The 55,290-nt window shown below is 70.6% G+C and carries 56 protein-coding genes and 3 pseudogenes (2 of these 59 cut by a window edge); 33 read left to right on the top strand and 26 right to left on the bottom strand.

The genetic code is table 11. The features are described from left to right. Positions 1-755 carry the 5' portion of a class I SAM-dependent methyltransferase gene (locus tag RV986_RS04110; protein WP_475916064.1) on the bottom strand. 25 nt of this gene lie to the left of the window's left edge, so the window shows 755 of its 780 coding nt (coding positions 1-755); it begins with the start codon at positions 753-755; the stop codon falls past the left edge of the window. 146 nt (positions 756-901) lie between these two features. Between RV986_RS04110 and RV986_RS04105 the strand changes: the two genes are divergently transcribed. Further along, positions 902-1,339, top strand: a complete 438-nt coding sequence (locus tag RV986_RS04105) for a helix-turn-helix domain-containing protein (RefSeq protein ID WP_475916063.1) — start codon at positions 902-904, stop codon at positions 1,337-1,339. A 42-nt stretch (positions 1,340-1,381) separates the two neighbouring features. On the opposite strand, the gene RV986_RS04100 is transcribed toward RV986_RS04105, so the two are convergent. The 3 genes from RV986_RS04100 to RV986_RS04090 all read right to left on the bottom strand — a co-directional run bounded on the left by RV986_RS04100 (position 1,382) and on the right by RV986_RS04090 (position 4,040). Then, a complete protein-coding gene (locus tag RV986_RS04100; RefSeq protein WP_475916062.1) occupies positions 1,382-1,984 on the bottom strand; it encodes a ClpP family protease in 603 nt (200 codons plus the stop codon). A gap of 1 nt (position 1,985) precedes the next feature. After that, on the bottom strand, positions 1,986-2,639 hold the full coding sequence (locus RV986_RS04095; protein ID WP_475916061.1) for an ATP-dependent Clp protease proteolytic subunit: 654 nt from the start codon (positions 2,637-2,639) through the stop codon (positions 1,986-1,988). A 183-nt stretch (positions 2,640-2,822) separates the two neighbouring features. Further along, positions 2,823-4,040, bottom strand: coding sequence for an epoxide hydrolase family protein (locus RV986_RS04090; protein WP_475916060.1), 1,218 nt, complete (start codon positions 4,038-4,040; stop codon positions 2,823-2,825). A 130-nt stretch (positions 4,041-4,170) separates the two neighbouring features. On the opposite strand from RV986_RS04090, the gene RV986_RS04085 reads away from it, so the two are divergent. Then, positions 4,171-4,653 (top strand): VOC family protein, encoded by a 483-nt coding sequence (locus RV986_RS04085; RefSeq protein ID WP_475916059.1) that lies wholly within the window; start codon positions 4,171-4,173, stop codon positions 4,651-4,653. A 215-nt stretch (positions 4,654-4,868) separates the two neighbouring features. Further along, positions 4,869-5,264, top strand: a complete 396-nt coding sequence (locus tag RV986_RS04080) for a nitroreductase/quinone reductase family protein (protein WP_475916058.1) — start codon at positions 4,869-4,871, stop codon at positions 5,262-5,264. 19 nt (positions 5,265-5,283) lie between these two features. On the opposite strand, the gene RV986_RS04075 is transcribed toward RV986_RS04080, so the two are convergent. Continuing rightward, positions 5,284-6,291, bottom strand: a complete 1,008-nt coding sequence (locus tag RV986_RS04075) for a helix-turn-helix transcriptional regulator (protein ID WP_475916057.1) — start codon at positions 6,289-6,291, stop codon at positions 5,284-5,286. 150 nt (positions 6,292-6,441) lie between these two features. On the opposite strand from RV986_RS04075, the gene RV986_RS04070 reads away from it, so the two are divergent. From RV986_RS04070 to RV986_RS04060, 3 genes are all read left to right on the top strand, one after another. Next, a complete protein-coding gene (locus RV986_RS04070; protein WP_475916056.1) occupies positions 6,442-6,801 on the top strand; it encodes a nuclear transport factor 2 family protein in 360 nt (119 codons plus the stop codon). 400 nt (positions 6,802-7,201) lie between these two features. Then, positions 7,202-8,731: an MFS transporter gene (locus RV986_RS04065; protein ID WP_475916055.1), complete on the top strand. Its 1,530-nt coding sequence runs from the start codon at positions 7,202-7,204 to the stop codon at positions 8,729-8,731. A 146-nt stretch (positions 8,732-8,877) separates the two neighbouring features. Further along, positions 8,878-9,252, top strand: coding sequence for a winged helix-turn-helix transcriptional regulator (locus RV986_RS04060; RefSeq protein WP_475916054.1), 375 nt, complete (start codon positions 8,878-8,880; stop codon positions 9,250-9,252). A gap of 6 nt (positions 9,253-9,258) precedes the next feature. On the opposite strand, the gene RV986_RS04055 is transcribed toward RV986_RS04060, so the two are convergent. The 3 genes from RV986_RS04055 to RV986_RS04045 all read right to left on the bottom strand — a co-directional run bounded on the left by RV986_RS04055 (position 9,259) and on the right by RV986_RS04045 (position 12,619). After that, a complete protein-coding gene (locus RV986_RS04055) occupies positions 9,259-10,215 on the bottom strand; it encodes an SGNH/GDSL hydrolase family protein (protein ID WP_475916053.1) in 957 nt (318 codons plus the stop codon). Between the two features lie 96 nt (positions 10,216-10,311). Beyond that, complete coding sequence (locus RV986_RS04050) at positions 10,312-11,538, bottom strand: PP2C family protein-serine/threonine phosphatase (RefSeq protein ID WP_475916052.1); 1,227 nt, start codon at positions 11,536-11,538, stop codon at positions 10,312-10,314. Between the two features lie 64 nt (positions 11,539-11,602). Further along, positions 11,603-12,619 carry a zinc-binding alcohol dehydrogenase family protein gene (locus tag RV986_RS04045; protein ID WP_475924176.1) on the bottom strand — a complete coding sequence of 339 codons (1,017 nt, stop codon included), beginning with the start codon at positions 12,617-12,619 and terminating at the stop codon, positions 11,603-11,605. Between the two features lie 167 nt (positions 12,620-12,786). On the opposite strand from RV986_RS04045, the gene RV986_RS04040 reads away from it, so the two are divergent. From RV986_RS04040 to RV986_RS04025, 4 genes are all read left to right on the top strand, one after another. Beyond that, positions 12,787-13,584 carry a VOC family protein gene (locus RV986_RS04040; protein ID WP_475924175.1) on the top strand — a complete coding sequence of 266 codons (798 nt, stop codon included), beginning with the start codon at positions 12,787-12,789 and terminating at the stop codon, positions 13,582-13,584. A gap of 179 nt (positions 13,585-13,763) precedes the next feature. Then, a complete protein-coding gene (locus RV986_RS04035; RefSeq protein WP_475916051.1) occupies positions 13,764-14,819 on the top strand; it encodes an ArsR/SmtB family transcription factor in 1,056 nt (351 codons plus the stop codon). Beyond that, positions 14,800-15,510: a ribonuclease H family protein gene (locus RV986_RS04030; protein ID WP_475916050.1), complete on the top strand. Its 711-nt coding sequence runs from the start codon at positions 14,800-14,802 to the stop codon at positions 15,508-15,510. Before RV986_RS04035 ends, RV986_RS04030 begins: the two co-directional genes overlap by 20 nt. A gap of 258 nt (positions 15,511-15,768) precedes the next feature. After that, a complete protein-coding gene (locus tag RV986_RS04025) occupies positions 15,769-17,967 on the top strand; it encodes an outer membrane protein assembly factor BamB family protein (RefSeq protein WP_475916049.1) in 2,199 nt (732 codons plus the stop codon). A 69-nt stretch (positions 17,968-18,036) separates the two neighbouring features. Here the strand turns inward: RV986_RS04025 and melC2 are convergent, their stop codons facing one another. Beyond that, a complete protein-coding gene (gene melC2 / locus RV986_RS04020) occupies positions 18,037-18,900 on the bottom strand; it encodes a tyrosinase MelC2 (protein WP_475916048.1) in 864 nt (287 codons plus the stop codon). A 33-nt stretch (positions 18,901-18,933) separates the two neighbouring features. Next, positions 18,934-19,305 (bottom strand): apotyrosinase chaperone MelC1, encoded by a 372-nt coding sequence (gene melC1, locus RV986_RS04015; RefSeq protein WP_475916047.1) that lies wholly within the window; start codon positions 19,303-19,305, stop codon positions 18,934-18,936. Between the two features lie 339 nt (positions 19,306-19,644). Here melC1 and RV986_RS04010 point away from each other — a divergent pair, with 339 nt between their 5' ends. The 3 genes from RV986_RS04010 to RV986_RS04000 all read left to right on the top strand — a co-directional run bounded on the left by RV986_RS04010 (position 19,645) and on the right by RV986_RS04000 (position 23,007). Then, positions 19,645-20,847, top strand: coding sequence for an FAD-dependent monooxygenase (locus RV986_RS04010; protein WP_475916046.1), 1,203 nt, complete (start codon positions 19,645-19,647; stop codon positions 20,845-20,847). Between the two features lie 121 nt (positions 20,848-20,968). Next, positions 20,969-22,414: an MFS transporter gene (locus RV986_RS04005; protein ID WP_475916045.1), complete on the top strand. Its 1,446-nt coding sequence runs from the start codon at positions 20,969-20,971 to the stop codon at positions 22,412-22,414. Beyond that, a complete protein-coding gene (locus tag RV986_RS04000; protein ID WP_475916044.1) occupies positions 22,411-23,007 on the top strand; it encodes a TetR/AcrR family transcriptional regulator in 597 nt (198 codons plus the stop codon). Before RV986_RS04005 ends, RV986_RS04000 begins: the two co-directional genes overlap by 4 nt. Positions 23,008-23,059: 52 nt before the next feature. Here the strand turns inward: RV986_RS04000 and RV986_RS03995 are convergent, their stop codons facing one another. Further along, entirely contained in the window at positions 23,060-23,686 is a 627-nt protein-coding gene (locus RV986_RS03995; protein WP_475916043.1) for an alpha-ketoglutarate-dependent dioxygenase AlkB, read from the bottom strand. A gap of 38 nt (positions 23,687-23,724) precedes the next feature. On the opposite strand from RV986_RS03995, the pseudogene RV986_RS03990 reads away from it, so the two are divergent. Together RV986_RS03990 and RV986_RS03985 are read left to right on the top strand one after the other, a co-directional pair. Further along, positions 23,725-24,370 (top strand): annotated as a pseudogene (locus tag RV986_RS03990) (polyprenyl synthetase family protein); the annotation flags it as partial. Positions 24,371-24,570: 200 nt separating this feature from the next. Then, positions 24,571-26,373, top strand: a complete 1,803-nt coding sequence (locus RV986_RS03985; RefSeq protein WP_475916042.1) for a M4 family metallopeptidase — start codon at positions 24,571-24,573, stop codon at positions 26,371-26,373. Between the two features lie 66 nt (positions 26,374-26,439). Here the strand turns inward: RV986_RS03985 and RV986_RS03980 are convergent, their stop codons facing one another. Beyond that, positions 26,440-27,117 (bottom strand): AIM24 family protein, encoded by a 678-nt coding sequence (locus RV986_RS03980; protein ID WP_475916041.1) that lies wholly within the window; start codon positions 27,115-27,117, stop codon positions 26,440-26,442. 150 nt (positions 27,118-27,267) lie between these two features. Next, entirely contained in the window at positions 27,268-27,831 is a 564-nt protein-coding gene (locus RV986_RS03975) for an NAD(P)H-dependent oxidoreductase (protein ID WP_475916040.1), read from the bottom strand. 127 nt (positions 27,832-27,958) lie between these two features. On the opposite strand from RV986_RS03975, the gene RV986_RS03970 reads away from it, so the two are divergent. Next, positions 27,959-28,618, top strand: a complete 660-nt coding sequence (locus tag RV986_RS03970; RefSeq protein ID WP_475916039.1) for a TetR/AcrR family transcriptional regulator — start codon at positions 27,959-27,961, stop codon at positions 28,616-28,618. A 14-nt stretch (positions 28,619-28,632) separates the two neighbouring features. Here RV986_RS03970 and RV986_RS03965 read toward each other — a convergent pair whose 3' ends face one another. Continuing rightward, positions 28,633-29,796 carry a glycoside hydrolase family 64 protein gene (locus RV986_RS03965; protein ID WP_475924174.1) on the bottom strand — a complete coding sequence of 388 codons (1,164 nt, stop codon included), beginning with the start codon at positions 29,794-29,796 and terminating at the stop codon, positions 28,633-28,635. Positions 29,797-31,212: 1,416 nt separating this feature from the next. Between RV986_RS03965 and RV986_RS03960 the strand changes: the two genes are divergently transcribed. Beyond that, positions 31,213-31,755 (top strand): histidine phosphatase family protein, encoded by a 543-nt coding sequence (locus RV986_RS03960; protein WP_475916038.1) that lies wholly within the window; start codon positions 31,213-31,215, stop codon positions 31,753-31,755. Positions 31,756-31,920: 165 nt separating this feature from the next. Here RV986_RS03960 and RV986_RS03955 read toward each other — a convergent pair whose 3' ends face one another. Beyond that, positions 31,921-32,190 (bottom strand): hypothetical protein, encoded by a 270-nt coding sequence (locus RV986_RS03955; RefSeq protein WP_475916037.1) that lies wholly within the window; start codon positions 32,188-32,190, stop codon positions 31,921-31,923. A gap of 569 nt (positions 32,191-32,759) precedes the next feature. After that, the gene (locus RV986_RS03950; RefSeq protein WP_475916036.1) at positions 32,760-32,984 is read right to left on the bottom strand and encodes a twin-arginine translocase TatA/TatE family subunit; all 225 of its coding nucleotides are present in this window, start codon (positions 32,982-32,984) and stop codon (positions 32,760-32,762) included. 161 nt (positions 32,985-33,145) lie between these two features. Between RV986_RS03950 and RV986_RS03945 the strand changes: the two genes are divergently transcribed. From RV986_RS03945 to RV986_RS03935, 3 genes are all read left to right on the top strand, one after another. Continuing rightward, the gene (locus RV986_RS03945; RefSeq protein WP_475916035.1) at positions 33,146-34,087 is read left to right on the top strand and encodes an ion transporter; all 942 of its coding nucleotides are present in this window, start codon (positions 33,146-33,148) and stop codon (positions 34,085-34,087) included. 65 nt (positions 34,088-34,152) lie between these two features. Then, positions 34,153-34,314: a hypothetical protein gene (locus RV986_RS03940; RefSeq protein WP_475916034.1), complete on the top strand. Its 162-nt coding sequence runs from the start codon at positions 34,153-34,155 to the stop codon at positions 34,312-34,314. Positions 34,315-34,559: 245 nt separating this feature from the next. Then, entirely contained in the window at positions 34,560-36,419 is a 1,860-nt protein-coding gene (locus RV986_RS03935; protein WP_475916033.1) for a hypothetical protein, read from the top strand. Between the two features lie 271 nt (positions 36,420-36,690). Here RV986_RS03935 and RV986_RS03930 read toward each other — a convergent pair. From RV986_RS03930 to RV986_RS03900, 7 genes and pseudogenes are all read right to left on the bottom strand, one after another. Next, positions 36,691-36,903 (bottom strand): annotated as a pseudogene (locus RV986_RS03930) (glycosyltransferase); the annotation flags it as partial. Positions 36,904-37,127: 224 nt separating this feature from the next. Then, positions 37,128-37,784, bottom strand: a complete 657-nt coding sequence (locus tag RV986_RS03925) for a chromate transporter (protein WP_475916032.1) — start codon at positions 37,782-37,784, stop codon at positions 37,128-37,130. Between the two features lie 235 nt (positions 37,785-38,019). Further along, positions 38,020-38,502: pseudogene (locus RV986_RS03920) on the bottom strand (chromate transporter); the annotation flags it as partial. A gap of 23 nt (positions 38,503-38,525) precedes the next feature. Then, entirely contained in the window at positions 38,526-38,957 is a 432-nt protein-coding gene (locus RV986_RS03915; RefSeq protein WP_475916031.1) for a chromate resistance protein ChrB domain-containing protein, read from the bottom strand. Then, positions 38,954-39,532, bottom strand: a complete 579-nt coding sequence (locus RV986_RS03910) for a Chromate resistance protein ChrB (protein WP_475916030.1) — start codon at positions 39,530-39,532, stop codon at positions 38,954-38,956. Before RV986_RS03910 ends, RV986_RS03915 begins: the two co-directional genes overlap by 4 nt. A 96-nt stretch (positions 39,533-39,628) precedes the next feature. Next, the gene (locus RV986_RS03905) at positions 39,629-40,327 is read right to left on the bottom strand and encodes a sensor histidine kinase (RefSeq protein WP_475916029.1); all 699 of its coding nucleotides are present in this window, start codon (positions 40,325-40,327) and stop codon (positions 39,629-39,631) included. 370 nt (positions 40,328-40,697) lie between these two features. After that, a complete protein-coding gene (locus tag RV986_RS03900; protein ID WP_475916028.1) occupies positions 40,698-41,414 on the bottom strand; it encodes a response regulator transcription factor in 717 nt (238 codons plus the stop codon). Positions 41,415-41,693: 279 nt separating this feature from the next. On the opposite strand from RV986_RS03900, the gene RV986_RS03895 reads away from it, so the two are divergent. The 4 genes from RV986_RS03895 to RV986_RS03880 all read left to right on the top strand — a co-directional run bounded on the left by RV986_RS03895 (position 41,694) and on the right by RV986_RS03880 (position 45,307). After that, complete coding sequence (locus tag RV986_RS03895) at positions 41,694-42,698, top strand: DUF1259 domain-containing protein (RefSeq protein ID WP_475916027.1); 1,005 nt, start codon at positions 41,694-41,696, stop codon at positions 42,696-42,698. A gap of 139 nt (positions 42,699-42,837) precedes the next feature. Continuing rightward, positions 42,838-43,479: an ABC transporter ATP-binding protein gene (locus RV986_RS03890; protein ID WP_475916026.1), complete on the top strand. Its 642-nt coding sequence runs from the start codon at positions 42,838-42,840 to the stop codon at positions 43,477-43,479. Then, positions 43,476-44,267: an ABC transporter permease gene (locus tag RV986_RS03885; RefSeq protein WP_475916025.1), complete on the top strand. Its 792-nt coding sequence runs from the start codon at positions 43,476-43,478 to the stop codon at positions 44,265-44,267. Before RV986_RS03890 ends, RV986_RS03885 begins: the two co-directional genes overlap by 4 nt. Further along, entirely contained in the window at positions 44,264-45,307 is a 1,044-nt protein-coding gene (locus RV986_RS03880; RefSeq protein ID WP_475916024.1) for a YncE family protein, read from the top strand. Before RV986_RS03885 ends, RV986_RS03880 begins: the two co-directional genes overlap by 4 nt. Before the next feature lie 250 nt (positions 45,308-45,557). On the opposite strand, the gene RV986_RS03875 is transcribed toward RV986_RS03880, so the two are convergent. The 3 genes from RV986_RS03875 to RV986_RS03865 form a co-directional block, all read right to left on the bottom strand. Next, positions 45,558-45,833, bottom strand: a complete 276-nt coding sequence (locus tag RV986_RS03875; RefSeq protein ID WP_475916023.1) for a hypothetical protein — start codon at positions 45,831-45,833, stop codon at positions 45,558-45,560. Positions 45,834-46,072: 239 nt separating this feature from the next. Continuing rightward, on the bottom strand, positions 46,073-46,753 hold the full coding sequence (locus RV986_RS03870) for a histidine phosphatase family protein (protein WP_475916022.1): 681 nt from the start codon (positions 46,751-46,753) through the stop codon (positions 46,073-46,075). A 125-nt stretch (positions 46,754-46,878) separates the two neighbouring features. Beyond that, entirely contained in the window at positions 46,879-48,114 is a 1,236-nt protein-coding gene (locus RV986_RS03865) for a DUF418 domain-containing protein (protein ID WP_475916021.1), read from the bottom strand. A gap of 176 nt (positions 48,115-48,290) precedes the next feature. Between RV986_RS03865 and RV986_RS03860 the strand changes: the two genes are divergently transcribed. The 9 genes from RV986_RS03860 to RV986_RS03820 form a co-directional block, all read left to right on the top strand. Next, on the top strand, positions 48,291-48,959 hold the full coding sequence (locus RV986_RS03860) for a response regulator (RefSeq protein WP_475916020.1): 669 nt from the start codon (positions 48,291-48,293) through the stop codon (positions 48,957-48,959). After that, positions 48,956-50,059 (top strand): sensor histidine kinase, encoded by a 1,104-nt coding sequence (locus RV986_RS03855; protein WP_475916019.1) that lies wholly within the window; start codon positions 48,956-48,958, stop codon positions 50,057-50,059. Before RV986_RS03860 ends, RV986_RS03855 begins: the two co-directional genes overlap by 4 nt. A gap of 177 nt (positions 50,060-50,236) precedes the next feature. Continuing rightward, positions 50,237-50,887, top strand: coding sequence for a hypothetical protein (locus tag RV986_RS03850; protein WP_475916018.1), 651 nt, complete (start codon positions 50,237-50,239; stop codon positions 50,885-50,887). A gap of 56 nt (positions 50,888-50,943) precedes the next feature. Next, entirely contained in the window at positions 50,944-51,663 is a 720-nt protein-coding gene (locus tag RV986_RS03845) for a DUF1775 domain-containing protein (protein WP_475916017.1), read from the top strand. Positions 51,664-51,787: 124 nt separating this feature from the next. Next, positions 51,788-52,078, top strand: coding sequence for a class I SAM-dependent methyltransferase (locus tag RV986_RS03840; RefSeq protein ID WP_475916016.1), 291 nt, complete (start codon positions 51,788-51,790; stop codon positions 52,076-52,078). A 194-nt stretch (positions 52,079-52,272) separates the two neighbouring features. Continuing rightward, entirely contained in the window at positions 52,273-53,262 is a 990-nt protein-coding gene (locus RV986_RS03835; RefSeq protein WP_475916015.1) for a permease, read from the top strand. Beyond that, the gene (locus tag RV986_RS03830; RefSeq protein WP_475916014.1) at positions 53,259-54,014 is read left to right on the top strand and encodes a TIGR03943 family putative permease subunit; all 756 of its coding nucleotides are present in this window, start codon (positions 53,259-53,261) and stop codon (positions 54,012-54,014) included. Before RV986_RS03835 ends, RV986_RS03830 begins: the two co-directional genes overlap by 4 nt. 71 nt (positions 54,015-54,085) lie before the next feature. Beyond that, positions 54,086-54,703, top strand: coding sequence for a hypothetical protein (locus RV986_RS03825; RefSeq protein ID WP_475916013.1), 618 nt, complete (start codon positions 54,086-54,088; stop codon positions 54,701-54,703). 99 nt (positions 54,704-54,802) lie between these two features. Further along, a protein-coding gene (locus tag RV986_RS03820; RefSeq protein ID WP_475916012.1) for an FAD-dependent oxidoreductase crosses the window boundary here: on the top strand, positions 54,803-55,290 show its beginning. 688 nt of this gene lie beyond the right edge of the window; 488 of the gene's 1,176 nt are visible here — the first part of the coding sequence; it begins with the start codon at positions 54,803-54,805; the stop codon falls past the right edge of the window.

The following is a 55,290-nucleotide window of genomic DNA, read 5'->3' as shown; positions in this document are numbered from 1 at the left end:
CGCACCAGGAGCAGTTCGTGCAGGAAGCGCTTGGTGACCCGCCCTGCGTGGCGAGTCTCGATCAGGTCCCGGATGCACCGCAGCAGACCTTGGCGGGCAGGGGCGTTCAGCGCGCGATGTCCTGAATAGGTCAGCAGCAGATCGACGTACTCCTGCGTGGAGTAGCTGATCTCCTGCGGGAAGCGGTACGCCTCGACCCGCCCCCACTCCTCCAACTCGCCGGTGTCGGTGGCGATTCCGGCCTCGGGGAGCGGTCGCAGTCCCGGGGGAGTGGCCGGGTCCCAGCGCTCGTAGCACTCCTGGACCCGTACGAAGAAGTCGACACTGCCGCCCTCGACGTGGTGCGTGGTGACCAGCGCGAGGACCCCGTCCGGGCCGAGTGCGGCCGGCACTTTCGCCACCCGCACCGCGGGGTCGAGCCAGTGGAACGAGGTCGCGCACACCACGAGGTCGAAGGGCTCGGACGGCAGCGCCCACTGTTCGAAGTCGGCCACTTCGACATGGGCGTCAGGGAACGCCCGCAGATGGCGCCGGGCCACCGCCGCGAGTGCGGGGCCCAGCTCCACGGCCGTCAGCCGACAACCCGACTCCGCGATCGGGACGGTGAGTTGGCCGGTGCCCGGGCCGATCTCCAGGACGCGGCTGTCCGGTCCGAGGCCGACCCGCCGGATCAACTCGTCCACCAGGGCGGGGGGATACCGGGGGCGAGCCCGGTCGTACAGCTCCGCCGCCTCGTTGAACGTGTCCCGCAGCACCGTCGCGCACCTCTCTCGCTCGGACACCCAGCGTAACGACGCCGCTCGATTCCCTCGATTCATTTGATTCCGCCGATTCCGTCGATTCCACCGAGGGCGGAATGCCGCTCTCTTCCCGTGCGGCTCGGCGCTCCTAGGCTGGGAGGGTGAGCAACCAAGCGCCGAAGAGCGGCCGAGCGCCGAACGAAGCCCGCGTCATCCCTCTCCGCCCGGCCACCGGGCCGGCGAGCACGCCGGCCCGGGTTCCCCCACCGCAGGCACCTACGACGGCCCGGGGCAAGGAGCCGTTGTGGCGCGACCTCGTGGGCGATGTCCTGCGGCGCGAGCGGCTGGCCCAGGAGCGCACGCTCAAGGACGTGGCCGACGCGGCCCGGATCTCGATGCCGTATCTCTCGGAGCTGGAGCGCGGCCGCAAGGAGGCTTCGTCCGAAGTCCTCGCGGCCGCCGCGCGCGCCCTCGGCCTCGGTCTCACCGACCTGCTCTCGCTGGCCCAGGACGAGCTCACCCGCCTCGCCCAGCCGCGCCCGGACCGCCGCCGCACCCCCTCGGCCCCGCGCTACGACGGCATGTGTCTCGCCGCCTGATCCGGGACGACCGGCTCGCGGCGGTGCGGCGCGAGCCCGCTGTCAGACCCTCGCGAGCCGTCGGCTCAGCACCTCGTCCGCGAGCCCGTACGCCACGGCCTCCTGGGCCGTGAGCACCTTGTCGCGGTCCATGTCCGCGCGCAGTGTCGCCACGTCGTGGTGCGTGTGCCGGGAGAGCACCTCCTCGACCTGGGAGCGGATACGGAGCATCTCCTTGGCCTGCAGGGTGAGGTCCGAGACCGTGCCCTGCCGGCCTCCGCTCGCGGGCTGACCGAGCAGCACACGCGCGTGCTCCAGCACGAACCGTCGTCCGGGGTCGCCCCCGGCCAGCAGCACGGCCGCCGTCGAGGCGGCCTGTCCGACGCAGAACGTCGAGATCGGCGCCTGCACGAACGTCATCGTGTCGTAGATCGCCATGAGCGAGGTGAAGGAGCCACCGGGCGAGTTGATGTAGATCGCGAGCTCGTTCTCGGGGCCCGACGACTCCAGATGGAGGAGTTGCGCGATGACGACGTTGGCGACCCCGTCGTCGATCTCGGTGCCGAGGAAGATGATCCGCTCGGACAGCAGCCGGCTGAAGACGTCGTAGGACCGTTCGCCCTGCGGGGTCCGCTCGACGACGTTCGGAATCGTGTACGTACCCATGTCAGAGCCCCATCCGTCGCCGTGACGCGGCCGGGCGGACGTCGTCGAGCGACTCCACGACCCGGTCCACCATGCCGTACTCCTTGGCCTGTCCGGCCGTGAACCAGCGGTCCCGGTCGCCGTCCCGGGAGATCGTCTCCTCGCTCTGGCCGGTGTGCTCCGCGGTGATCCGCTCGATGGCCTTCTTCGTGAACTCCAGGTTCCGCGCCTGGATCTCGATGTCCGCGGTGGTGCCGCCGATGCCGGCCGACGGCTGGTGCATCATGATCCGCGCGTTCGGCAGCGCGTAACGCTTGCCGTGCGTACCGACGCTGAGCAGGAACTGCCCCATGCTCGCGGCGAATCCCATGGCGAGCGTCGAGACGTCGTTGGGGATCAGCCGCATCGTGTCGTAGATCGCGAGGCCCGCGGTCACCGATCCGCCCGGGCTGTTGATGTACAGGCTGATGTCGGTGCGCGGGTCCTCCGCCGACAGTACGAGCAACTGGGCGCAGACCCGGTTCGCGGAGACCTCGTCGACCTGGGTGCCGAGCAGGACGATCCGCTGCGCGAGCAGTTGCGCGGCCAGATGGTCGTCGAAGCGGGTCGCCGGGGTGTCGCCCTCCTCGGCCCGCGGTGCGTGGGCGGGGGCCCAGCCGGTGATGAGTGGAGTCATCGGTCCTCCCTTTGGTGGCGCGGCCGTGGTCGCCGCGATCTCCACTCTCGGACCGAAAGCCCTCCCGGACCGGTTTTCTCGGCCCGCGGCAGATTCGCTACGGGCAGAGGAGGACACGAGGGCTGCCGCGGCCACCGGAGACGGAAGCCGTCCTCGCCGGCCGCGGCAGCCGGTCGGGCGGGGCTAGCCCTCGGCGCGCAACGACCGGAAGAAGGCCCGTACGTCCTCGACCAGCAGCTCGGGCTGCTCGGCCGCCGCGAAGTGCCCGCCCCGGTCGAACTCCGTCCACCGCACGATGGTGTTCGTGCGGTCCGCGATGTGCCGCAGCGCTACGAGGGGCTCGTGCGGGAAGACGGCCAGCGCGGTCGGCGCGGTCGACGGCTCGGGCGGTGTGCCCCAGTAGTCGGCGTGCGCCCGCTCGTAGTAGACACGGGCCGAGGACCCGGCCGTACCGGTCAGCCAGTACAGCATCACGTTGGTCAGCATCAGGTCCCGGTCGACGGTTTCCTCGGGCCGGTCCTTCGCATCCGTCCACGCCTGGAACTTCTCGACGATCCAGGCGAGTTGACCGACCGGGGAGTCCGTGAGCGCGTAGGCGAGGGTCTGCGGACGAGTGGCCTGGAGCTCGGCGTATCCGGCCTCCTCACGGCGCCATTCCTGGCCCCGCCGCCAGGACAACAGCGTGCGCTCGCGCTCCTCGGGGCTCAGCGCGGCCAGTTCCTCGGCGGTCGGCTCGGTGACCGCGGACGAGCCGGGCAGCAGGTTCAGATGGACGCCGATGAGTCGCTCGGGGAAGGCCCGCCCCAGGTCACGGGAGATGGCCCCGCCCCAGTCGCCGCCCTGGGCGCCGAACCGCTCGTACCCGAGACGCGTCATCAGCTCGGCGAACGCGGCGGCCACCCGCTGGAACTCCCAGCCGGTGTCCCGGGTCGGCCCGGAGAGCCCGAACCCGGGGATGCTCGGCACGACGAGATGGAACGCGTCGGCCGGATCACCGCCGTGCGCCCGCGGGTCGGTCAACGGGCCGACGACATCGGTGAATTCGACGATCGAGCCGGGCCAGCCGTGTGTGATGATCAGCGGGGTCGCGTCCGGCTCCGGGGACCGGATGTGCGCGAAGTGCACCCGCGCGCCGTCGATCTCCGTCGTGAACTGCGGCCACTCGTTCAGCCGCGCCTGCGCCGCCTGCCAGTCGTAGTCGTGCCGCCAATACCGTACGAGTTCCCGCAGGTACTCCCGAGGTACGCCGTAGGCCCAGCCGACCCCTGGCAGTTCGTCGGGCCAGCGGGTGCGGTCGAGCCGCTGATGGAGATCGTCGAGGTCGCTCTGCGGGAAGTCGATACGGAACGGTTCGACAGGGGACGGCTCGGTGCGTGGGGCAGCTGAACGCGAGGAAGTCATGTCCGCGGATGCTATCCCCGGGGTGGTGGAGCGGGCCTGGGTATTCAAGGCGCTCAGCGCGTCGCCGATGAGTTTTCGGACGAGGACCAGTCGACAGTGGTGACGACGTTTCCCGCCCGAGGAGGTACGTATGCCCGCCGATGGATTCACCACGTGTCTGTGGTTCGACGACCAGGCCGAGGAGGCCGCGCACTACTACGTCTCGATCTTCAAGAACTCCCGGCTCGGCCGGATCGGCCGCCACACGGAGGCCGGGCCCGGCCCGGCCGGCTCCGTGCTGACCGCCGAGTTCGTGGCCAACGGACAGAAGTTCGTCGCGCTGAACGGGGGCCCGCAGTTCACGTTCGACGAGGCCATCTCGTTCCAGATCCACTGCGACGACCAGGAGGAGGTGGACCACTACTGGAACAAGCTCATCGACGACGGTGGCGAGGCGAGCGCCTGCGGCTGGCTCAAGGACAGGTTCGGCCTGTCCTGGCAGATCGTCCCGAGCAGGATCATCGACCTGATCGGTGACCCGGACCCGGAGAAGGCGGCCCGGACGGTGCAGGCGATGTTCCAGATGTCCAAGCTGGACATCGCGGTTCTGGAGAGGGCGTACGCGGGCGAGTGACGGGCCGGCACGGCGGCCGGCCCGCCCCTTCGCGGAGGGGGCCGGCGGGTTCGGGCGAGCCGGCCGCCGTGCGACGCCGCGCACGCACCACTGCGGGGCGAGGAGGACGCAGGCGGCCACCTCCACCGCCTGGTCGGAACGGAACTCGGCCGGCGGTCGTGAGACGGTCGCAGGGCGCGCAGAATGGTGACCGGCACCGAACAGGAGACCGTCGTATGTCCTCTCGCCCCGACCTGAAGTACCGCTGGGTCACGCCGTTGCAGCGCCGGATCGGCAATCCGGTCCTCAAGCGGCTGCCGATCCAGACCCTGCTGGAGACCACGGGGCGCACCTCGGGGCTGCCGCGCCGGACACCGGTCGGCGGGCGCCTGGTGGGGCGGGAGTTCTGGTTCGTCAGCGAGTACGGCGAGCGGTCGCAGTACGTGCGCAACATCCAGGCCGATCCAAGGGTCCGGGTCCGCGTCCGGGGGCGATGGCACGCGGGCATCGCCCATCCGATGCCCGAGGACGACGCCCGCGCGCGGCTGAGGAGTCTGCCGCGGTTCAACAGCGTCGCGGTGCGTGCGCTGGGCGCCGGTCTGATGACGGTACGGGTGGATCTCACGGACTGAGGCCGTGCGCGGGAGGGACTCATGGACCGAGACCCTCCCCGTGCCGCCCGGTCGCGTAGAGGGCGGCGATCTCTCCCGCGACCCGCGCCAGGTTCTCGCGTACCTCCGCCGGTGAGACCACCTCGGCCTCGGCGCCGAAGGCGAGCAACTGCTGTGCGGCGCCCAGGGAACGGAAGCACACCTCCAGCTCCGTGTGTTCCGGTGTGCCGTCGGGAGCGTCCAGGGCGTCGGTGCTCTGCGGGGCGGCCAGATCCGCCTGGTGGACGCGCAGGAACCTGGCAAGGGAGGTGTGCCGGACGCGCACCACGACCCGCACCTCGGCGGGGACCTGGTCGACCTGCCGACGCAGGACGTCCCACACCTCGGCCAGCTCCACTCCCTTGCGCCGTTGCACGGGCTCGTCGGCGACCGTTGCCGCGAGGACGCGCTCCACCCGGAAGAGCCGGGGCTGCCCGCGATGGTCGGCCACCAGATACCAGACACCCGCCTTGTCGACGAGGCCGTAGGGGTCGAGGGTGTAGGACCGTACGCGGTCGTCGTGGCCGTGCCGGTAGCGCAGCCGCAGCCGGCGGTCCGTGAACACGGAGTCCTGAAGGACCCCCAGATGCGGGGCGGACCTGGGCGGACCGCTGCGCCAGCGGACCGGGTCGACCAGGACGCGCCGGCTGACCAGGTCGGCCGCCTCGCGGTGCGGCTCCGGCAGCGCGGCCATGACCTTGCGCAGCGCCGAGCCGATGGCGGGCCCGAGGCCCAGGTCGGCATGGGCGCGGTCGGTGAACAGCACGAACAGGGCCTTGGCCTCGTCGGCGGTCAGCCCCGTGACATCGGTGCGGTAGCCGGGCAGGAGGGCGATGCCGCCGGTGCGCCCGCGCTCCGCGTAGACGGGCACTCCGGCCGTCGACAGCGCCTCCACGTCACGGAAGATCGTGCGGACGGACACCTCCAGGCGCTCGGCGAGTTCGCTCGCGGGCACCCGTCCATGGGTCTGCAGGAGCAGCAGGATCGAGAGCAGCCGATCGGATCTCATGCTCCCAGGATGCCTGTAATACATGACGGGAGGTGTCATGTATCGCGACGAAACTGTGTGACGCACCCACCGGGGAAAAGCGCGCGAGGACCGCGCGCCGCACCGCCCGCGCTCTGTCCGCGGCGCGGGGACACACGAAAGGGAACCGCCATGACCGAAACCAACGGCGTCGCGCTGCAGACCGCTCTCGAATATCACCACGCGTGGACCGGGAACGACCTCGACAAGGCCATGAGCCGTATCGCCGACGACATTGTCTGCGACGCCCCGGCAGGCCGTATCGAGGGCGCCGAGGCCTACCGCGCATTCCTGGCGAACTTCATGCGCATGGCCACGAGTACGACGCTGAAGGCCGCCTTCGGCGACGACGGGTCCGCACTGCTCCTGTGCGACACCGAGACGTCGGCCGTGCGGAGTTCGCACTCCGCCGAACACTTCACGGTGGAGGACGGCCGGATCACCTATGTCCGCCTGGTCTTCGACCGGGCCCCGTTCCAGGCCGCCGGCTGACCCCGGAACAGTGATTTGCATTTTCCGGAAAGGTGTGGGCACGACCCCGTCGGACTTTTGTTGTGCCCACACTTCGTCGGGAAAAGCAAATGAAATCCCGAGGCCCCCGCAGTGTCGAGTGCCCACACTTCACCAAGGTTCGTCAAGCGTGAGACCGACCAAATAGGCAATCCGATGCGCGCTTTACGAACGGCGGTTCGGGACTGCTATGGTGGAGCCTCGTCCCGAGTCCGGATCGTGTGCCGTATCGGCACCCCGGCCTCGGATTGCACAGCGAGTGTTCCGTTTCATCAGACTCCGTTCACTCTTGCTTTCTCCCCGATTGCGACACCGGCTTCGCATGCCTGTTTCGTGATCGGGGGGGCAATGTTTCCTGCCCACTCCCTGGAGTACTTGATTCATGTCTGCTGAGAACATGACCGCTGTCGCCCCCGCGGGACCGGACACCTCCGGCTCCGCGCCCCGAGGCCGACATCTCGGCCTGGCCCTTTTCGTGATCGCCGCGGCCCAGTTGATGGTCGTCCTGGACGCCACGATCACCAATATCGCGCTGCCCGCCATCCAGACCGACCTGGGGGTGACCGACGCGAACCTCGCGTGGATCGTCAACTCCTACGCGCTGGCCTTCGGCGGGCTGCTCCTGCTGGGCGGCAGGGCGGGTGACCTGTTCGGGCGGCGGAAGATGTTCCAGGTGGGCATCGCCGTCTTCACGCTCGCGTCCCTGCTGGGCGGACTGGCCCCGAACGAGGGGCTGTTGATCGGCGCGCGCATCCTGCAGGGCGTCGGCGCCGCGCTCGCCGCGCCCAGCGCGCTGGCCCTGATCACCACCACGTTCCCGGTCGGCAAGTCGCGCAACACCGCGATGGGTGTGTACGCGGCGATGGGCGGCGTCGGCGCCACGGTCGGACTGCTGCTGGGCGGCACGCTCACCGACGTCCTGGACTGGCGCTGGGTGTTCTTCGTCAACATCCCGATAGGCCTGGCCGTCCTGGCGGGCACCCGCACCCTGGTCGAGGCGGAACGCCACCCCGGCCGCCTCGACGTGCCCGGCGCGATCACCGGCACCGGCGGTCTGATCGCCCTGGTCTACGGCATCACCCGGGGCGGCGAGCACGGCTGGACGAACGGCCTGACGCTCGTCTCCTTCGCCGCCGCGGCCGTACTGCTGGCCGCCTTCCTGTTCCTGCAGGCCCGCACCGCCGACCCGATGATGCCGCTGCGCCTCTTCAAGGACCGCACCCGGTCGGGCAGTTACGCCACCATGCTGTGCATCGGCGCGGGCATGTTCGCCACCTTCTACTTCCTGACCCTCTACATGCAGCTGATCCTCGGCTACAGCCCCGTCAAGACCGGCTTCGCCTACCTGCCGTTCAGCTTCGGCATGGCGATGGCCGCGGGCGTCAGCTCCAAGCTGGTCGCGCGGCTCGCGCCGCGGCTGATCGCCGGACCGGGGCTGCTGGTCGCGGCCGCGGGCATGCTCTGGTTCGCCACCCTGGAGCCCGACTCCTCCTATGCCGCGCACCTGATGCCGGCGATGTTCGTGACCGCCCTGGGCCTGGGCATGAGCTTCGTCCCGATGACGCTCGGCGCGGTCAGCGCCGTCTCCCACCAGGACACCGGTGTCGCCTCGGCGCTGCTGAACACCGCCCAGCAGATCGGCGGCGCGCTCGGCCTCGCCGTCCTGTCGACGATCTCCACCTCCGCGGCCGACGACAAGCTGCCCGAGGCGGCCGGTTCCCTCTACCGGGGCCTGGCCACCAAGGACTTCGCCCTGGTGGCGAAGGCGGGGGATGCGCTGACCCACGGCTACACGATGGCCTTCGCCGCCGCCGCGGCCATGTTCCTGGCCGGCCTGCTCGTCACCGCGTTCGCCGTCAACGCCGGCAAGCAGCAGCACACCGAAGGCGCCGCCCCGGTCCACATGGGCTGACCCCCACCACGGCATCACCACGACGAACCGGCGCGGAGACCGTGTCCGCCCGCCCCGTTTCCGCCCGCCCCGTACCCGCCCGCCCCACGGCCACCAGCCGCGGGGCACCGCGGGCGCGCACGGTCCCCGCGCCGCTGGAGCCCACTATGACGGACCGTCAGTACCCTGGACCGCCGCCGACGATCCCCGCCCTGACCCGCGCCTTCGCCCTGCTCGGCAAACGCTGGAACGGCCTGGTCCTCGCCGCACTGGCCAAAGGCCCCACCGGTTTCGGCGGGGTGCGCGAGCGGGTGCCCGGCATCAGCGACCGTATGCTCGCCGACCGGCTGCACGAACTGGCCGTCGCCGGACTCATCACCCGGACCGTCCACCACGGCCCGCCGCTGCGCTCCGACTACGCCCTCACCCCGCACGGCAACGCCTTCCTCATCCCCCTCGCCGCCCTGGCGGTCTGGGCCGAGGAGCATCTGCCACCGCATCCCGACAGGCGCCGCGAGGAGACCCTGGCCGGGCAGTCCTGAGGTGCCTCAGCGGACGTGGTCGGCGATCACCCGGGTGATCTCACGCGTGATGCGGACGATGCCGGGGGAGCGGACCGGACAGGGCCTGGGCGTGGGCGTGGTGGCCGCGAGACAGAAGTGCAGATAGTCGTCGTCGCGGTGCAGGGCGGTGCGGTCGCGGCCCGGCTCGGTGCAGTACGACGGATGATCGTGCTCGTACGCGGTGCACGGCAGGAACTGCGCCCAGGTGTAGCGGGCCGATGCCGGGCTCACCGTCCTCCCGGCGTCGGCGAGCAGATCGTGCGAGGCTCGGGCCCGTGCCTCGTAGAGCCCGTTCACGGTCCGGACCCGGTCGGGGGTCATCGGGTCGGGGCCCTGCAACACCCAGACGATCCTGGGTCGTCGCGCGCCGCCCGCGTCCGCGATCTGCTCGGTCAGCCGCTTCATGTCCGCCTGGTACCGCTTGAAGTAGGTGGTCGGCTCCTTGGCGTACGTGATGCCGTCCATGCACCATGTGTAGCCCCACGCGTTGCCCCAGAACTGCAGCACCACGAAGTCCGGCCGCAGCGAGCGCACCAGCGCGGCCGCCTTGTCGGCGGGTGGGACGAGCGACCGCTCCCCGGTTCCCTCCAGATAGTCGCAGAGGGTCGTGCCCGAGTACGGGGCGCTCGTGTACCGGGCGTCGACCTGGTCCCGCAGTGACTGCCCGAGCACCTGCTGGTTCTCCGTCGCGAGCGAGTCCCCGAGGTAGAGAACGGTGGGAGCCTTCGCCTGCGCGCTCCCCTTCTCCGTGCTCGGAGCGCTCTCCGTGGCCGGCGCCGTGAGTGAACCGGCGGGCCGCGGCTGGGTCGTCGACGTCGGGGACGGCGACACCGAGGGCAACGCCGCAGCGGGAGGCGAAGCCTCGGGCCCGGACGCCGGATCCCCGCACCCGCCGAGCAGCAGTCCGGCCAACAGTGCCGCCACGATCCACGGCTTCCGCATGAAGCGACTCCTGCCCCGCCCGCCGAAAGGGCTCCCCAGGCAAGCACAGCCCGGCGGAAGGCGGAAGAGGTACGTCGGCCACGGCGTCGTCGTGCCTCATTCCCGGTGGCGTCGGCGGGCACGGGCGGCCATGACCGCCACGTCGTCCTGCGCGTGCTGGGCGTCGAGCCGGGCGAGAACCTCGTCGAGGACCTCGTCGACGCCCGCGCCGGGAGGCATGCGCAGCCCGGCCAGCCGGGCGAGCGAGACATCGATGTCCTCCTCGCGCCGCTCCACCAGACCGTCGGTGAACATCACCAGGGTGTCCTCGGGGGCGAGCGCGCGGGTGGCCGCCTCGTAGCCGCCCACGCCGGTACCCAGCGGCGGACCGACCGGCAGGTGCAGCAACTCCCCGCTGCCGTCCCCGGCGAACACGGCCGGCGGCAGGTGCCCGGCGCTGGCGAGTTTGGCCGTGCCGCGGGTCGGGTCGACCTGGACGAGCAGACAGGTCGCCGGGCGCCGGGAGCCGTCCTCGGCGACGGCGGCGTCGAGGCGGCGCAGCACCCGGTGCGGTGGCAGATCCGTCGAGGCGACATAGCGCAGCATCGAGCGGTACGCGTTCATGTCCACCGCGGCGTCCAGACCGTGTCCCATGACGTCGCCCACCACCAGCAGGGTGCGTCCGAAGTGCAGCCGCACGGTCTCGAACCAGTCCCCGCCCACCAGGACGCTGCCGCCGGAGGGCAGATAGCGGGTGGCCAGGTCGAGGTTGGGATGCGGGCGGCCCGGCTCGGCCAGCAGCGCCCGCTGGAGGGAGAGCACCGTGCTGCGGATGGCGTTGTGCTGCCGCGAGTGGCGGAGGTGGACGGCCGCGAGCCGGGTCGCGTAGTGCGTGACGGCGGTGTCCCGGTCGGAGAAGACCGACCCGTGCCGGACGGCCAGCAGCACCCCGTACAGCCGCCCGTGCGCGAGCAGCGGCACGGTCATCACCTGCCGGGTGACCGTGCCGGACAGATCGAGCGACGCCGTGATCGGATGCCCCTCGTCGAGTGCCTGGACGGACAGCGGGCGCGTGCCGTGCGCGCTCCAGGCGGTGAGCAGCTCGATCCGGCCGCCGGTGGCGATCCGGGTCAGGTCCGGCTCGCGCGTGTGGTGCGCGGCCGAGATGTCGGTGGGTAGCACATCCACCGCCACGGCGTCGCAGAAATGTCGGCACACGAACTCCGCGAGCTCCTCGCAGGTGGTCCGCTCGTCCAGGGTGGTGCCGATCGCCTCGACGGCGTCCTCCAAGGCGGCGAAGGGCGCCCCCGCACCCGCAGCGTCCTCACCGCCTCGGCCCGCCATGGCACCTCCACCGCCGCATACGCGTCTGGATCCATCCACGCACGCGCGCACCGGGCGCGCATGCTCAGGTCCGCGGCGGAAGGTCGTTCACCAGTACGGCCGCCCCGTCGAAGCGGCCGGCCTTGAGATCTCGCAGGGCGCGCTGCGCCTCGGACAGCGGGTAGGTGTGCGTCGTGGCGCGTACGCCGTGCCGGGCCGCCAGCGCCAGGAAGGCCCGCCCGTCCTCGCGTGTGTTGGAGGTGACGCTGCGCAGCTCCTTCTCGTAGAACAGCTCGCGCTCGTAGCGCAGCGACGGGATGTCGCTCAGATGGATCCCGGCGACCGACAGGACCCCGCCCCGGTCGAGCGCCCGCAGCGCGACCGGGACCAGGTCGCCGACCGGCGCGAACATGATCGCGCTGTCCAGCGGCTCGGGCGGCTCGTCGTAGGCGCCCCGGGCGGACGCGGCCCCGAGTTCCAGCGCGAGCCGGCGCGCCGCCGGGTCCCGCGTCAGTACGTGCACGGTGGCGCCCTGCGCGAGCGCGAGCTGCGCGCACAGATGGGCGCTGCCGCCGAACCCGTACAGCCCGAGGCGTCCGCCCGGCGGCAGCGCGGCCCGCAGCAGCGCGCGGTAGCCGATGATGCCCGCGCACAGCAGGGGTGCCGACGCGATGTCGTCCACGTCGCCCGGCAGCCGGTAGGCGAAGGCCGCCGGGACGGTCGTGTACTCCGCGTAGCCGCCGTCGGCGTCCCAGCCGGTGTACTCCGAAGCCGGGCAGAGGTTCTCGGCCCCGCGCACGCAGTACCCGCAGGTGCCGTCCGTACGACGCAGCCAGGCGACGCCCACCCGGTCGCCGACCGTGAATCCGCGTACGTCCCCGCCCGTCGACGCGACCGCGCCGACCACCTCGTGGCCGGGCGTCACCCGCGGTCGGCGCACCGGCAGGTCGCCCTCGGCGACATGCAGGTCGGTGCGGCACACCCCGCAGGCGCGGACGTGCACGAGGAGCTCGTCGGCCCGTGGCACCGGGAGGGGCCGTTCGACGAAGCGCAGCGGGTCCTGCTCGATCGGCCCGGGCCGCACCACTTCCCACGCGTGCATCATCATGTGCCCCGTTCTGTCGGCGACCACCCGGGCCCGCTCTCCAGTGTCGTCCGGAGCACCCGCTCGGCGCGCGGCCGGGGCGGAGCCTGGCTAGCGTGAAAAACGGAACCGGACGGACGGACCGGACCCGCGGAACCCCGCCGACCCAGGAAGAGTGGAACGCCATGGCCGTACAGCCCGAGGGAACGCCCTGTTGGGCGGACGCGATGTTCAGCGATGTCGAAGGGGCGAAGAGTTTCTACGGTGAGGTGCTCGGCTGGACATTCGGCGAGGCGTCCTCGGAGTACGGCAACTACACACAGGCCTACGCGAACGGCAAGGCGGTGGCCGCCGTCGTCCCACCGATGCCCGGCCAGGAGGGCCAGTCCGCCTGGTGTCTGTACTTCGCGTCCCCCGACGCCGACGCGAGCGCCGAGAAGATCCGGGCCCAGGGCGGCGAGGTGCTGATGGACCCGATGCAGGTCGGGGACTTCGGTTCGATGCTGATCGCCCGTGACCCGAGCGGTGTGGTGTTCGGCGTGTGGCAGGCCGGTGTCCACGAGGGCTTCGAGGCGACGGCCGTGCCCGGCGCGTACTGCTGGGCCGAGGTCTTCACCCGTGAACCCGAGAAGTCGGACGCCTTCTTCCCGGCCGTCTTCGGATTCCACGCGAAACAGCTGGACGACGCCGCGATCGACTTCCGGCTGTACGACCTCGGCGGAGACCCGGTCCTGGGCCGTATGAAGATGACGGACGATTTCCCGCCCGAAGTCCCGCCGTACGTCAACGTCTACTTCACCGTCGAGGACTGCGACGCCGCGGTCGCGAAGGCCACCGGGCGGGGCGCGATCCTGCGCTTCGGACCGATGAGCAGCCCCTTCGGCCGGTTCGCCGCACTCAGTGACCCGCAGGGCGCGGCGTTCTCGGTGATCGACGTCAAGACGACCGAAGGCACGATGCCCAAGGCGACCGACGTGTCCTGACCGGACGGCGGAATTCCGGCGGGCCGGCCCGCCCGAAGGAATTGACGGAATTCCTCCGGGCGGTCAGGCGCCCTTTGCCCCTGGAGCAACCACGCGCATGCGGTAGTCGTCCCCTCTTGTGGTTGCGGCACGTTCGAGCGGCCGAACTCCCCACAGGAATGGCGAGCGAAAGAGACCGCATGCTCCGCATTCACTTCACCTCGAACGATCTCCAGAACATTCGCGTGGCCAGGCAGCCCGATCCGTTGTGGGAACTGATGTGCAGCGTCTGCCGTTTGGAAACAGGCCAGGGACCGCTGGAATTCGGACACTGGCGCCGCTCGGCCCAGCACCGCTTCTCCGGCGATTCGACCCTGGCCCGCGCACTGCGCCCCCTGCGCTCCCTGATCCCCTCGACCGGCTACATCCCGGACTTCCTCACCCCGCCGGTCACCGGCGGCGGTCTGTCCGTCGGCCTCGACCAGCTGCTGCGCACCCCCCGCGGGCAACTGGTCCGCGAGCTGACGCGGCTGGCGGAGTCCCGGCCGGTCCCGAACTGGGCCTCCGCCCTCGGCAGACCGGGCAGCGACGCACTCAAATCGCTCGCGAACGCCCTGGGCATCTACTTCCGCGGCCTGCTGGAACCGCACTGGCCGCACATCCGCACGACGGTCGGCAACGACGTCGGGCTGCGCGCCCGGTACCTCCTCGACGGTGGCACCCAGGCACTGCTGGAGAGCCTGCGGCCGGTGGCCCGCTGGAACGCCCCGGTGCTCGAAGTGGACTATCCCGTCGAACGCGACCTGCACCTGGAGGGCCGCGGCCTGCTCCTCGTCCCCTCCTACTTCTGCTGGCGCAGACCGACCGCGCTGGCGGACCCCGGCCTCGATCCCGTGCTCGTCTACCCGGTGGCGAAAACGCCGCTCACCGTCGCGGGCGGCACCGACGACGGGGTCGAACGCCTGCTGGGCCGCACCCGCGCCGCCGTGCTGACCGAGGTCGCCGGACGGAGCGCCCGCACCACCTCCGAGGTGGCCGAGGCCGTGGGGATCGCCCTGCCCAGCGCCAGCTACCAGATCGGTGTGCTGCGCGACGGGGGACTCGTCGCCAGCCGTCGCGACGGCAAGTACGTCCTGCATACGGCCACACCGCTGGGCCTGCGGCTGCTGGGCACCGGTCCACGGATGCGGACGAGCGCCCCGGGCCCCGTGCGGGGAGCCACCGTCGGACCGTGGCATGATCGGGGACATGCTTGAACGTGTGGTGGCCGCCTGTGACGGGGCTTCGAAGGGAAACCCGGGACCGGCCGGATGGGCGTGGGTCGTCGCCGACGGAGCGGAGACCCCGACCCGCTGGGAGGCCGGCCCGCTGGGCACGGCGACCAACAACGTCGCCGAACTGACCGCTCTGGAACGCCTGTTGACGGCGATCGCCCCGGACGTCCCGCTGGAGATCCGGATGGACTCCCAGTACGCGATGAAGGCCGTCACGACCTGGCTGCCCGGCTGGAAGCGCAAGGGCTGGAAGACCGCCTCCGGCAAGCCCGTCGCCAACCAGGAACTCGTCGCCCGTATCGACGAACTCCTCGACGGCCGTACCGTCGAGTTCCGCTACGTCCCCGCCCACCAGGTCGACGGTGACCGGCTCAACGACTTCGCCGACCGCGCCGCCAGCCAGGCCGCCGTCGTGCAGAAGCCCGCGGGCAGCGACCTCGGCTCCCCGGAGCCTCCGCCGTCCCCCGACACCCCCTCCCGCGGCACCACGAAGACGCCCCGCCAGGGCGCCGCCAAGTCCCCCCGGCAGAGCACGTCGGCCCGCACGATCAAGGCCAAGTTCCCCGGCCGCTGCGTCTGCGGCCGTTCCTACGCGGCGGGCGAGCCCATCGCCAAGAACGACCAGGGCTGGGGGCACCCCGAGTGCCGCACGGCCGAGACCAGCAACGCCTAGGACGAACGCCCGGTACTTCGGTACTCCGCGCTTCCGGGCCTCCTTCGGTACTCCTGCCCTCCCTCGGTACTCCTGCCCTTCCTCGGTACTCCTGCCCTTCCTCGGTACTCCGGTCCTCCTTCGGGGTCTGCCCGCCGCACGCCCGGCGGGCAGACCCCGAAGTGCGTGCGGACGGTGGTGCGAAGAAGAGGCGGGTCGGGGAGGATGTGGGATCTTCGGCGTCGGCCGGGGGGCGTGGGGCCTTGGCAGGGGGGTCGTGTGGAGGCGTTCGAGGAGTTCGAGGGGCTGGAGGCGGAGGATCCGCGGCAGGTGGGGCGCTACCGGATCGTGGCGCGGCTCGGCGCGGGCGGGATGGGCCGCGTGTACCTGGGGCGCTCGCCGGGAGGGCGGGCGGTCGCGGTCAAGGTGGTGCGCCCCGAACTGGCTCGGGACCGGGAGTTCCGGCGCCGTTTCGCCCGGGAGGTCGCCGCGGCCCGGCGGGTGAACGGGGTGTTCACCGCCGGAGTGGTCGACGCCGATCCGGACGGGTCGCCCGCATGGCTGGCGACCGCGTACGTACCAGGGGTCCCGTTGGGGGACGCCGTGGCGGCGCACGGACCGTGGCCACGGGGCCCGGTGCTGGCGCTGGGGGCGGGCCTCGCCGAGGCGCTGGAGGCGATCCACGCGGCCGATGTGGTCCACCGGGATCTCAAGCCGTCGAACATCCTGCTCGCGGCGGACGGCCCCAGGGTGATCGACTTCGGGATATCGGTGGCCGGGGAGGCCAGCGCGCTGACCCGGACCGGAGCAGTGGTGGGCACGCCCGGGTTCATGTCCCCCGAGCAGCTGACCGGCAAGCCGGTCGGGCCGGCGAGCGATGTCTTCTCCCTGGGCGTGGTGCTGGCCTTCACCGCCACCGGGACCGGGCCGTTCGGGACCGGGTCGGCACACGCCCTGAGCTTCCGCGTCGTCTACGAAGAGCCCGACCTGCGCCAACTGCCGCCCGCTGTACGGGCGGTGGTGGCCGACTGCCTGGCCAAGGAGCCCGGCCGGCGGCCCACCGTGGCGGCGTTGCTGGACCGGCTGGCCGAGGCCACCGGCGCCGAACCGGCCGTCGGCGCCGCCCCTTCCCCGGCCGGTTGGCTGCCCGAGCCGGTGGCCGCGACCGTGCACACCCGCACCCGTACCGCGACGCGCCCTTCGTCCGAGGCCCCGGAGGTACCGGAGGCAGCGGCACCGGAGGCAAGGGCGCCGAAGGCGGTGGCCCCTGCCTCGGCCGCGCCTGCCTCGGCCGCGCCTGACGTGGCCGCGCCTGACGTGGCGGCGCCGCCCCGGGCGGGGGAGTGGCCCGACGACGACCTGCCCCCGTCCGCCGTTGCCGACCCCGGCCCGGCGGCGGCGTCCCGGCGACGGGCGCTGCTCGGCTTCGGTGCCGCCGTCGCGGGGCTCGGTTTCGGCGGCTGGGCCGTCTACGACAACAGGTCCTCCGCCTCACGAAGACACCAGTACGCGTCCGGCGAGCGGCGGTGGAGATTTCCCGTGGGCGGCCTGGTGTACGCGTCGCCGACCGTGGCCGACGGTCTGGTGTACATCAGCAGCAGCCGCAACCTGTGCGCGGTGGACACCGCGAGCGGTGAACAACGCTGGAAACGCCCCATCGCCGGTTTCAGCTACTCGTCACCGGTCGCCGCCCGGCGGACCGTCTTCCTCAACAGCGTCGACGAGAACCTGTACGCACTGGACGGCGCCACCGGCAAGGAACGGTGGAAGTTCTCCCTCGGCAGCATCGGTTCCCAGTCGCCCGCCGAAGCCGGTGGGGTCGTCTACATCGGCGGCGAGAACGGCAACCTGCACGCCGTGGACATCGCCGACGGCAGCGAAAAGTGGCACTTTTTCGCCGGCGGCGTCGTGTCCTCGTCGCCGACCGTGGCCGACACCGGGGTCTACTTCGGCAGCCACCAGAGCCTGTTCGCGGTGGACGCGGCCACCGGCGAGCGACGGTGGAAGGCCGCCGTCGACGGCAGCGTGTTCACCCGTCCCGCCGTGGTCGACGGGGTGGTCTACGTCGGCACGGAGAGCGGCAGCCTCCTCGCGGTGGACGCCGCCAGCGGCGAGCAGCGATGGAGGCTCCCGGTCGGCGGCGTCGTGTCCCCCGGCGTCGTGTCCTCGTCGCTGACCGTGGCCGACGGGGCGGTCTACCTCGTAAGCGACGACGGCAACCTGTACGCGGTGAACGCCGCCACGGGCAGGCAACGGTGGAAGTTCCCCGTCGGCAAACACGGGCTCTCGTCGCCCACGGTGGCCGACGGGGTGGTGTTCGTCGGCGGCGACCGCGACCTGTACGCCGTGAACACCGCCACCGGCAGGCAACGGTGGAAGTTCACCACCAGCGGGGCCGTGTACTCCTCACCCGCTCTGACCGACGAGATGGTGTACGTCGGCAGCGAGGACGGCTACCTCTACGCGGTGGCGAGGTAACGCGGCAAACCGGTAACGCGGCAAACCAGTAGTGCGCCAGCACGGCCATCGCGCCGACGCATGCGCGGATCAGCCCCGCGGACGGCCGACGGGTGGACGCCCCGTGGCCTCGACGGTGTCGAAGGTGTAGAACGCGGTGTGGTCCAGCAGGTCCGCCGGTCTCACGTCGTTCCACGGCTTCATGGTCTCGTCGAGGTCGACGACATCGGGCGTACCGCCCAGCGGCAGATAGCCGGAGTCGGCGTGGCGGCGCTGCCAGTCGGCCCAGAGCTTGTCCACGTAGGCGTGGTGCAGCCAGAAGACGGGGTCGTTCGGGGAGACGCCGGTGGCCATCTGTCCGCCGACCCAGATGTGCACCCGGTTGTGGAGGTTGACGCCGCGCCAGCCTTCGAGGTGATTGCGGAAACCGTCCGAGGAACTGTTCCAGGGCGCCATGTCGTACGTCCCCATGGCGAGCACCGACTCCACCTCCGCGCGGGTCGGCAACTCCCGGCCGCCGTTGCCCAGCGATCGCCGCAGATACGTACGGCCGTCCACGCGCACGGTGATCGGCCAGTTGCCGGAGGCGGCCGCGAAGGGGCCGTCCATCACTCTGCCGTCCAGACTACGTCCGGTACCGCCGAGGAAATCGGGTGCCCAGAGCTCGGCCCGGGCCGAACGGTCGGTGCTCCAGTCCCAGTACGGCAGCGCGACCGAGGCATCCACGGACTGCAGTGCCCGCTCGAACTCCAGGAGGAACCTGCGGTGCCAGGGCAGGAAGGACGGCGAACGGTGGCCCGTCCGTTCGCCGTTGTCCGTGTCGCCGAGGATGAAGGCGTTGTGCGTCGTGACGAAGGCGTCGTAGCGGCCATCACGCTTGAGCTGGAGGAGCGCGTCGACGAAACGCCGCTTCTCGTCGGCGGTCAGGTTCGCCTGGTTCTTGCGTACGGTCATGTGCGGAACTCCACGGTCTGCTGACGAGGCGGGTTACGGCTGGGGCAGGTTGAGGGGCACGAGCGGCGCCCCTTGCAGCTCCACGACGGCGGCGCGGGCGGCGGCGCGCGGGGTGGGCACCGGGTCGTAGTGGCTGACGACGCTGATCCAGCCGCCGTCGGCGTTCCGCATGACGTGCAGCTCCACCCCGTCGATGAACACGGCGTATCCACCGCCGTGATCGTGAGCGTGCCCGCCGCCGTCGACGGCGCGGCCCGCTGTCCGGCGGCCCCGGTAGACCTCGTCGAAGGCCTCGGGCCCGCCGTGGTGTCCGGTGTCCGCGGACGCGGTGACGGCCCGGGTGCCGGCCGTGGCGGCGAGGGCGGCCGCGGCCCCCAGGGCACGGCGACGGGTGAGTTCCGGCATGCGGAGTCCTCCTGCGATCGGCTCTGTCGATGACCCGGTATGCCTATCGGTTCGTCGGAGAGCGGGAGAAATCGCCGTATGCCGGTTGGCTACGATCGGGACAATTGACTACATGCCGTACAAGGTTGAACAAAGATGATCTTGCTGTCGGCGGCGTCCCGCTGTGCCGGAAGGCGGAATTCCTCCCGTCCGCCGACGCCCTGCCGATGATCTTCCGGGGGTGCCGTGCGGCGAGTGGCGCGGCTCACGGCGGCAAGCTGACGTGAATCATGGGGGTCGCGGCCGCCTGCTACTCTTCGTGATCACTTGACCGCTTTGTGTGACACCATTGGAGTGCGCGTGAAGATCGCGTGCGTCGGCGGCGGGCCCGCCGGCCTGTACTTCTCGATCCTGATGAAGCGCCAGGACCCGTCCCACGGCATCACCGTCTACGAGCGGAACCCGGCCGGATCGACCTACGGCTGGGGCGTGACGTACTGGGCGGCCCTGCTCGACAAGCTCCACGAGGGCGACCCCGAGTCCGCGCGCGCCGTCCGTGCGAACTCGGTCCGCTGGAGCGACGGAGTCGCCCATGTCGGCGACCGGACGACCGTGCACCACGGCGACGAGGGGTTCGGCATCGGCCGCCGCCGACTGCTGGACCTCCTCGCCGAGCGGGCCCGGTCCCTCGGCGTGCGCGTCGAGTTCGAGCACGAGGTCACCGCCGACCGGCTGCCGGACGCCGATCTCGTCGTCGCGGGCGACGGGGTCAACAGCGCGCTGCGCGAGCGCCACTCGGGCCACTTCGGCAGCGACATCGCCCTCGGCCGCAACGTCTACATCTGGCTCGGCACCACCAAGGTCTTCGACTCCTTCACCTTCGCCTTCGTGGAGACGGAGCACGGCTGGATCTGGTGTTACGCCTACGGGTTCAGCGAGAAGCACAGCACCTGCGTCGTCGAGTGCTCCCCGGAGACCTTGACCGGCCTCGGCCTCGACCGGGCGGGTGAGGCCGACGGCCTGGCCCTGCTGGAAAAGCTCTTCGCCGAACTCCTCGACGGACACGGCCTGATCGGGCGGGCGCACGCCGACGGCGGCGCGCAGTGGCTGAACTTCCGTACCCTGACCAACCGCACCTGGCACCGCGGCAACCTCGTCCTGCTCGGCGACGCCGCCCACACCACGCACTACTCCATCGGCGCGGGCACCACCCTCGCCCTGGAGGACGCCATCTCCCTGGCCGGAGCCCTGGGCGAGCACCGGGAGTTGGCCGCCGCCCTCGTCCACTACGAACAGGACCGCAAGGCCGCCCTCCTGTCGGTCCAGAGCGCGGCCCGGCACAGCGCCCAGTGGTACGAGAACCTGCCGCGCTACATCCGTCTCCCGCCGGCCCAGATGTTCGCCCTGCTCGGCCAGCGGCACTCCCCGCTGCTCCCGTACATTCCGCCGCAGCTGTACTACCGGATCGACCGCGCGGCCGGACAACTGGAGGCGCTGCGCAGGTTCAAGCGCTGGCTGGGGCCGCGCGTGGCGCGCACGGTGCAGGCCCGTTCGCGCCGGTAGGCGCTCCCGGAAGTCTGGTGGGCGCCCCAGTCGAAGCAGGGACGCGTTGAGTGAATAGAAATTCACCCACTAAGGTGAATTGCTATTCACCTTCGTCCTCGCGTCGACTTCTGGAGAGTCCATGGCGGCACTGCGCGACCGACTGACGGTCCCGGTCCTTGCGCTCGGCGGGAGCCTGATGGCCGTCATGCAGGTGGTGGTGGTACCCCTGCTGCCCGACCTGCCGCGGCTGACGGGTGCGTCGGCGGGTGCCGTGTCCTGGATGGTGACGGCGACGCTGCTGACCGGAGCGGTGCTGAACCCCGTGCTGGGCCGCGCCGGCGACATGTACGGCAAGAAGAAGGTGCTGCTGATCGCCCTCGGGATGATGACGGTCGGCTCGCTCATGTGCGCCCTCACGTCCGACATCCGCATACTCATCGCGGCCCGCGCCCTGCAAGGGGCGGCCGCCGCCGTCGTACCGTTGTCGATCAGTCTTCTGCGGGACGAACTGCCGCCCGAGCGCACGGGTTCCGCGGTCGCGCTGATGAGTTCCACCGTGGGGATCGGCGCCGCCCTCGGTCTTCCGATCGCCGCGATGGTGGTCCAGTACGCCAGCTGGCACGTCATGTTCTGGGGGACGACCGCGGTCGGCGCCCTCGGGACGGCGCTGGCCTGGTGGGCGGTGCGCGAGTCGCCCGTCCGTGAACCGGGCCGCTTCGACGTGCTCGGTGCGCTGGGCCTGGCGGTGGGGCTCTCCTGCCTGCTGCTGGGTGTGTCACAGGGCGGTCAGTGGGGCTGGACCAGCCCCCGGATCCTCGGCCTTCTCGTCGCTTGTGTCTGCGTCCTCGGCCTGTGGTGGGCGCAGCAACTGCGCGCCGAACGGCCGTTGGTCGACCTGAAGCTGGCCACCAGCCCCCGGGTCGCCCTGCCCCATGTGGCCGCGCTCCTGACCGGCTTCGCCTTCTACGCCAACTCCCTGGTGACGGCACAGCTGGTGCAGGCGCCCAAGGCGACCGGGTACGGACTCGGGCTGTCCATCGTGGCGACGGGCCTGGTCCTGCTGCCCGGCGGGGTGATCATGCTGCTGCTCTCGCCGGTCTCGGCGCGAATCTCGGCGGCCCGCGGCGCCCGCGTGACGCTCGCCATCGGCACCCTGGTGATCGCCTTCGGCTACGGCATACGCATCATCGACAGCCACAGCCTCTTGGTGATCATGGTGGGTTCCGCGGTCTGCGCGATGGGAACGACCTTCGCCTACTCGGCGCTGCCCACCCTGATCCTGCGCGCCGTGCCCGCCGGGCAGACCGCCTCCGCGAACGGCGTCAACGTGCTGATGCGCACCGTCGGGCAGGCTGTCAGCAGCGCCGCCGTCGCCGCCATCCTGGTCCACCACACCAGCCTCGTCGGCGGTACTCCGATACCCACGCTGCACGGCTATCTGCTGGCCTTCGCCCTGGCGGGTACGGTCGCACTGGTGGCCACTGCCGCCGCCCTCGTCATACCCGCCGACCCCGCCATCCGTGACACCCGCCGGGCGTCCGGCGGCCAGGAGGCGCCCCGCGACGAGGCACTGGAAGGAGCGTGAGCACCGTGACCGTCCCGCCCGCCGGTCTCGCGGCGACCCCGCCCGCGCCACGTCGTGACGCGGAGGCGACGAAGGCGGCCATCCTGCGCGCGGCCCGTCATCTGATGGCCCGGCACGCCCACGCGGACATCACGCTCAAGGTGATCGCCGACCGGGCGGGCGTGAGCGCGCCACTGGTCCTCAAGTACTTCGGCAACAAGGACGCGCTCTTCGCCCGCGTGATGTCCTTCGACACGGATGGCGCCGCCCTCCTGGACGCACCCCTGGAGCACCTCGGCCACCACATGGTCCGCCAGGTGCTGGTCGGCCAGACCGAGCGCGGAGCCGACCCCGTCCTGCGGATCATCTTCGCCCCGCGCCAGGGAGATCAGGGCGACATCATGCGCGCCAACTTCCGCACCCAGGTCAGCGACCGCCTCACCCTCCGCCTGACCGGCCCCGACGCGGACCTGCGCGCAGAACTCGCCGTCGGCACACTGCTCGGCCTCGGCGCGATGTACGGCCTCGCCCGCGGCACCCGGCTGCGCGCGACCCCGATCGAGGACATCGTCGACCGGTACGGCCCCACGGTCCAGGCACTCCTGACGCCGTAGCAGTGAGACGCGGGGCGCGGGGCGCTGCCGGACGCGAAGACCCGCGCGCGCCTCAGTTCACCCCGTCCGGACGGAACTGGACGCTGATCCGTGGCCCCGCCGCCCGCGCCGTCTTGGGAATGGCGTGCTCCCAGGTGCGCTGGCACGAGCCGCCCATCACGATCAGGTCCCCGTGACCGAGAGGACGCCGTACGGTGTGCCCGCCGTGGCGCGGCCGCAGCAGCAGGTCGCGCGGTGCGCCCACGGAGAGGATCGCCACCATGGTGTCCTCCCGCGCGCCCCGGCCGATCCGGTCCCCGTGCCAGGCGACGCTGTCCCGGCCGTCCCGGTAGTAGCAGAGCCCCGCGGTGGTGAACGGTTCGCCCAGCTCGTCGGCGTAGTGCGCGGACAGCGCGGCGCGTGCCTCGGCGAGGACCGGGTGCGGCAGCGCGTCCCCCGCGCGGTAGTAGGCGAGCAGTCTCGGTACGTCCACCACGTGCTCGTACATCTGCCGCCGCTCCGCCCGCCACGGCACCTCGTCGACGAGCCGTGCGAACAGGGCGTCGGCCCCGCTCAGCCATCCGGGCAACAGGTCGATCCAGGCCCCGTCGCCCAGCGCGGTTCTGCGCATCGCGCGCAACGGACTGAGGTGGAGCTCGTCGGTCTGGTCGAAGAGCGAGCCCTGGAGGTGCGTGGACATACGCCCAGCGTACTCCGTAATCGAATATATGTTCCAACAAGGCGGGCGTGCCGGGTGCGGTCGCGGTGGAACTCGTGCACACCTTCTCCCTCCCGCACGACGACACCATGGACGGCGACGCGCTGCGCCGCGGCCGCCCCGCGGTGTGGAAGGCGTACGGCACCGGCCCCGCCGTCCTCGCCGGCGACGCGCTCTTCGCCCTGGCGGTCGAGACCCTCGCGGAGGCGCCCTCGGCCCCGCGCGCCGCCGCGGCCGTACGGCAGTTGACGCCGGCCTTGCACGACATGGTCCGTGGACAGGCCGACGACCTGTTGTTCGCCCACCGTCCGTGGACCGGGCCCGAGGCGGTGAGCGTGCGGGAGGCGATCCGGCCGTCACCGGCACACCGGTGCGCAGCGATCTGCGGCAGGGGAAGAAGACCCTCCCGGTCCTCGCCGCCCTCGCCGCGCGCCGGGCCGTTCCGCGCTCGGCGGGCTCCTCGCCTCCGGGGCCGCCCTCGACGACATCGCCGTACGCCGGGCGGCGGCTCTCGTCGAAGAGGCGGGCGGTCGTCCGGCGGCCCTGCGTGAGGCGCGTCGGCATCTCGCCGCGGCGGACACTCTCCTCGCCCGCGCCTCCCTGGTCCCGCGCCCCGTCGCGGACCTGCGGGTTCTTGTCTCCTCCCTGGCCCACCGCACGCTCTGACCTTCTCGCCTCCGGCTCCGCACGTGCCGGGCCGGAGGCGCTGCGACCTCGGTCACATGTGCGAGCCGGCGGTCCGCTCCAGGCAACCTCCGTACTCGTCCCGGCATCTGTCGGGAGGGTCCGAGGGGCCTCGCGGTGTGCAACAGCACCGTGCCTCAGGGCGGTTGGCGAACCCGGCCGCCCCCGTTCGAAGGAACTCAGTGCGTAGACCCCACATACGCCGCTTGGCGATCGCCGTCGCGGTGACGACGGCCGCCACGCTCCCGGCGGGCCCCGCCTTCGCGGCCGCGCCCGACTCGACGCACGGCGCCGCGAGTTCGGTCTCACCGGTGGCCGCCGCCCGGGTCGCGGCGTTCGCCCATGCGTCGGCCACCGGAGTCGGTCGCGGGGACACTTTGCAGGCCAAGGACGTCATGACGGACCCGGACGGCAAGCGGCATGTGCGCTTCGTCCGCAGCCACCAGGGCCTGCCGGTGCTCGGCGGCGACCTCGTCGTCCACCTCGACAAACGGTCCGCCTACCTGGGCGTGACCCGGGCCGCCGACCACGTGGTGAAGCCCGCCACGACCGAGGCCAAGCTGACGCCCCAGCAGGCCGAACAGAAGGCCGCCGCGGTGGCCGAGGGCGACGCGGACAGCGCCGAACTGGTCGTCGACGCCCGCGACGGCGCGGCCGCCCTGGCCTACCAGGTGCGGGTGACGGGCAGCGACACCACCGAGACCGGCGGCTCCCGTACGGTCGTCGTGGACGCGCGGACCGGCCGGATCCGCAGCAACACCCCCGACAGCGAGGAGTTCATCTCTCCGCGCCTGGAGGAGACACTGCGCGAGCGGGACGGGACGGCGAGTCCCCGGACGGGCATGGCTTCCCCGCAGTCCACCCTCTTCGGCGCGCAACGGTCCGGCCCGGTCGGCACGGCGGCGGCAGCCGCCCGCTACCCGGTCCAGGCCACCGGCAGCGGCACCTCCCTCTTCGCCGGCAAGGTGACGCTGACCACCACCCGGACCGCGCGCACCAGCTTCCTTCTCAAGGACCCCACCCGGTGGAACACCGAGACCCGGGACGCCAGGGGCCGGGAGCCGGAGGCCTTCGCGCGCGGCACGAAGTTCACCGGCACCACCAACAAATGGGGCACCGGCACCACCGCCAACCGGGCCACCGCCGCGGTCGACGCCCAGTACGGCATCACTCGGACGCTGGACTTCTACAAGAAGACCTTCGGCCGCAAGGGCATCAAGAACGACAGCACCGGCGCCCGCGCGATGGTCCACTTCGGCAACAAGGTCGGCAACGCCTTCTGGGACTCGGTGTGCGGCTGCATGCTGTACGGCGACGGTGACGGCGACATGTTCAAGAAGCCGCTGGTCGTCCTGGACGTCACCGGCCACGAACTGACCCACGGGGTCGTCGACGCCACGGCCGCGCTCGAACCCACCCGGGTGGACGCGGACGGCAACCAGTACGGCGAACCGGGCGCCCTCAACGAGTCCCTCGCCGACATCTTCGGCTCCAACGTCGAGTTCGCCGCCAACAACGCGAAGAACCCGCCGAACTACCTCATGGGCGAGAAGCTGGGCCTCGCCCAGAAGTTCCTGCGCCGCCTCGACCACCCCTCGCTGGACAAGCTGGAGGGCACGATCGACTACTGGTCGCCCGCGGCCCACGACACCGAGGTGCACGCGGGCTCCGGCGTCTCCTCGCACGCGTACTACCTGCTCGCCGAGGGCAGCGGCCGCAGGACGATCGGCGGCGTGACGTACGACTCGCCGACGTACGACGGCTCGCGGGTGACCGGGATCGGACGTGCCAAGGCCACCGCGGTCTTCTACCGCGCGCTGACCCGCTACATGGTCTCCACGACCGACTTCCACGACGCGCGCACCGCGACCCTCCGGGCCGCCGCCGACATGTACGGGGCGACCAGCACCGAGTACCGCACGGTGGACCGGGCCTGGGCCGCCGTCGACGTCACCACCGTCAACACCCCCGCTGCCGGGCGCTGACGGACGAGTCGCCAAAGAGGAGGGGCCCGGCCGGCCGGCGGGCCCCTTCGCTCGTGCCGTCCTCAGTCAGTGCTGCTGTGCCTTCTGCGGCGTCGCCTCACTCGGACGTACGACGACGACACCCTCGCCCTCCAGCTTCAACTGCACGGCCTCGCCGGAGCCGCCGCGGATCATCGAACCGATCGACTGCGAGCGGTGCAGCGAGGTGTGCAGATGGGCGGTCCAGCCGACGACCGCGTCCGTGTCGACGAACACCGGCTGCTGCGGCGAGACCGGGATGACCAGCGGGTTGCCCTCGCAGATCAGCCCCAGCCTGCCCTGACCGCTGAAGACGCTGTTGAAGAGACCACCGCCGGAAATGCCCGCGCCCTTCACGGTCTTTATCTCGTAGGACAGTGTGGAGTCGAAGCACAGGACGTTGCGCCCGTTGACGGTGAACACGTCGCCCGGCTCGACGTCGATGATGAAGCAGTTCTGCGCCTCGTGCGCGAACCAGGCCTCGCCCTGCCCGCGGACCGTCATCAGCGGAAGCCCCTCACCGGTGACCGCCCGCTTGAGCATGCCGCCCACGCCCTGGCCCTTGCGCTCGAACTGCAGATTCCCCCGGTAGGCGATCATCGCCCCCTGGCGCGCGAGCATGTCGCCGTTGACGGCGTACTTGATCGACTTGGCGTTCTGAATGGTCATGCCCGGCGCGACGGCGGGCTGCACCATGTGGTCACTGGAAAAGAGGTCACCCTTCATGCGGGCATCTTGGCCCGGAGGGTTTCGTTCCGCCAAGATCGCCGACACGCACGGCGCTCGGGGCCGGCTGGGGGAGGGCGCCGGGGGAGGGCGCTGGGTGGTGCGCGAAAAGCCGGCCCGGTCGAACCGGACCGGCTCTCAGGGGAGTGGTCAGGCGGCGCTGGGGGTGCCGGCCTGGCTGTGCAGACGGGCGACCACCTCGGTGAGCTGTGCGGCGACCTCGGCGTCGTCGACCGGGTGGGTCTCGGCGAAGCGGGTCACGGAGCCGGGGATGGAGAGCTTGAGGTCCTCGATGACCGCGCCACCGGCGATGCCCGCGGCCTTGCGGGCCTCGTCCTGCGCCCACAGGCCGCCGAACTGGCCGTACGCGGTGCCGACCACGGCGACCGGCTTGCCGGTGAGGGCGCCGGCGCCGTACGGGCGCGACAGCCAGTCGATGGCGTTCTTCAGGACGGCCGTCATCGTGCCGTTGTACTCCGGGGAGAAGAGCAGGAAGGCGTCGGCGTTGTTGGCGGCCTCACGCAGTCGCGCGGCGGCGGCGGGCACGTTGCCCTCGACGTCGATGTCCTCGTTGTAGAAGGGGACCTCGGCCAGCCCTTCGAAGAGCTCGATCTCCGCGCCCTCGGGCGCGAGCTTGACGGCCGCCTCCGCGAGCTGGCGGTTGTGGGAGCCGGCGCGCAGGCTGCCGACGAGCGCGAGGATACGTACGGACATGGATAACTCCCGGGAAGGAAACAGTTCTGAAATAAACCGGACCGAGGTCCGCTTGTGCTCTGTTCAAAGTTGTAGCACTTAAGCGGACCAGGGTCCAGTTTTCCCCGGATGCCGTTACGCTGTGTTCATGTCCACCCCACTCCCGCCCTTTCCGAAGCGGCCGGAACCCTCCAGAGAGCCCGTCGCGCTGGAGCTGACCTCCAGGCCGGACGGGCCGCAGCTGCGTGCCGACGCCGCCCGCAACCGCGCCCGTCTGCTGGAGGCGGCCGCCCGTCTCGTGGCGGAGCACGGGGTGGCCAATGTGACGATGGAGGCCGTCGCCGCCGCGGCCTCGGTGGGCAAGGGGACCGTCTTCCGGCGCTTCGGCGACCGCACCGGTCTGCTGATGTCCCTGCTCGACCACACCGAGCAGCAGTTCCAGGCCGCCTTCCTCAGCGGCCCGCCCCCTCTCGGCCCCGGCGCGCCACCGGCGGACCGCCTGCACGCCTACGGTTGCCGGGCTCTGCGTGAGACCCGCGACCGGCTCGACCTGTACATCGCCGCCGAACCGGACGTCTCCCGCCGTTTCAGCTCCGCCCCGTACCGTGTCCGCTTCACCCATGTCGCCATGCTGTTGCGCGAGGCCGTGCCCGGCGCCGACATCGAACTCCTCGCCCAGACCCTCATGGGCTATCTGGAACCCGCCCTGATCCACCATCTGACCCGGCAGTGCGGGATGTCCCTCGAACGACTGGAGTCCGGCTGGCACGACCTGGTGAAGCGCACGACCCGTCCGGTGCCCGCCTAGCCTCCCGGCGGCCGTCAGCTGAACGGGTCCAGCGTGATGTACGCCTGCTGGGGATTGCCGTCGTGGACGAGGGACTCGTAGTTGCCGACGTCGTCGAAGGCGAACGCGTAGGCCTTGCCGTCGGCCATCTGGGCATGGATCTTGCGGGCGTAGTGGTTGGTCACCGTGTCCTGGTAGAAGTTCGCCGAGCTCGTGTCCGGCTGGTTGGGATTGGTCAGGAGCGTGGAGCGGTTGAAGCCCGCGCACAGGGTGCGTGAAATGGGGCCGCGCACCAGGTCGTTGGGGGCGTCCAGTCGCTTGTAGCAGCCGAAGATGCTGTCGGAGTCGGGCTTCTGGAAGCTGGTGACGACGGCCCCGGCGCTGTTGGTGAAGTTCATGACACTGCCGGAGACGCGTCCGTAGTACTTCGTGTTCGGCTGATCGGTGAACGGTGTCACCGTCAGCGTCGACGAACTGTACTTCTGCCACACGCGGTTGACGTAGTCGTCCATGACGGTGCCCGGCAACGCGCCCGCCTCGATGCCGTGGCCGGGGGCGAGGGCCCGCAGGACGGTTCCGTCGGACCGCGTCTGGATCAGGTTGGCCCAGCCGCCGGGCTGCCCGCGCAGGGCGTTGAAGAACCCGGTGTATCCACCCGACTTGAGGTGACCGGTGTTCTTGCTGGTCCCGTCGGCGAGCTGGACCCCGACGGCGTACGGGGCCGAGAACATGTCGACCTGGGTGTTGTTGATCCACAGCCCGGAGTCGTTGAGCGTGTACTCGGACCAGTTGAAGAGGATGTTGCGGTTGGGGTCGCTCGGATTCTGCACGGCCGGCTGCACCAGGCCGCCGGTGGTCAGCCGGAAGTCGAGCTTCTGCCCGTAGGAGAAGTAGATCCGGCCGGAGAACTTGGGGATCCGGATCGTGGTCGACTGGCCATTGGCCGGTCCCGTGATCGATGCGTCGGGCGCGGGTGTCGGCGGATTGCCGCCGGCCGGCCAGGCGTGGAAGGTGCCGTTCGCGTCGGCCCAGCCCTGTTGGCCCGTCGACAGGAGCGTGCCGAGGTCGTAGATGTAGACGGGCTCGCTGCGGCCGGAGTTGTTGGTGAACTTCAGGGGGATGGTCGCCGGGACGGCCGCGTTCGCGTCGGAGGGGGCCCCGAACGTGAGAAGCGCCGTGGTGACGGTGGCCGCAGCCACCGTCAGGGCACGCCATTTGAGCCTTCTGGTCACTCGCTCTCTCCTTGGGTGGGGGGATTCCAACGAGGCGGATTCCGGCGGAGTGGAGCCGTCCAGTTCTCGTTGAGAGCGCTCTCAGAATTGCGGCGGGTGACGTACATGTCAACGATCCGGACAGGATTGGTCTGGTCCAACTGGGCCTGGGGCGTCGCATGGCGATGCCCGCGGCGGATCCGACGGGTGGCCGGCGGGAGCGGTCACGAATGCCGGTGGGAGCGCGCTGACCTGCTGTTCGATGGCTGAGCGGCCCTCGTAGCCAACGGCATCGGGCGTTCCCGGCAGGGCATCGGAGACGGCCGGAAGGACTGGATGGACGGGACTCGCGGCGGGGAAGTGCATGGGGGCTGTGACTGGCGCACCGCTGCCCGCTCCGAACTCCCGCCGATGAGGCTGAAGCCGCGGGGTCGGGTGGGTTGCCCTGTGGTTGCGTTCCTGGAGCGGCCATCCGCGAGGTGTGGTTGGCGTCCCCTGGGCAGGAACGGCCCAGGGGAGGGGCGAGCCTCGTGGTGATCGGCTCAGGCCGGAGTGCGACGTGCACGTGTTGGCGTCTGTGACCAGGTCTGATCAGACACTTGCTGACCTTTTGCTGACTTTACTGACGAGTAATCAGATACTCCACCAGTGTCCGCGCGCACGCTGAGCCTGACCTGGTCCAGCTGTCCTGCGCGGATCTTCAGGCGGGCCCGGTCTCGTGAGGTAAAAGGAACTGTGTCAGTTATGTGGGGATAGCCGATTCCCGGTGCCATCCCGGAGGGGCTGCGGCTTCGGCGGCCCGCAGTTCGGGTCGAGAAATGGCAATCTTCGTTGGGTGAGTGACGGCAGGGTAGCCGCCTGTCCCGCGCCTGGAGTGCGCGCCTGTGTATCCGGGAGCGGACTGTTACTGCAATGCCTAGGGGCTATCGCTGCGGTCGTACGGTGACCTTGAATTCCGTGTGTTTGTCTGCGGATTCTTAGTCATTTTTATCGTGACCGAAGTCGGTGGAGAGAGGGGGATGGCTGCGGTTTTGATTCGCTGCCCTGGCGCTCGCCCTGAAGATGTGTCGGTGCGCGGCACTGGCTGGGCTGCTATTCGGCACGTCATGGTGCCCAGTGGGCTCACCGAAGGCTTTCGGGGGTCGGTGGACGCATGCTGACGGGCAGGCTCGGGCGACGAAGAGATCTTCTTGAAGTTGTCTACCAGGTACCGCTGACCTGCGGTAATGCGGTAATCCACGCCTCTGACCTGCCCAGATGAGTCTTTCAGCGTCTTTCAGGATCGTGCCGCGTTACGCAGTCGATTCTCCCCACGCGCTCCCCAGCGCCGCCCGTACTCCCCAGATTCTCCCCAGGAACGGCCTTCCCGGGAGATCAGAGAGACCTTGGAAGGCTGGCTTACCCGTGGAACTGCCAAAGTCATGGTGGATCACCGTCGGAGACACGGCGGAACCGCGCCCGAACACGGTGATCCTCCACGCACCCTCGACCCGCTGTGCGCAGACCGCTGCCGCCCTCGGACGGGAATCAGTCCCCGAACTCGCGCTGCGTGACATCGACTACGGCACATGGCACGGCCGTACCGTCGGCGACGTCGCCGACCCGTACGGCCTCAGCGCATGGCTCACGGACCCCGACGCCGCGCCGCACGGAGGTGAGTCCGTACGGCAGCTCTGCCTACGGACGCAGCGCTGGCTGCACAGCCTGACGCCCGGCGGCGCTCGGATACTGGTCATCGCCGAACCCGCCGCGGTCCGTGCCCTGCCCGTCAACGCGATGTCCGTACCGGCCACCGCCTTCTGGCACCTCTCCTTGCCCACCTCCACCCTGGTATCCCTCGCGTGGCACGACGGCGGCTGGACCGTCGAGCCCAGGAGCGCCGCAGTCATCAGGAGCAGAGAGCCTGCAGCGGTCCACCTGCCACGCGCGCGTTGGCGGAGGTGCTGAGCGGGGCCCGAGTACCTGCTGGCACCGAGCCAGGGACCATGGTGAGTGAGGTAGGCGGTTCGAGGCAGCGGTTGAGCGGCCCGAACCCCGCAGGAGCCGCCCTTATGCGTGGTGGCCTGTGGCGGCTCCGTACCTCGTATGGCGCAACGGAAGAGGCGGGCGGGTCTACCGCGCTCCAGCGTTGAACTCGTGTATGAGAACCGGTACGCACGGTTGCGAGCGCTGATCATGGCGATGCTCGCACTGTTCTTCTGTGCCGTTGGCGGTTCGCCCCTGCACGTTCATCAGGCGCTTCACCAGGAACTGTCGGTTGAGCACCACACGCACCACACGGTGGCTGGTTCGCCGATGCACGTTCATCACGTGCCGCACCCTGCGGTAGCTGTTGAGCACAGCGTTGAGCCGTACGGTGAGCCTGCGGAGCATGAGGCGCATCAGCCGGGCGACCACTTTGTGGCCGAGTCGAGTTCCCCTCCCTGGACGGGTGCACCACAGCTGATCTCCGTCGGTTTGGTGACGACAGCCGTAGATGTCCCCGCCCCGCTGCAGCCGGTCGGTTGTGTTCGCGATTCGCGACCTCCACCGGGTAGCGCGGCTCTCCAGACTCGTCTGTGCCTCTGGCGCATTTAGAAGACCGCCTTCGGACTCCGAAGGGGGTCCCTCACCCCTGCCTGCCCGCCTGCCTCCACGTCGGAGCCGCGGGCCCGGGTGAGTCGCTGTCATACGGCGTTCTTCCCGCACCAGAAAGCAGATGATCATGCACCAGTCTTCCCTTGGCATGCCCCCGCGCGGCGTCGGCCGCTCTCTCACGGCGGCAGCCGGCGACACCCCGGCCGTCCGGACCTCCGCCCCTCTCACACCAGGCGGTCGGAACGCCCGCCTCCTTGACCCGCGGCTGGCGTAGCAGCCGGGTTCCCGTCGAGCGCCCCGGCTCCCTCCGGGCGTTCGACGTATGCCCTACGGGTTCTGTACGGGCCCCGATCGATACGGCCCGGCAGCAGCCGTCATGAGCGCGGGGACGGCTCGTCGCGTTCGACGACGTTGCCGGAGACCGCAGGCCCTGAGCCGGACGCCGCGTCGGAGGAGTCCTGCTCCTTGAGCGCCTTGGCCTCGCTCTTGAAGATCCGGGCCGCCTTGCCCGCCGAACGCGTCAGCTCGGGCAGCTTCTTGATCCCGAGGACCACGATGACGACGACGAGGATCACGGCCAGTTCGCTCAAGCCGAACATCAGGTCTCTCCCAGGGGCGGACAGGGGCCGATACGGCATACCGGCTACGCAATTCTATCTACAGTGCTGTAGAAGTCTCTCCCAGGGCATGATCGCTCAACAAGCCTGCCTTCCGGCCCGGTTGGCCGGGAACAGTGTGCTGCGCGGAGGGACAGAGCAGGATGACGGACGTAACGGCCGAGGTGAAGTCCGCCCGTGAGGCCCTGGCGTTGCGGTGCCGCGAGGTCACGGAGGCACGGTGGTTCGCCGTCACCGTCTTCGCCCTGATCCTCACCAATGCCGCCCTGCTCGGCGTCGAGACGTACACCGGAGTGGTCGAGGACTGGCACCAGTGGTTACGCCTGGCCGAACACGCCTGCGTCGCGGCCTTCACCGTCGAGATCCTGCTGCGCATCGCCGCCTACGCCGACCGTCCGAAGGACTTCTTCCGCGGCCCCTGGAACCTCTTCGACCTCGCCGTCGTCCTGAGCGCGTTCCTCCCCGTCGTACGCGAGAACACCACCGTGCTGCGGCTGCTCAGGCTCGCCCGCGTCCTGCGCACCGCCCGTTTCCTGCCCCAGTTGCGGATCGTGCTGGTCGCGGTCGGCCGCAGCCTCCCCGGCACGCTGAGTTTCCTGCTCGTCGGCGCCCTGCTGCTGTACGTCTACGCGATGGTGGGCTGGGTCTTCTTCGCCCGCCATGACCCCGAGCACTACGGCTCCATCGGCCGCGCGGTGCTCACCCTCTTCCTCCTGATGACCCTGGACGGCATCGGCGACGCGGTCCACGCCGGCCTGGAGCTCTCCCGCTGGAGCATCGTCTACTACGCCTCCTACGTCCTGCTCGCCTCCTTCGTCCTCGTCAACGTCCTCGTCAACGTCCTCATCGGCGTCGTCATCACCTCGCTCGACGAAGCACGCGACATGGAGGCGGACGAAGCCGAGGAGGTTTCGGCGGGCGCGGCCTTCGCGAGTGCGGCCGACACCCCGGAGCACGAATTGCGCGCCCATATCGCCAAGGCGCCACAGGCTCTCGACGAGCTGGAGGAGAGCCTCGAACGACTCCCCGCGTCCCACCCACGCGAAGCGGAAGGGAATGTGCCGTCCCCTTCTGGACGCACCTGAGACGGACGGGATGGACGGACTCGGCAGACAATCACCGTCGGCATCGTCGCTGCGTTCGTCGCTATATGGTCCATCTGCCGCTCGTGGTGACGCTGCAGTACTACCTTGCTGGGCGGGGCCTGGCCGCGACGGCCGTCTGGAGCACGGCGTTGGTCGCCGCCGCACCGTCAGCCTTCTTGCTCGTTGCCGGGCTGCGCCGACTGCCGGGGTTCCGGCGGGTGTTGTGACGCAGTCGGCGGCCTGCCGCTCGGTGGACCGGTCCTCGGGCCGGCTGGTGAGGAGCCCGAGCAGGTAGTTGTCGAAGACAGGCGGCAAGCCAAGGCCGAGCTGCTGCGGCGGGACGGAAGCCGTGTCGAGGAGATGGTGGGGTGTGCCGCAGCAGCCCCGCCCACTGGCACTGTGACGGCGACGGCCGAGGTCCCGAACCGGCCCTCGGAACGACCCCCGCCACGGCCTCCCGCATAATCCTCGCGTGACCGAGACTCCCGTCCCGATACCGTCGGGTTCTTTTCCCGAAGACGACCACGCCTGGCTGTCCGCTGATGCCGCGGTCTGGGCGAGGAGCCGTCCGTCGAACTGGGCGAGGCCGCTGTGGTCCATCCTGGCGCTGCTCGTCACTGTGGTCGTGGCGATCGCGGTGGAGCCTGAACCGGCGTGCAGCGATGCGGTCCCGTGCGGCACGGACTGGGTCGGCATGGTGCAGATGGGCCTGGCCCTGGGCCTGTTGTACTGGTACGCCCGGCTGCCCGAGTTCACGCTCGTCGCCGCGCCGGCTCTCGCTGCCATCGTGGTCTGGGGGGAGTTTCCGAACTCCGGTTGGACATCCCGCGCCGCGAACGTGGCCGTGCTCGTGGCCCTCGCTCTCGGCTGGGCCGCGGCCTGGGCGCGGCTGGGTGCCCGGCGCAGGCAGCGACAGCTCGTCGAGGGGACGGTCGGCATACGGAACCGGTTGCCGGAGTCCGTAGGTTCGCCGGGACGGGGGATGTTCCCGATCGCCGCCGGGACGGTCCTGTGCGCCGTGGCCGTCGGTGCGATCGCCTTGGGCCTGCGAGCTGTGCATACGGATGAGCAGCATGCCTCCCGGGCGGTGCGCACCACGGCGGAAGTGCTCAGCCGGAACGACGTGTCGCTCCGTGTCCGTACCGATGACGAGCGGCGCGTTGCTGTCGATGCCGTGTACCCCGAGGACTACGGCATCGGCACCACGGTCACTGTGCTGGAGGACGGGTCGTGGCGGCGCCTGACCGCCGAGCCGTACGACGCCGTCGGCTGGCAGCTGCTGGCCCTGGCCGTCGGCCTGCCCGGGCTCTCCGTACTCATCACGGGCGTTCTGGCACGCTGTCGCAGTGCGGCGCTCCGTCGCGGACCGGTGCCGGCGCTGCGGGTCCTGGAACGCTTCGACCACGAGGGCCGGACCTGGGTCTACGCAGTCGACGACGATTCGGGGCGCACGCCCGTTTTCTCCTGCATCTGTGTACCGACGCCCCTGGACGGGGACGAGCCCGATGATCCGCACGGTGTCGCCTATGACGACGAGAACTACGCGGTCTTCGACGCGCGGTTGCGTGAAGCCCTCATGCTCGGTGCTCCTTACGAGGGCAGCGAGCTGGTCTTCGTCTCGGCTTACGGTGACGGGAACCCGGTGGTGATGCGTACCGCCGGCCCGGTCCGGCTGCCCAGGGCAGGCCAGGGGCCCGTCATACACGCGCAAGCTGATGCCACGGACAGCGAATTCGACACCCTGGAACCGCAGGACAGTGACCGCGTAAGCCGTGTGGCTGCCTCCCTGAAGCCCACAGGCCGTCCGATGTGGTGGGGACCAACGGTCGTGGCCCGAGTCGGAGGGCTGGCCCTCACCGTGGGCATAGCGGTGGGCGTCTATGTCTTCACCGGCTCGCTGATGACGGACGGGTTCGGCTGGCACGTCATTCCGCTGCTCGGACTGCTCATGCTGATCAGTCCGGCGGCCGTCTTCCTCAACTGGCGGGTCACCGCGGACAGCACGGGCCTCTGGCTGACCGACGCCTGGAGAACGAGGCACCTCCCGTGGGAGCAGTTGCGTGCGGCTGTGTACACACGTGACGGCAGCGTCGAGATCCGCCTGTCCGGAGGGGGGATCTGGCAGCTGTCGGGACTCGGCTGGCCATCGGCCGAGCGCCTACTGAGACTGCGCCCGTCGTACGCCCGGATGGTCGAGGAGATCACCGCGCTGCATGCCCACCCGGAGCTACGCCCCATCGAGCAGAGCCCACAACGCAACCAGGGCAGGCCGCTGGGCCCCGCCCTCGTTCTGCTCGTCGGCTTGGTTGTCATCTCCTTGCTCATCAAATGAGTGTTGCGTGACGGCGCGTGCGGCTGCACTCAGTGATGTCGGTGGCTGGTCAGTGCGCCGATGTCTCTACCGGTCCGATCACAGCAACTGAGGCCGGAGCGCGACGACGGTTCCGGCCAAGATCTGGGCGGGGTTCTCGTTGCGTCCCAACTCGAGATGCCTGTGGATGCGGTCGGTATCGAGGGCCATGGTCTTCCGATCGATGCGGGTGCCGTGGGCGTCGGGCAGGCTGGCGAGGCAGCCGGAGCGGGTTCCGCTGCACCACAGTGGATCAGGTGAGTTGCTTGCCGAGGTCGGTCTGGGCGGTGGCGCTGAGCGGGTAGCGGGCCGTGTTGTCTCGGCCGGCCGCTTGGAGTGTGGGACGCAGGCCGGGTGTGATGCGGAGCCGGTCGAGGTCCTGAGTGAGGGCGGTGGGGTTGGTGAAGTCGATGGCGGCGAGGGGCTCGTTGAGGCCGAGTACGGGCTGGTAGAGGACGGGCAGTCCTGGCGGGGGTTTGCTGGGTGGTTTCGGACCCTGCCTCGGCGTCCGGAACTGCCTGATCAGGGCAGGTGCTGGCCCATGCTCAGTCCACGCCGTGATCCCCTGTGCCGTGGTGTCGCCGGCCGAACCGGGGTGGGTTCCCTGAAGAGGCGGCTCGCCCAGGAACCTTCAGTCGGGCCTTCGCCGAGCGTCCGGTCGCGCTTTCCTGGCGCGGCTCGTCGACCGCGTCACCAGAGTGCGGTGGCCCCGCCCGTGACCAGGCCGAGTGCGGCGCAGATGCCGAGAGTGCGCAGGACGCTCCAGCGGAGTTGGAAGATCATGAGCAGGGCGGCGGCAGTGATGGCGAGGGCCGTGGGCCGAAGCGTGTCCAGTTGTGGGAGCTGGAGGTGCAGCGGGCCCCAGGAGGTGTTGTCGACCGTGGCGAAGAGGGTGTGCAGTGCGAAGTAGAGGGCGAGGTTGGCGATGACCCCGACGACGGCGGCGGTGATGCCGGTCAGGGCGGCGGAGACGGAGCGGTTGCCGCGCAGGCGCTCGATGTACGGGGCGCCGAGGAAGATGAACAGGAAGCAGGGGACGAAGGTCACCCAGGTGGTCAGCAGCGCGCCGAGCAGTGCGGCGGCCCATGGGTTGAGGGAGCCGGGGTCGCGGTAGGCGCCGAGAAAGGCGACGAACTGCACCACCATGATCAGGGGGCCCGGGGTGGTCTCGGCCAGGGCGAGTCCGCGGACCATCTCGCCCGCGCTGAGCCAGCCGTAGTGCTGTACGGCCTGCTGGGCGACGTAGGCGAGGACGGCGTACGCGCCGCCGAAGGTGACCAGGGCGGTGCCGGAGAAGAACACGCCCTGGGTGGTGAACACGCTCTCCGTGCCGGTGAGGACGGTCACCGCGGCCAGGGGGGGCCGCCCACAGCACCAGGCCGGTGATCAGGATGCGCAGCGTCCTTCGACGGGTGGGGCGTGCGGCGTGCAGCGCGTCGTCGGGGATCAGTGGCGGCGGGCCGTCGTCGGCGGAGTGCGCGACGGCAGGGCGCAGGGTGTGCGGAGCGAGACGGGCCAGCAGCCAGCCGATGAGTGCCGCGCCCACGATGACCAGGGGGAAGGGGACGGCGAAGAGTGCGAGCGCCGAGAAGGAGGCGACCGCGAAGGCGATGAGGGCGGGGTGGGTCAGGGAGCGGCGGCCGACCCGCCACACCGCCTGGGCGACGATCGCGACCACGGCCGGGGCGAGCCCGGCGAACAGACCGATGACGGCGGCAGTCGTACCGAAGGCGACGTAGAGGGCGGACAGGCCCAGCAGAGCGAGTGCACCGGGTAGCACGAACAGGGTGCCCGCGGCCAGGCCGCCGCGGGTGCCGTTGAGCAACCAGCCGATGTAGATGGCAAGTTGCTGGGCTTCGGGGCCGGGCAGCAGCATGCAGTAGCTCAGGGCGTGGTTGAACCGCTGCTGGCCGATCCAGCGTTTCTCCTCCACCAGGGCGCGTTGCATGACCGCGATCTGCCCGGCCGGTCCGCCGAAGGTCTGCAGGGATATCGCGAACCAGGTGCGTACCGCCGTACGGAACGGGACGATGTCGCGTCCGCTGTCGGTTGCGACGACGGACACGGACTCCGCGGTGGGGTGAGTGGTCACGCGGGGTCCCGCCCTGTCAGCGTGGCGCGGCGGTGGTACTCGTACAGGCCGTCGAAGAGCGGGCCGGTCAGTTCGAGGACGCGTTCGTCGTCGCAGATCATGGACAGGCCGCGCAGGGCGACGTCCAGCCCCGGTGCTTCGGGGGCGTCGTAGCGTTCGTCGTCGAGGTCGGCCTCGTGCACGATCTCGGCGAGCTTCCACAGCACCGGGTCGGTGAGTTCGTAGCGGCGCAGGATCGTCTCGAAGGAGCAGTCCCCGCCGTGGTGGCCCAGGTCCACGCCGCGCATGTCGAACGGCGTCGCGTGCTCGGGGACCTGGGCGGGGTCGGTGACGAAGACGAACTCCGCCTCCTTGTCTACATGGCGGCGGATCAACCAGGAACAGGCAGCGCGGTCGATGTGGATTCCGGCACGGGTTGCCCACTTCATGACTTTTCCTCCTGGTGGTGCGTGGTCTCCAGCGGTACGTCGCCGACGTCGGCGGTCTGGGGCCGGCTCGGCTCGTCGGTCTCGGACCCGTCGGGCGTGCCGGGTTCGTCGGCCAGGGTGCGTACGGCGGCGTGGGCCCGGTCGCGTTCGGGTGGCGGGAAGAAGTCGCGGCGGCCGATGCGGCGCAGCTCGGCGCGGAGCCGCCGCACGGCCGCGGTGGTGCTCGCGCCGCTCGCCGTGGCTTGGGCGGCCTGGTCGATGACGCTCTGGTATTCGGCGGCGCGGGCGTCCGCCATGCCGGTGGCCAGCTCTCGTTCCTGCGCGAGCGTCGCGGGCCGGGCGAGCCAGATCGAGGCGGTGCCGCCCGCCTCGATCGCCTCGTCCGCGATCCACTCCAGCTGCTCGCGGGTCCGGGCGTCGGCGGGCAGTGCGACCAGTCCGTCGGAGAGCTGGGCGACACCCAGCCGCTTCAGCTTGCGCCACACGGCGATGCGGGGTGTGGAGGGCTCCCGGGGCATCCGGTAGGACAGCAGCACCCACTCGCCCGGATCGCGTACGGCCCGGTCAGCGGGCATGACGGTCCCCGGCTCGTTCGGAATGCGGTGCGCGGATCATTCGGGCTCCTGAGGTTCCCAGTAGTATGTTGTAACCATGGTTGCATGTAACCGTGGTTACGACAATTTGAAGGGGAGCGTGATCCACACGGTTGCGCCTCCGTCGGGGTGGTTGGCGGCGCCGTAGTCACCACCGCACGAGCGGGCGATGGCGGCGGTGATGGCCAGGCCGAGACGGGTGCCGGTGGTGGCGCGGGCGCGGTCGGCCTGGGTGAACCGGTCGAAGGCGTGCGGCAGGAATTCGGGCGGGAAGCCGGGGCCGTGGTCGCGGACCTGGATGCGCACCTGACCGCCGTGTGGGTGAGCGGTCAGCTCGATGGGGCCCAGGGCGTGCTGCTGGGCGTTGTGGAGCAGGTTCGTCACGGCTCGCTCCAGCCGGTCCTCGGGGATCACGGCTGTCAGGCCGGTGGGGCAGTCGACGACGACCGGCCGGTCGGCCGCGCCGTTGCGCAGGCGGCCGGCCACCCGGTGCAGTACGGGCTCCAGGTCACCTACCGTCGTGCCGGCCGCGGCGGGGGAGCTGTCCCGGTGATCGGTGCGGGCGAGGAGCAGCAGATCTTCGGTGAGCTGGACCAGTCGTACGGTCTCCTCAAGGGCGGAGACGAGTGCGGCGCGCAGTTCGGTGGCGTCGCGTGGGTGGCGCAGGGCGAGTTCGATCTCGGTGCGCAACAGGCTGAGCGGGGTGCGCAGTTCGTGGCCGGCGTCGGCCACGAAGAGGCGTTCGCGGTCCAGGGCGGCCTGCAGCCGGGCCGGCATGTCGTTGAGCGTGGTGGCGAGGCGGCGATCTCGTCGCGGCTGGGCGGCACTTCGAGGCGCCGGCCGGGGGTGTCCTCGGTGACGGCGGCGGCCTGGGTGCGCATGCGTTCCACTGGCCGCAGCGCGGCTGCGGCCAGCAGGTAGGCGCCGACGGTCGCCAGTACGAAAACGATGGGCAGCGCGGTCGCCAGCTCACGCGCCAGGTCGTCGAGGGCTGCCTGCTGGGCCTCGCGGGCCACACCGGTGGCCGTGCCGTACTCGGTCTGCGCCTCACGGAAGCGGCTGAGGGTGACATAGCCGGCTCCGGCCAGGACCAGGGCCATCACCGCGGCGAAGATCGCGGTGAGGCGGATGCGCAGCGGGATGCGTTTCATGGCGTTCGGCAGTCGGTGTCGCGAGCACCGGCGGCGCCACCGCTCGGACGCCCGCCGTCGCGTCGCAGCCGGTATCCGGCGCCGCGCACGGTCTCGACGGCCTGGGTGCCGTAGGGGCGGTCGATCTTGCCGCGAAGCGCCTTGATGTGGGCGTCGACCACGTTGGAGCCGGGGCTGGTGCCCAGGTCCCAGCAGTGCTCCACCAGCATCGCGCGGGTCAGGACGGTGCCGGGGCGGCGCATCAGGGCCTCCAGGAGCGCGTACTCCTTGGCGGTCAGGGTGATCTCCTCCGTGCGGCGTCGTACGGTGCGGGTGGCCGGGTCCAGGCTCAGGTCGCCGGCGGTGAGGACCGCGGGGCGCTCGACGGGGCCGCGGCGGATCAGGGCCCGCAGTCGGGCGAGCAGTTCTTCCAGGCTGAACGGTTTGGTGAGGTAGTCGTCCGCTCCGCCGTCCAGGCCGTGCACGCGGTCGGCGACCGTGTCCTTGGCGGTCAGCATCAGCACGGGCAGCCAGTTCCCCTGCCGCCGTAGCGTGGCGCAGACGCCGAAGCCGTCCAGGCCGGGCAGCATCACGTCCAGCACCATGGCGTCGAACGTGGCCACGGCCGTCAGGGCGAGTGCCTGCGGCCCGTCGCCGGCGTACCCCTCCTCGGACAGGGCCCGGCGCAGCAGACCCCGCATCTTGGGCTCGTCCTCGACCACCAGAATCCGCATCGCGCCTTCCTCGTGCGCCGTTCATGCCGCTGCTTCGTCTCACGGTGACTGTCCCTGATGAAGGAGGGATGAAGCCGCGCGCGGTAGGTCGTGTCGCCGCTCGGTGGGCCCTGGCCACGCTCGGTGGGCCCTGGCCACGCTCCGTGGGTCTCGGCTTCGTTCCGTGAGGTGTGTCTTCGCGCGATGGGGTGTGTCTTCACGTCAGCTTCATCGGGGGCGGCTGCGCTGATGTCCACGGGCACCTTCGACACCTGGCAACGATTCCGACGAGGAGCAGTCATGTCACCCAGTTCGCGCATGAAGCCGGTCGCAGGGACAGCAGCCGCCCTCCTTCTGGTGGCGGGCTCCGGCCTGCTGGCAGGGTGCGGCAGTGATTCGAGAGACAACGCCGCCGGCGGTACGCACGTGGTCGCGGCCCAGGCCGCCCAGCACGGCAGGCCGCAGCCGCCCGTGCGGACCACGGTGGCGGACTGGAAGCCGGTCGCCGACACCCTCGGCCGCACCGGCACAGTGATGGGCTACACCGTCTACCGCGTCCCGCTGCCCCGCAAGGACCTCACCGTCACCACCCAGGGGGTGACCGTGAAGCCGGGCCTGTCGCTCGGCGGGTACGCGGCCTTCGCCAAGTACCGTCACGAGACGATGCTCATGGGCGACCTGGTCGTCACCGAGACCGAACTGCCCAAGGTCACCGACGCGCTGCAGGCCGCCGGGATCGAGCAGACCGCGCTGCACAAGCACCTGCTCCAGCAGTCCCCGGCGATCTGGTGGACGCACATCCACGCCATGGGCGACCCGGTGAAGCTCGCGCAGGGGGGCAAGGCCGCGCTGGCCGCGACTTCCATCCCGCCGGCCTCGCCGCCCCCGGCCACCCAACCGCCCATCGCCCTGGACACCGCCGGCATCGACAAGGCGCTCGGCCGCAAGGGCACCGCGGACGGCGGCATCTACAAGTTCTCCATCGCCCGCAACGAGACCATCACCGACGGCACGCACGTGCTGCCTCCCGCCTTCGGTATCACCACCGGCATCAACCTCCAGCCGCTGGCTGACAACAAGGCCGCCATCAACGGCGACTTCGTCATGACCGCACCCGAGGTGCAGAAGGTCATCCAGGCGCTGCGCAAGGGCAGCATCGACATCGTCGAGCTCCACAACCACTCTCTCGACGACCAGCCCCGCCTGTTCTACATGCACTTCTGGGCCACCGCCGACGGCGTCACCCTCGCCAAGGCCCTGCGTCCCGCCCTGGACGCCACCAACCTCGTCCCGCCCACCACCTGACGCACCCACCGATCCCATCGACTACTGACACCACCCACCATTCAGTGCAACCATGGTTGCACTGAAACTACTGTGACGAGGGAGGCCGGCCCTGCCGTGGACGCAAGCGCCCCCGCGTTCGCCCCTGGAGCGGGTCACCGTGCGACGGGGCGCCGCGACCCTGCTGAACGCGGTGACCTGCCGCATCCCCGCCTCGGCCTGCACCGCGCTGGTCGGGCCGAGCGGTGCGGGCAAGACCACCCTGCTGCGGCTGCTCAACCGTCTGGAAGAACCCGTGAGCGGAACCGTGACGTTGCAGGGCCGCCTGCTCCCCGACTGGGACGTCCTCACGCTGCGCCGCCGGGTCACCCTCGTCGGTCAGCAGCCCGTACTGCTCACCGACACCGTCCTGGACGACCTGCGCGTCGGCCGACGCGATCTGGACGAACCGCGAGCAGCGGCACTCCTCGAACGCGTCCACCTGTCCGCCGCGTACCTCCACCGTGCGACCGCGGGCCTGTCGGGCGGTGAAGCCCAACGTGTGTGCCTGGCGCGGGCGCTCGCCGTCGGTCCCCAGGCGCTGCTGCTGGACGAGCCCACCTCTGCCCTCGACGCGGTCGGCGCCGCCACCGTCGAACGCGTCGTACGGGAGCTGGCTGTCGACGGTCTGACCGTCGTCCTGGTCAGCCACAACACCGCGCAGGCCCGCCGCGTGAGCGACCAGGTCCTCGTCCTCGACAGCGGCCGACTCGTCGAACAGGGCCATGCACACCACGTCGGCTACCTCAAGGAGGGCGCATGAACCCCGCCGTCCCCTCCTGGGCAGGCGTGGCCGCCTCCGCGGCGCTGGTCGTGCTCGCTGCCGCCGTCGCCTGGCGCGGACGCCTGCACCTGACCCGCGACATCGCCGTCGCGGGCATCCGCGCGGGGCTGCAGCTGGCCGCCGTCGGCGCCGTCCTGCTGCTGGTCTTCCGCCACACCGGACTGGCCGGAGCCATCGGCTGGCTCGCGATCATGGTGCTCATCGCCGGCCGGGTCGGCGCCCGCCGCGCCCCCGGTCTGCCCCGGGCCCTGGCCACGGCCACCGCCGCGGTCGCCGTCGGCACCGCCGCGACTCTCGGCACCCTCCTCGCCCTGGGCGTGATCGCGACCCAGGCCCGGGTGGTGATCCCCGTCGGCGGCATGGTCGTCTCCGGCGCCATGCAGGCCACCTCCCTGGCGCTGACCCGGCTGTGCGACGAGGCCCGCACCGCTCGGCCCGCCATCGAGGCCCGTCTCAGCCTCGGCCTCGCGGCGGCGGACGCGTTCGCCCCGCACCAGCGCACCATCGTGCGCACCGCGCTGATCCCCGCGATCGACTCCACCAAGACCGTCGGCATCATCAGCCTGCCGGGCGCCATGACCGGCCTCATCCTCGCCGGAGTCGACCCGCTCACCGCCATCCGCTACCAGATCGTCGTGATGTACATGCTGCTCGCCGCTGCCGCTCTTGCCGCCGTGACCGCCGCCCGCCTCGGTGAACGCGCCCTGTTCGACGACGCCCACCGCCTCCGCCCGCTCACTGCCGAACCCCAGGAGGCCCACCGATGACCGCCCTCCCACGACGCCGGGTCCTTGTCGTCCTGGCCGTCGCCCTGCTCCTTGCCGCGGCCGGAGTGGTGGCCGGCGTGCTGCTGACCCGGACCTCCGAGCCGCCCCGCCGCGCCCTCCCCCTGCAGCGCGTCGGTGAACTGGCCCTGCCCGGCGACAGCTCCCGTTTCGACTACGCCAGTCTCGACCCCGGCCGCGGCCTGCTCTTCATCGCCCACCTCGGCGCGAGCGAGGTCATCGAGGTCGACGTACACAGCAGCCATGTCGTGCGCACCATCACCGGCCTGCCGGACGTCCACGGCGTCCTGGTCGTCCCCGCCCTGCACCGCGTGTACGCGACCGCGACGGGCGCCGACGAGATGGTCACCCTGGACGAGAACACCGGTGCCGTCCTGCACCGCACGCCCACCGGTGCGTACCCGGACGGCCTCGCCTACGACCCCGTACGCGGCACGGTGTGGACCACCAACGAATCCGGCGGCTCGGAAACCGTCATCGACGCCGCCACCGGCACCGTGCGCGGCACGGTCGACCTCGGTGGCGACGCGGGCAACGTCGCCTACGACCCCGTGGGTGGCGGCCAGATCCTCGTCGACGTCCAGAGCCGCAACCAACTCGCGGTCATCGACCCGGTCACCCTGGCCGTCACCCACCGGATCCCGCTGCCCGGCTGCGACCACGACCACGGCCTGGCCCTCGCCCCCGACGACCGGCTCGCCTTCGTCACCTGCGACGGCAACGCCCGCCTGCTCACCGTGGACCTCACCACCCGGCGGGTCACCGGTAGCGAAGCGGTCGGCTCCGACCCCGACGTCCTCGCCTACGACTCCGCCGCGCATCGCCTCTACGTCGCCGCGGAATCCGGCTGGCTCACCGTCCTGGACAACCGCGACCACCGCCTGACGGTCTCCGGCCGCGCCCACCTCGCCGACGGCGCCCACGTCGTCGCCGTCGACCCCACGACCCACCGCAGCTACTACCCGGTCCCCCACGGCAGCGGCGGCCACCCGGCCCTCCTCACTTACCGGCCCGCACCCTGACGGCGCATGCCGAGCGGGGTAGGCGCTCTGGCGCGGAGTGTCCAGCCGTGTGCCAGGGCGTTGTCGCCGGGGCCGCACCTGACGTGGAGGACTTTCGCCCGAGGTGAAGCCGACGTATGCCCCATGCCGGAGGCGGGGAACGAGGGCGTGGAGAACCAGGGTTACGCGGGGAGCCGGCGAAGTCTGGCCGACGGGGCGTGGCTGGTCGTGCGCGCCCTCGTGACCATGGTGGTGGGTGGCGTCGCGCTGATCACGATCGGTATCGCTGCCACCACGGTCGGGCCGTGGACAACTCGGACAGGATGCCTCGCCGGTAGTCGACCGAGGAGACGGTGGCGTCCTGCTTCGCCGTGTACGCACGCAGCTCCGACGCCGTGATGTTCCCGAGCGGGAGTTGTCCCAGATGCGGAACGATGTGAAGCCGCGCTCGCCGCTCCTGGTTCGAGGGCGTGAGTGGAAGGTCGTCCGTATAGGCGTTCACCGGCTGGGCGATGCGCTCGGCATGCCGGACGTCGAGGGGCGCCATCGCGGTCCTTGTCCCAGCCCGCCTTGAGGGCGCCAGGTCCCGGTAACGGCCACCCAGGTGTCGGCGGGCCGCGGACGCGTTTGGTGGGCACCCATGCCGAGCGGCTCCTGCCCTCCGAGCGGCAAAGACCAGGCTCCACCGCGCTCGTCCTCGCCGTCGTAGCCCTCGCCCGGGCCCCGGTTCTCCAGGCCGGGGCTCAGCCTGTTCGCCGTCCTCGTCCGACTGGTGTGGCCGGCGGGTCAGACCCGGGCGATGAGGTCGTACCTCTCGTCGCTCACCGCATGGCCCCACAGGAGCGCCGTCCGATCCTGTGAAGCGTCACAAGCCAGGGGAGAGGCGCGACGAATGCCGACTCGCTCAGGGATGACGCGGCCCGGCAGGATGTTCCATCGGCCACCACGCAATGTAAGGGAGACCGCGAACAGGAGTGGCACATCGAAATGCCAGAAGGCCGTTGCTGGTGCGGACAGAGCATGGACGAGCGCGGCCCGGACAATCGCTGGTTCGGTGATGGCCAGTGCGTCGCCCGTACCAGGCGGCACTCTGCTCAGCCAGTTGGCGGTTCGGCGGCAGAGCTGACGTACGGACTCGCCTCCGCGTGGCGCGGCATCCGGGTCGGTAAGCCAGGCGGAGTACCCGTAGGGGTCGTCCGCGGTGACTTCGCCGACTGTGCGGCCACGCCACATGCCGTAGTCGAAGTCGCGCAGTGCGGGCTCGAGTATGGCCTCCAGGCCGAGAGCGTCAGCGGTCTGCGCGCAGCGGGTCGACGGTGCCCGGATGGCCAGCGAGTACGGCGGCAGTGTTGCGCCGACGGCGCGTGCCTCACGCAGGCCGCGCTCGCCCAGGAGACCGTCACCGAAGACTGCATTCCTGCTGGTGTCCCCGGCTGTCGCGCAGATGAATGTCAGGCGGACCGACATCGGCTTACCTCCTTCTTGGCCCGGCATGACGCCGGATGGTGGAAGACCGTCGAAAACCGTGGGTGGCGCGGAATTGGTGGTGGAGGTTGCGTCCCATAAGGGCTTGGTTTGGTCGTCCGCCCCGACTAGTCGATCAGCCGGGCGGGTGTGGTGGCGGCGTGCAGCAGGTATTCCATTGGTCCTCGCCGGAAGGCCCGGGTCCAGGCGACAGCCAGCAGCATGGCGGCAGCGGCGGAGCCGACCAGGGCCGGCAGGGCAGCGGAGGCCGGCAGGTCGTCGATGCCCAGGGCCTTGATGGCGATGATGTGGCCGACGTAGGCGGTCAGGGAGACCGAGCCGACCGCGATGACGGGCGCGGCAAGCCGCCACAGGCGGGCCGACCGGTCCGTGGCGATGAGACAGGCGGCGAGGACCACGAGGCCGACGCCGGTGTTACCCAGGATCGACCATGTCGTCTGACTGTGTGGCGCGGCCACCAGCAGCCAGTCCGGAGTACTGGTGGTGGGGTCGCCCACGGCGTCGGACCACCAGGCCGATGCGGCCGACCAGCCATCCGTCGTCGCGCTCACGGCTGCCTGCGCTCCCGGGACCAGGTTCAGGGCCAGCCAAGAGCCGCCGTAGCCGAGTCCGGCCAGCGCGCCGCCGAGGAGGGCGAGCTTGGCGTGTATGCCGGGCCGGGTGAGGTCCAGCCGGGCCAAGGCCATTCCCGCGATGACGAAGGGCAGCCAGGTCAGTACCGGGTACTCGCCGGTGATGAACAATTCGACGATCCCGTCCGAACCGGTGATCCGGGCCAGCGGATCGTGGGCGATGACGGCATCGGCCCAGCTTCCGCCCTCGACCGCAGCCCGAAGCTGATACAAGACCTGGGGCAGTACGAGCGTGGTCGCCGAGGCGATGACGGCCAGGGTGAGAGCCCGTAGCCGGTACAGGGGAAGGGCGAGGAGGAAGACCACTCCGTAAGCGGCGAGGATGACGTCGACCTGGGTGTCCAGGGAGGCCAGGACGTATCCCAGGGCAATCAGGACGGCGGAGCGGATCAGTACCCTGCCCATGGCCTGCCGCCCGGCTCGGCCGGTCCGCGGCTGCGGCCGGCCGGTGAGAATGGCCAGGGTGAACCCGGCAAGCAGAGCGAACAGGGCAGCAGACCGGCCACGTGCCAGCTCCATCGCCCAGCCCAGCGGTCCGCCCACCGAGGGGTCGGGGCCGATGTGGGCTGCGTACATGCCGAAAACCGCCAGGCCGCGGGCCAGGTCGAGGCCGATCAGCCGGCTTGTTGACGACGTACGGGAGGGGGAGCGGTCTACTCCCGCAGTGGATGCCGCCTGGGACGGCGCGGCCTCTGATACGTCGTGCGTCATGTGATCCAGGGTCGGAGACACTCCCAGTCGAAACCATCCGGCAGGTGTCCGGAACCACCCCCGCCGACTGGCTGGCGCGGCCCCCGCCGACCGGCCGGATGCGGTGTTGGAAACCCGCAGGGGGCCGCACGACATGGTACGAATCGCATAGGGGTCCGATAGCGAGTGGAGGACCCGTGATCCGAGTATTGGTGGTCGACGACGAGGCCATGATTCGTACGGGTTTTCAACACATCCTCGACGCGGCACAGGACATCGAGGTCGTGGCGGCGGTTCCCGGCGGTCAGGCGCTGCAGACAGCGCAGGAGCTAGGTCCTGACGTCGTGCTGCTGGACATCCGGATGCCGGACGTCGACGGCCTCACCGTCCTGGCCGGTCTCCGTCGGCTGCCGAACCCTCCGGTGGTAGCCATGCTCACGACGTTCGACATGGACGAATACGTGGCAACGGCACTTCACTCGGGTGCCGCCGGCTTCCTGCTCAAGGACACCGACCCCGAGCAGCTTCCGTTCCTGGTGCGGACCCTGGCCGACGGCGGCACCGTGCTGTCCTCCGAGGTCACCCGGACGGTCGTGGACGGCTATCTGAACGCCGGCCCCCAGGAACCCGCTGCCCTCAGCCTCGCCGCCCGACTCACCGACCGCGAGCGCGCCGTACTCGTCCTCATCGCCGAGGGACTGTCCAATACCGACATCGGCACACGGATGCACCTGAGCACCGGCACGGTCAAGGACCATGTGAGTGCCATCCTCACCAAACTGAAGGTGGACGGCCGCGTCCAGGCCGCCCTGCTCGCCGAACGGGCCGGCCTCCTCAAGCCGTCGCGGGACCGGGAGGGGGGATGATTCCCCGCCGCCTGCCCGCCCCGCTGCTGGACGCCGCCCTCGTCGGAGTCGCGCTGCTCGATGTCTGGGCCAATGTCCACCTGGACGAGCCGCTACGCCTGGCTTGCGCCCTGGTCGCTGCCTTCGCGCTGCTGTTGCGCAGTCGCCTGCCGCTGCTTACCTTCCTGCTCACTCTGCCCGCCGTCCTGCTCTCCGACGCGGTCTTCGCCGCGCTGGCGGCGCTGTACACCCTCGCCTCACTCACCCGCCACCGCACCTTGCTGGTCGGCTGCGCCACGGCATTCACGATCAGCGACACGACCCCATGGCCGTCACCGAAGCTCAACTTCGCGGCCGCCTCGACACTGATCACCCTGGGCTATACCGCGGCGACGGCAGCCGCTCCTGTCTTCCTGGGCCAACTCGTCCAGACCCGACGTGATCTGTCGCAGCGCCTCGCCGAGATCTCCGAGGTCCGCGACCACAAGCGGCTGCTGACCGCCCAGGCCGTGCTTGCCAAGGAACGCGCGCAGCTCGCCCGGGAGATGCATGACGTGGTCTCCCACCAAGTCAGTCTGATCGCGGTGCGGGCCGGAGTACTCCAGGTCGGGACCCGGGACGCCGAAGTCAAGGAAGCCGCCGCCACGATCCGGCGGCTGAGCGTACAGACCCTGGACGAACTGCGGCACATGGTCAGCGTCCTGCGCGCCTCCGGGGGCCGCCCCACGGAGCTGACACCGCAGCCGTCCCTGGCCGACCTTGAGCGGCTGGTCGACAACAGCGGTATCCGCGTCGAGCTGGAGGCAGACATACCTGAAAACCTTCCGCCCACCGTCCAGCGCGCCATCTACCGCACCGTCCAAGAAGCACTGACCAACGCACGCAAGCACGCCCCCGGAACCACCGCGACGGTTCGCATCCGCCACAAAGACGGTGCCATCCGTGCCACGGTCACCAATACCGCACCGACCCGGCCCCCTCTCCCCTTACCCAGTGCGCACCACGGGCTGGTCGGCCTGCGTCAGCGCGCCGCACTCCTCGGTGGCACTGTCACCTCCGGCCCAACAGCCGACGGCGGCTACGAACTATGCCTGGAGCTCCCAGCGGACGACACGTCGTGACGGACTGCCGGCCGCCGCCACGACCGAAACAGAGGACGGCCGCCACGGCAGCGAGCGGCCACGGAGCGCCGCGTCCGCACACGCCGTTGTCGACGAAGCGGAAGAATTCTTGCCATATCGCCCCTTTACGGAACCCGCCTCCAGTCCGGCCGGGCGATGCACGATGATGGTCACGCTATGACCAAGCTCCGTACGACGACGCACCGTGCGCCACTGCCGACCCTCCGGGCCGCAGTGTTCGCCGTCGTCGGGACGGTGTTGGGGGTGAGCGCGCATCATCTGATCGCCGAAAGCCCGGTGCCGTGGCGGCAGGGCTTGGCGGCGGCCGCGGCGCTCTTCGGCGTGGGTCTCGCCGGTACGCGGCGCCCGCGTTCACTGACCGCGGTGGTGGCGGCCTGCGCCGCCGGGCAGGTCGGGCTGCACCTGTGGCTGACGACCGCGCACGCTCACGGAGGCACGGCCATGGCCATGCCCTCGCACACCCATCAGGGCATGGACGCCCATGGCGCATGGCACGAACGGTGGCACGGCTCGCTGGCGATGACAGCCGTCCACGCGGTCGCAGCCGTGCTCGTCGCGATCCTGCTGCACCGCGCGGACGCGGTGTGCTGGTCACTGGCGCGCGGCCTGACGTCGGCGGGCGACGCCGTACGGGCACACATCGCCACCGCCTGGACGCTGATGCACGATCACCTGGCGCCGATAGGCCCCGGGCTGCCGACGCTCGTCCTCGCGTGGTGGGAAAAGCTGCCGCCCAAGGAGGCGGTGCTCGCGGACGTGGTGGTACGGAGAGGCCCTCCCCAGGCGGGGCTCACTCTCGTCATCTGACCTTGCTGGGGCGGCCGTTCGGCCGTTCCGCGCTACCCCCATGCCTGGAGACACCCATGTTCCACGTCACGAAGAAGCACACCACCGCGCGGCGCCTGACCCTGTCGGCCGCCGCGACCGCCACCATCGTCCTCCTCACCGCAGGCCCGGCCCTCGCCCATGTGGAGGTCGAGTCGGAGAAGGCCCAGGCTCTCGCCGAGAACGCAGAGCTCTCCTTCGATGCCGAGTCGGAGTCCAGCTCGGCCGGGATCACCGAGCTGCGTGTGGTCCTGCCCGAGGGCATCGTGCCCGCCGACGTGACGTACGGCGAAGGCCCCAAGGGCTGGAAGTTCACGGCGAACGACGACGGCTACACGGTCAAGGGCCCGGCCGTGAAGACCGGGGAGAACGCCAAGTACTCGGTCGTCGTGAAGCAGTTGCCGGACGCCGAGGAACTGGCGTTCAAGACGCTGCAGACCTACAGCGACGGGCACACCGACCGCTGGATCGAGCTCGGCGACGGCAGCGAGGAACCGGCGCCGGTGCTCAAGCTGAAGGCCGCCGCGGGTGGCTCGAAGGCGGCCGGTCCGTCCCCGAGCGAGACCGCGTCCGAGGCCCCGTCGGCGTCCGCTTCTACGGCGGCCGAGGAGGCTTCCGCCTCGCCCGTCGCCGAGGCGAAGAAGGACGATGGCGGCGGGTTGTCGGCAGGTGCCTGGGTCGGTATCGGCGCGGCGGTCCTGATCGCGCTGGCGGCGGTGGGCTACGCCGTACGACGCCGGTCGGGCGCCCAGCAGTAGCGGATCGGCCCCTTCACTCCGCGGCCGCTGTCAGGGCGCGTCGCGGAGTGAAGGGGCCTTGGCCCGCACCGGACCTGCTACCCGGTTGCCGGGTCTGTCACCCGGCTCCCGGCAGGTGTGCCTGGTGCTGCATCACCTGCCGGAGGAACTGCGGCCGGTCGCGCTGAGCGGGATGTGCCGCGTCCTGCGGCCGGGCGGCCGGCTCCTGGTCGTCGAGTTCCGGCCGCCGACCAGCAGGATCGGTCGCCACCTGGTGCACGTCGGGATAGGCCACACGATGGCGTACAACCGGGTCGATCTGCTGGACGGCCTCGTGACCGACGCGGGCTTCGAGGTTGAAGGGAGTGGCGACGTACGGCCTTGGCTGCGCTACGTACAAGCCGTGCGACCGATGACGACGGAGGCGACGGACTAGCGGCCGCGGGGCGCTCCACCCGCTCTCGTGGTGGTCCCTGACTCACAGGTTTCCCCGCTGTTCGGCACAGGCGGGACGGTTAACCTCCGGCTCGCGGACGAGTAGGCCCGCGATTGTGGTGGCTGTGGTGAGGCGGGAACCAGGGCGTGGAGAACCAGGAGTACGTGGAGAGTCGCTGGAGTGTGGGCGACGGGGTGCGTTTCGTCGTCCGTGCGCTTGTGTACGCGGTGCTCGGCGGGCTTGCCCTGTTCGCGATCTACACGACCGCCTCCGTTGTCGGGCCGATGTTCGCGCTCGACCTCTATACGCGGGCGGTGGCTGCCTGGTGGACGGTGTTCACGGCTGTGGTTGTTCAGGGCATTCCGTTCCTGATGCTCGGCACGCTGGTGTCGGCGGCGATCGGGGCTTTTGTGCCGGAGCGGGTGTTCAGCCGTCTGCTGCCGCGCAATCCCGTGTTCGCTGTGCCCGTCGCGGGTGCGGCGGGTGCGGTGCTGCCGGGGTGTGAGTGCGCGTCGGTGCCGGTGGCGGACAGTCTGATGCGGCGTGGTGTCGCGCCGGCCGCCGCGCTCGCGTTCCTGCTCTCCGCGCCTGCCATCAACCCGGTCGTTCTGGTCGCGACCTCCATTGCCTTCCCCGGGCAGCCGGCCATGGTCCTCGGGCGGCTTGTCGCCTCGCTTGCCACCGCCGTCGTCATGGGGTGGCTGTGGGCCAGGTTCGGGCGGGACGAGTGGCTGCGGCTGCCGAAGCGGCTTACGCCGGGCGGGGCGGAGAAGGCGGGAATGGGCCGGCTGCTGGAGTTCCGCGCCGGCCTGCAGCACGACTTCCTGCACGCGGGCGGCTTCCTGGTGCTGGGGGCGGCGGCCGCGGCGACGTTCAACATCGCCGTGCCACGGTCGGTGCTGGACCTGTTCACCGGGTCGGGCTGGCTGTCGGTACTGCTTCTGGCGGTGCTCGCGGTGGTGCTGTGCGTGTGTTCTGAGGCGGACGCGTTCGTGGCGGCCTCGCTGAGCGGGTTCTCGCCGATGGCTCGGCTCGCCTTCATGGTCGTCGGGCCGATGGTCGACCTGAAGCTCATCGCGCTTCAGGCGGGGACGTTCGGGCGGGCCTTCGCGGTGCGGTTCTCGGCGGCCACGTGGGTCGTCGCGGTGGCGAGCAGTGTGCTCGTGGGGTGGTGGCTGTTGTGAGGCGGTACGGTCCGGCGTTGCTGCTGGTTCTGAGCGGGGCCGCGGTTCTGCGGATCTCACTGTTCAGCGAGCTGTATCTGCGGTATGTGCAGGCGGGGCTGCGTCCCTACTTGATCGTCTCGGGGGTGCTGCTGCTCGTTCTGGGGATCGTGGGGGCCTTCGTCGTCAGGCGGACGGTCGTGAACGAGAACGACCACAGTCGTGATCACGACGGCGGCCACGGGGACGGCGAGCACGAGCGCGGCCACGATCACAGCCGCGGCCCGAGGGCCGCCTGGCTCCTCGCGGTCCCGGCTGCCGCCCTCCTCGCCTTTCCGCCGCCCGCCCTCGGCTCGTACAGCGCCGATCGCGAGGCCGCGAAGTACGCCGCCCAGGGCATCGGCAAGTTCAGCGCCCTCCCGAAGGGTGACCCGGTCGACCTCACCCTCAGCCAGTTCAGCTCCCGCGCCATCTACGACAGCGCCAAGACACTGAAGGGCCGTACGGTACGGATGATCGGGTTCGTCACCAAGGGCAACGACGGCACCTGGTATCTGACCCGGCTCCTCATCTCCTGCTGCGCGGCCGACGCACGCCCCGACAAGGTGGAGATCCGCGGCGCCGACGCCCCCGAAGTCGACAGTTGGGTGACGGTCACCGGCACCTGGCACCCCAAGGGCAAGCTCGGCTCCGACGCGGCATGGCCGCCCGTGCTCGACGCCAGCAGCATCAAGCACATCAAGCAGCCCGAGAGCCCCTACGAGAAGCGGTAGTTACGGGAGACGCCGGGCGAGCGCACGCGGTAGTGACAGCGGGGTGGCCCGCCCCTCATGATGGGCGGGTCATGGCGACTTCGACCCTTGTGCCCGGCCTGCACCGTTCCGGCAGTGTGCCGTCCACGGTGCGGTCGGCGGCTGCCCGAGCGGGCGTCTTCTCGGTGACGAGCACGGTGCTCGCCGTCGTGGGACACCACGTCGTGTTCGACGTCTCGCCGTCCTGGGCCGCTCGCGGTGTCCTGGCCGGGCTCTTCTTCGCGCCGGCCTTTCCTGGAGCCGGTCGACCGAGCCGCGTCGGACGGCAGTTGGTGCTCACCGTCGGGGCTCAGGTCCTCGGGGTCGGCTGGTTCACGGCGAGCACGGGGGCGGCGTACGAGAGGCTTTCAGCCGCCTGGCCCATGGTGGTCGCGCATGTCGTCATGACGGGGCTGCTCGCGTTCCTGCTGCACGGCGCGCAGGACGGCCGTCTCGCGCTGTTCCGGGTGGCCGCGGCCGAACTGCGTTCGCTGTGCGCCTGGTTGTGGAGCCTGCTGTTCCCGCGCGTCGGAGCCGAAGTCCCCGTCGCCGCACCCGTGGTCGCGCCCGCACTCTCGGGCCCGGCCCGTGCCTCCCCACGCGAACTCACGCTCGCGGACTGTGTCGTACGCCGAGGTCCCCCTCTCGGCGTGCCGTTCACCGCTGCCTGAAAACGGCCGTACGCGGCCGTGCGGGCATCGCACCTTCGCGCAGGTACCAACGCTCACACGTCATCGGTGGCCCGACGGGGCTGCCGCAAGGGGGAATTCATGTCCACGACCGTCGTCGTGATCGGGGCGGGCCCGTACGGCCTGTCCACCGCCGCGCATCTCACAGCGCGCGGCCTGCACGTCAGGGTCTTCGGCTCGCCGATGGCGAGCTGGGCCGAGAACATGCCTGCGGGCATGCTGCTGAAGTCTCCGCCGAGCGCGTCGATGCTGTCCGCGCCGGAATCGGGGTTCACGCTGGACGACTACTGCCGGCAAGTGGGGGAGGCACGGCTGACCGGGCACGACCAGGTGCCGGTCGAGATGTTCGTGCGGTACGGGCGGTGGTTCGCCGAGCAGCTGGTGCCCGAGGTCGAGGACGTCCGCGTCCTCGGCGTCGACCGGCAGGCGGACGGCTTCCACCTCAAGCTCGCCTCGGGCGAGGAACTGCGGGCGACTGCCGTGGTGGTCGCGAGTGGCATGGACGGCTTCGCGTACGTGCCGGAGCCGCTGACCGGTCTTGTCCCCGAGGGGCTCGTCTCGCACAGCTC

The organism is Streptomyces sp. RLA012 (genome assembly GCF_056270325.1).
This window is presented reverse-complemented; position numbering and strand designations above follow the sequence as displayed.

What these genes read in the sequence shown, in the direction of transcription:
- RV986_RS04100 (WP_475916062.1), bottom strand. Translation starts at nt 1,984, where the DNA reads ATGGGTACGTACACGATTCCGAACGTCGTCGAGCGGACCCCGCAGGGC.
- RV986_RS04095 (WP_475916061.1), bottom strand. Translation starts at nt 2,639, where the DNA reads ATGACTCCACTCATCACCGGCTGGGCCCCCGCCCACGCACCGCGGGCC.
- RV986_RS04090 (WP_475916060.1), bottom strand. Translation starts at nt 4,040, where the DNA reads ATGACTTCCTCGCGTTCAGCTGCCCCACGCACCGAGCCGTCCCCTGTC.
- RV986_RS04085 (WP_475916059.1), top strand. Translation starts at nt 4,171, where the DNA reads ATGCCCGCCGATGGATTCACCACGTGTCTGTGGTTCGACGACCAGGCC.
- RV986_RS04080 (WP_475916058.1), top strand. Translation starts at nt 4,869, where the DNA reads ATGTCCTCTCGCCCCGACCTGAAGTACCGCTGGGTCACGCCGTTGCAG.
- RV986_RS04075 (WP_475916057.1), bottom strand. Translation starts at nt 6,291, where the DNA reads ATGAGATCCGATCGGCTGCTCTCGATCCTGCTGCTCCTGCAGACCCAT.
- RV986_RS04070 (WP_475916056.1), top strand. Translation starts at nt 6,442, where the DNA reads ATGACCGAAACCAACGGCGTCGCGCTGCAGACCGCTCTCGAATATCAC.
- RV986_RS04065 (WP_475916055.1), top strand. Translation starts at nt 7,202, where the DNA reads ATGTCTGCTGAGAACATGACCGCTGTCGCCCCCGCGGGACCGGACACC.
- RV986_RS04060 (WP_475916054.1), top strand. Translation starts at nt 8,878, where the DNA reads ATGACGGACCGTCAGTACCCTGGACCGCCGCCGACGATCCCCGCCCTG.
- RV986_RS04055 (WP_475916053.1), bottom strand. Translation starts at nt 10,215, where the DNA reads ATGCGGAAGCCGTGGATCGTGGCGGCACTGTTGGCCGGACTGCTGCTC.
- RV986_RS04050 (WP_475916052.1), bottom strand. Translation starts at nt 11,538, where the DNA reads ATGGCGGGCCGAGGCGGTGAGGACGCTGCGGGTGCGGGGGCGCCCTTC.
- RV986_RS04045 (WP_475924176.1), bottom strand. Translation starts at nt 12,619, where the DNA reads ATGCACGCGTGGGAAGTGGTGCGGCCCGGGCCGATCGAGCAGGACCCG.
- RV986_RS04040 (WP_475924175.1), top strand. Translation starts at nt 12,787, where the DNA reads ATGGCCGTACAGCCCGAGGGAACGCCCTGTTGGGCGGACGCGATGTTC.
- RV986_RS04035 (WP_475916051.1), top strand. Translation starts at nt 13,764, where the DNA reads ATGCTCCGCATTCACTTCACCTCGAACGATCTCCAGAACATTCGCGTG.
- RV986_RS04030 (WP_475916050.1), top strand. Translation starts at nt 14,800, where the DNA reads ATGATCGGGGACATGCTTGAACGTGTGGTGGCCGCCTGTGACGGGGCT.
- melC2 (WP_475916048.1), bottom strand. Translation starts at nt 18,900, where the DNA reads ATGACCGTACGCAAGAACCAGGCGAACCTGACCGCCGACGAGAAGCGG.
- melC1 (WP_475916047.1), bottom strand. Translation starts at nt 19,305, where the DNA reads ATGCCGGAACTCACCCGTCGCCGTGCCCTGGGGGCCGCGGCCGCCCTC.
- RV986_RS04005 (WP_475916045.1), top strand. Translation starts at nt 20,969, where the DNA reads ATGGCGGCACTGCGCGACCGACTGACGGTCCCGGTCCTTGCGCTCGGC.
- RV986_RS03995 (WP_475916043.1), bottom strand. Translation starts at nt 23,686, where the DNA reads ATGTCCACGCACCTCCAGGGCTCGCTCTTCGACCAGACCGACGAGCTC.
- RV986_RS03980 (WP_475916041.1), bottom strand. Translation starts at nt 27,117, where the DNA reads ATGAAGGGTGACCTCTTTTCCAGTGACCACATGGTGCAGCCCGCCGTC.
- RV986_RS03975 (WP_475916040.1), bottom strand. Translation starts at nt 27,831, where the DNA reads ATGTCCGTACGTATCCTCGCGCTCGTCGGCAGCCTGCGCGCCGGCTCC.
- RV986_RS03970 (WP_475916039.1), top strand. Translation starts at nt 27,959, where the DNA reads ATGTCCACCCCACTCCCGCCCTTTCCGAAGCGGCCGGAACCCTCCAGA.
- RV986_RS03955 (WP_475916037.1), bottom strand. Translation starts at nt 32,190, where the DNA reads ATGCGCCTCATGCTCCGCAGGCTCACCGTACGGCTCAACGCTGTGCTC.
- RV986_RS03950 (WP_475916036.1), bottom strand. Translation starts at nt 32,984, where the DNA reads ATGTTCGGCTTGAGCGAACTGGCCGTGATCCTCGTCGTCGTCATCGTG.
- RV986_RS03945 (WP_475916035.1), top strand. Translation starts at nt 33,146, where the DNA reads ATGACGGACGTAACGGCCGAGGTGAAGTCCGCCCGTGAGGCCCTGGCG.
- RV986_RS03940 (WP_475916034.1), top strand. Translation starts at nt 34,153, where the DNA reads ATGGTCCATCTGCCGCTCGTGGTGACGCTGCAGTACTACCTTGCTGGG.
- RV986_RS03915 (WP_475916031.1), bottom strand. Translation starts at nt 38,957, where the DNA reads ATGAAGTGGGCAACCCGTGCCGGAATCCACATCGACCGCGCTGCCTGT.
- RV986_RS03910 (WP_475916030.1), bottom strand. Translation starts at nt 39,532, where the DNA reads ATGCCCGCTGACCGGGCCGTACGCGATCCGGGCGAGTGGGTGCTGCTG.
- RV986_RS03905 (WP_475916029.1), bottom strand. Translation starts at nt 40,327, where the DNA reads ATGCCGGCCCGGCTGCAGGCCGCCCTGGACCGCGAACGCCTCTTCGTG.
- RV986_RS03900 (WP_475916028.1), bottom strand. Translation starts at nt 41,414, where the DNA reads ATGCGGATTCTGGTGGTCGAGGACGAGCCCAAGATGCGGGGTCTGCTG.
- RV986_RS03895 (WP_475916027.1), top strand. Translation starts at nt 41,694, where the DNA reads ATGTCACCCAGTTCGCGCATGAAGCCGGTCGCAGGGACAGCAGCCGCC.
- RV986_RS03885 (WP_475916025.1), top strand. Translation starts at nt 43,476, where the DNA reads ATGAACCCCGCCGTCCCCTCCTGGGCAGGCGTGGCCGCCTCCGCGGCG.
- RV986_RS03880 (WP_475916024.1), top strand. Translation starts at nt 44,264, where the DNA reads ATGACCGCCCTCCCACGACGCCGGGTCCTTGTCGTCCTGGCCGTCGCC.
- RV986_RS03875 (WP_475916023.1), bottom strand. Translation starts at nt 45,833, where the DNA reads ATGGCGCCCCTCGACGTCCGGCATGCCGAGCGCATCGCCCAGCCGGTG.
- RV986_RS03870 (WP_475916022.1), bottom strand. Translation starts at nt 46,753, where the DNA reads ATGTCGGTCCGCCTGACATTCATCTGCGCGACAGCCGGGGACACCAGC.
- RV986_RS03865 (WP_475916021.1), bottom strand. Translation starts at nt 48,114, where the DNA reads ATGACGCACGACGTATCAGAGGCCGCGCCGTCCCAGGCGGCATCCACT.
- RV986_RS03855 (WP_475916019.1), top strand. Translation starts at nt 48,956, where the DNA reads ATGATTCCCCGCCGCCTGCCCGCCCCGCTGCTGGACGCCGCCCTCGTC.
- RV986_RS03850 (WP_475916018.1), top strand. Translation starts at nt 50,237, where the DNA reads ATGACCAAGCTCCGTACGACGACGCACCGTGCGCCACTGCCGACCCTC.
- RV986_RS03845 (WP_475916017.1), top strand. Translation starts at nt 50,944, where the DNA reads ATGTTCCACGTCACGAAGAAGCACACCACCGCGCGGCGCCTGACCCTG.
- RV986_RS03825 (WP_475916013.1), top strand. Translation starts at nt 54,086, where the DNA reads ATGGCGACTTCGACCCTTGTGCCCGGCCTGCACCGTTCCGGCAGTGTG.